This is a genomic window from Marseilla massiliensis, assembly GCF_016899855.1.
Lineage (GTDB): Bacteria > Bacteroidota > Bacteroidia > Bacteroidales > Bacteroidaceae > Prevotella.
Window position 1 is genome coordinate 1 of sequence record NZ_JACJJG010000003.1, and the last position, 57671, is coordinate 57671.

Genomic DNA, 57671 nt, shown 5'->3' on the forward strand with positions numbered 1-57671 from the left:
GGCAACAACACCCCGGAGACGGCGCACGCCGGGAGCGGCGAACAAAAACGGCTGTGGAAAAGAAAAAAAACGGTGGGCCATGGAGGGAATGACAACGGAAGATAGTATCTTTGCTGCGATTTTGTCAGGCGGCCCCGCGGGGCCGCCTGACAAAGACCGGGAATGTAAAGTAAAGCGGCACATTTCCCGATGCGATGTCAACCATTCCAGTACCTCTATCCAGAGTGTGTAAAATAATGTAGTTTATTTAAACAAAAACTGTCAACCTATTTCAGGAAAAGACATAAACGCCGTCATTAGCAAGCTTAAAGACGGTGTTTGGCATACTAAAAGACCGCTTTTTACAGTGTCAGCATACCGGATTTATTGCACAAATTAGTAAAAATATCAACAAAAGCCTGAACGACAGATGATTACGTGTGCACACTCAGGCTTGCGTTATTTGCTTGTAAGAGGTAAAATATTTTGAATATTGTGATTATACAGCTTAACGAAATTACAAGATGTTACGATTATTCCAATAATTCAGACATTACGTTACCAATGATGTAGTAATAGACCTTGATTCAGAATATTACGCCATTGCAAATATGGCCAAATAGTATGTAATCTTTGTTATAGTACGAAAATGTCATTAAATACTGCACAAATAATTTGTCAATGTGCAAAAAATACTCTATCTTTGCACAAATTTTCGATTTTTGTGCAATGGAATTAATACCAAGTTTCAACTCTTACATAGAGAAAAGCATTATTGAGCATTGGGATTTAGACGCCCTGACCGATTACAAAGGCATTACACTGCAATACAAGGATGTAGCAAGAAAGATAGAAAAGCTGCACATCATGTTTGAGAATAGCGGTATTGAGAAGGGCGACAAGATAGCCATCTGTGGACGTAACAGCGCGTGTTGGGCCGTTGCGTTTCTTGCAACCCTTACATACGGGGCCGTAGCAGTGCCGGTACAACATGAGTTTACTCCGGAGCAGGTGTATAACGTTGTTAACCACAGCGAGGCCAAGCTGCTGTTTGTAGGCGACATCGTGGCCAAAACTATTGACGTAACGAAAATGCCGAATCTGGAAGGGGTAATATATATTCCTGACTATTCGCTCGTGGTTTCGCGAACCGATAAACTTACTTACGCTCGTGAACACCTTAACGAATTGTTTGGCAAGAAGTATCCCAAGGCGTTCCGTTCAAACCATGTACACTATTACATGAACCAGGATCCTGAAGAACTCGCGTTGATAAATTACACGAGCGGCACAACAGGCTTTTCCAAAGGGGTAATGCTGCCATACCGTGCGCTTTGGGGCAACCTTGATTTTACAAATAAGGCTATGGGACCTCATATCCCCAAAGGTTCTAATACGGTCAGCATACTTCCAATGGCGCATATGTATGGTATGGCTTGTGAATTCCTGTTCCAATTCTGCCATGGCTGCCATATTTTCTTCTTGACCCGTCTGCCCAGTCCGGCAATAATAGCTCAAGCGTTCACGGACATAAAGCCCGCGATAATAATTGCAGTGCCATTGGTAATAGAGAAAATCATACGTAAAAGTATTTTCCCGAAAACCCAGAACAATAGAATGCGCTTGTTAATGAACATGCCTGTAATTAACAAGAAAGTAAAGCAGAAGGTATGCGAAGAAGTGATGGAGGCCTTCGGAGGCAATATGTACGAGATTGTTGTAGGTGGCGCGCCGTTTAACCAAGAAATAGAATCTTTCTTGAAGAGTATAGATTTCCCCATAACGATGGCATATGGAGCGACTGAGTGCGCACCGATTATTACTTATACGGACTACAAAGATTTTGTGCCGACATCATGCGGCCGGGCTGTTGTACACATGGAGGTAAAAATAGACAGCAAAGATCCGCAAAATATACCTGGAGAAATATTGGCAAGAGGAACAAACGTAATGCTTGGATATTACAAGAACGAAGAGGCCACGCAACAGGTGCTTGACCAGGAAGGATGGTATCATACGGGAGATTTGGGTATCATGGACGCTGATGGGTATATATTTGTAAAAGGAAGGATTAAGAATATGCTGCTCGGGGCAAACGGCCAGAATATATATCCTGAGGAAATAGAGGATAAATTGAATAGTATGATGCTCGTTGTGGAGAGTCTTATCATACAGAAGGGAGATAAATTGGCAGCCTTGATATATCCTGATTATGATGAGGCGAAGAGTCTTGGCTTCTCCAAAGAAGATCTCCAGCATGTAATGGAGCAAAACATGCTGGAGTTGAATCAGATGATTCCGTCATATAGTAAGGTCTCGGCATTTAAGTTACAGGATGAAGAATTTGAGAAAACTCCTAAAAAAAGTATAAAACGTTATCTTTACAAGGATGTTGAAATATAAGTAAAAATAAACGTTATTATGTCTGGTAGTGCGGTGCATTGCGCCGCACTATTTCTTTATATTCAGCATATTACCATGTTTTATTAAATAAATAATTTATTTATAAGTTTGCGCTTGATATATATCACATTGCCCTTATTCCTGAATTTGCGGCACGATATATCCGGGCATTTCCGCCAATCTCAGTTTGCGTGTTTAGTTTAGGTTAAATTCTCGTTAAACAAGTATATTTTTTCGCGCCATATTTCTCTTGTTTGATATTATTTTGTAAATTTGTAGCTGAATTGCAAGAAAAATATGGCACTGGTTATACTTTCCATTCTGCTGATAGGATATGTCCTTATAGCCACGGGATATGCAACAAACGTAAACCGTGCAGCTGTAGCAATGTTTGTCGGTACGGCTGGATGGGTGCTTTATATTTGCTATGGAACGGACTTTGTGATGAATCAGCATCCTGATGGCTATGCTGATTTTCTTGGTGGAGCGGCAGCTTCAAGTTCGAACGTCAAGCAATACATAGCTCAAGAGGTTTTTATTAAGTATGTCGGTAAGGGGGCGGAAATAGTATTGTTCCTGCTTGCTACGATGACGATAGTGGAAATATTGAACAATAACGGTTGTTTCGATTTTCTTTCTGAGCTCCTTAAAACGCGTAATAGTAAGAAACTTTTGTGGATAATGTCTATAATGACATTTATTATTTCAGCGAATCTTGACAATCTTACTACAACTACAATGATGCTTGTGATCATGCACAAACTGCTGCCAAACCGTAGGCAGCGCATGATTTATGGCTGCGCGATAGTTTTAGCGGCAAATTGTGGTGGGGCGCTTACCGTCATAGGTGACCCCAACGGTCTTGTCCTTTGGAGTACAGGGGCAGTTACTGCATCGAATTTCTCGGCTTCTCTTGCCTTGCCATGTCTTATTGCTTGGGGGCTGCCAACATATTGGTTGGGAAGAAGTTTGCCTGACCATACGGACATCCAATGTACAACCATGCCGTACCGTGGAGATGACACTAACCTTAACCGATGGCAGCGCCTTGTTATGCTGATATTGGGTATAGGTGGCTTGTGGTTTATTCCGACATTCCATAATATAACCAAATTGAGTCCGTTTTTGGGCGCTTTGTGTGTCTTATCATTCTTGTGGATAGTCAACGAAATATTCAATCACAAGCTAATGAATGCAGACCAGATGATGCAACGGCCTGTCCCCAGGGCTTTGCAATATGGGATAATACAGCTTATGTTGTTTGTATTGGGTATTATGCTTGCCATAGGTGTCGTGCGCGAGACTGGTATATTGTCGCATGTTACACATTTGCTTGATTTTAACATACACAATGTATGGATAATGGGAGTAATTGCTGGGATTGTAAGCTGTGCTCTTGATTCATTTGCTACTTGTATGAGTTTTATTTCCATATATCCGGTTGTGGATGCAGAAAACTTGTCCCATTTCACAGATTCAAGTTACATGTCCGCTTTTGTGCAAAACGGTATTTACTGGAAGGCTATAGCATACTGCTCGGCCATGGGAGGAAACATATTGCCATTAGGCTCAGTCAGCGGCTTGGCATTAATGAAAATGGAGCGGATACATGTTGGTTGGTATTTTAAGAATGTAGGCTTCATCGCTTTAGCCGGTTGGCTTTTGGGACTTGCGGTAATGTGGTTTTTTAACTGATAATTATTTTAAAGATACAATAAATTATGGCAAAGATTAAGACTATAGGTATTTTGACGTCGGGAGGAGATGCTCCGGGTATGAACGCGGCTATACGTGCGGTTACAAGGGCAGGTATATGCAAAGGCTTTAATATAAAAGGCATTTACCGAGGTTTTGACGGACTTATTAATAATGAAATTGCCGATTTCACCACGGAAAATGTCAGTGGTATAATAATGTCTGGAGGAACCGTACTTAAGACGGCACGCAGCAATGAATTCAAGACACCGGAAGGACGCAAGAAAGCGTACGACAATATGCAGGCTAACGGTATAGACGCACTGGTAGTAATTGGCGGTAATGGTTCGCTTACAGGCGCAATGCTGTTTGCACAAGAATATGACGTCTGCTGTATTGGACTTCCTGGTACAATAGATAACGACCTTTATGGCACCGATTCAACAATCGGATATGACACTACGCTGAATACAATTGTCGAATGCGTTGACCGAATCCGTGATACAGCCCAGAGCCATGAGCGTATTTTCTTTGTGGAAGTTATGGGACGAGATGCCGGATTCTTGGCTCAGAACAGTGCTATTGCTTCCGGCGCAGAAGCGGCAATTATTCCAGAGGATTCAACCGATGTTGACCAATTGGCACGTTTCATGGAACGAGGAATACGAAAGAGTAAGAAGAGCTGCATTGTAATTGTATCTGAAAGTCCCAAATGCGGCGCTTTGTACTATGCGGACCGTGTGAGGAACGAGTTTCCTGATTATGATGTACGAGTTTCAATCCTTGGCCATCTGCAGCGTGGAGGTAGACCGTCTGCGCATGATCGTATATTGGCAAGCCGAACGGGAGTCGGTGCCGTAGATGCCATATTGCAGGGTCAACGTAACGTAATGGTAGGTGTGCGTAACAACGAGATCGTATATGTACCGCTTAGCGAAGCCATACGTTCGGACAAGCCTTTCGATATGAAGCTCATAACTGTTCTTGATGAATTGAGTATATAATAACAAATCATAAGCAAGAATTAAAGTATTTGAAATGTCTTTTTATTAATGTGAAAAATGCTTACGGATTTGAAAGTTTAACGGCATTTATTTTGTGTGTGATAAAACTATTTCGTATTTTTGCGTTTTGAAAAGACATACTTAAAACTTTTAATACATATGGAACAAATTAAAGGACATATTTCCCAGATTATCGGTCCTGTCATAGATGTTTATTTCGACACCAATGGCGGAAATCCTGAGGAAGTGTTGCCCAAAATTTATGACGCGCTTATAGTGAAACGCCCGAACGGCAGCGACCTTGTCATCGAGGTACAGCAGCATATCGGTGAGGATACGGTTAGGTGTGTCGCAATGGACAATACTGACGGTCTTCAGCGTGGATTGCAGGTCGTAGCAACTGGCCATCCTATAATGATGCCAGCCGGAGAGCAAATCAAGGGGCGAATGATGAATGTCATAGGCCAACCTATCGATGGAATGAAACAATTGGACATGAAAGGCTCATATCCAATTCACCGTGAAGCTCCTAAATTTGACGAGCTGTCGACGCACAAAGAGATGTTGGCTACCGGAATAAAAGTCATAGACTTGCTGGAGCCGTACATGAAGGGCGGTAAGATCGGTTTGTTCGGTGGAGCAGGTGTTGGTAAGACCGTGCTAATCATGGAACTTATCAACAACATTGCCAAAGGACATAATGGCTATTCTGTTTTTGCCGGTGTAGGAGAGCGTACACGTGAAGGCAATGACCTGATACGAGACATGCTTGAATCTGGTGTTATCAGATATGGTGATAAATTCAAGAAAGCAATGGAGGAAGGCAAATGGGATTTGTCTTTGGTTGATCCTGAAGAATTGAAAAAATCGCAAGCAACTCTCGTCTATGGCCAGATGAATGAACCGCCAGGAGCGCGCGCTTCGGTTGCATTGTCAGGATTAACAGTAGCTGAAGAGTTCCGCGATCATGGAGGTAAAGACGGTAAAGCTACGGATATTATGTTCTTCATTGATAATATTTTCCGTTTTACTCAGGCAGGTTCTGAAGTTTCCGCTTTGCTTGGACGTATGCCTTCAGCAGTGGGATATCAGCCTACGCTTGCAAGTGAGATGGGAGCAATGCAAGAACGTATTACTTCAACAAAGAATGGAAGTATTACTTCGGTTCAAGCTGTATATGTGCCAGCCGACGACCTTACAGACCCTGCTCCTGCGACGACATTCACCCACCTTGACGCGACAACGGAGTTAAGCCGTAAGATCGCAGAGCTTGGTATTTATCCTGCAGTTGATCCGTTAGGCAGTACTTCACGTATATTGGATCCATTAATAGTTGGAAAGGAGCATTATGAATGTGCTCAAAGAGTAAAAGAGATTCTTCAGCATTATAAGGAGTTGCAGGACATCATTGCAATTCTTGGTATGGATGAATTGTCTGATGAAGATAAGTTGACAGTGAATAGAGCACGACGTGTTCAGCGTTTCTTATCTCAACCATTTACTGTTGCCGAGCAATTTACTGGTATTCCTGGTGTCATGGTACCAATTGAGGAGACAATAAAAGGATTTAATGCTATTCTTGATGGCGAAGTTGATGATCTTCCTGAGCAGGCGTTCTTGAATGTCGGTACAATTGAAGATGCCATAGCTAAAGGCAAGAAACTTCTTGAAACAGCAAAAGCAGCGAACTGATAAAATTCATAATGCATGAGTCTAAAACTGAAAATCATATCGCCTGAGAAAATAGAATATAGCGGGGAAGTAAACAGTGTAACTGTTCCTGGGACGAAAGGTAGTTTTGAAATATTGAACGACCATGCTCCGATCATATCTTCTCTCCAGTCAGGTGTTGTTGAGTATGTGACAGCTGAAGGACGGCAAAGCCTCAATATAACAGGAGGATTTGTTGAAGTTCAGAAAAATATGGTCAACCTATGTGTTGAACTGAATTGATAATCATGGATGCAAAACTGATAGATTTGACAAGCAAGCGTTATTGTAAATACAGTTTATGGTTGGTCGTAGCAATGACATTGTGTGGATTTGTTGCGATGAGCGTGAATTGGATCGAGATAAGCTTGCTTAATGCCTTAGCTGTCAGCGCAATATATTCGATAGTAATAAATTTGTTGTATGGCTTTTTTTGGAAGAAGGTAGCAAAATCCGCTTCGGGTATTATTGCAAGATTTTATTTGGGCGTCTCGGCTTTACGTTTGATGACAGCTGCCTTAGTCGTGTTGGCATTTTGTATGTTAAATGACGGAAAAGAAGTGATACGCAATTTCATCATCGTTTTTTTTGCATTCTATATTGTCATGCTCATATTTGATAGTGTGTTTTTTGCTCGCATAGAAAAATATAATAATCTAAAAACAGACAAATGAAAAATATCAGACTATTGCTGTGTATTGTGCTGTTGATGGCTTGTATTGTACCCATTCATGCAGCGGAAAATGCTGACGAGAAAAAAGGAATAGACCTGAAAGAAATACTATTCGGGCATATTACTGATTCTTATGAATGGCACATTACTACGATAAACAGCCATCCTGTAATATTGCATCTTCCTGTCATAGTGAAGAGCTCTACGGGTTGGCATGTTTTCAGCAGTAGTGAGTTTGCTGAAGAAAAAGACGCGCTAGGTAATCGTCCAGGTCCTTATGGCTTATATATATCAGGCAGTAAAGATAATGAGAACAAAATTTGCGAAAATGTCAATGGCAAAGAAACGCGACCATTTGACATTTCAATAACCAAAACAGTTGTTGTTTTGTTTATTGACGCAATATTATTGCTCTTATGCGTCTTAATTCCTGCAAGATGGTGTAAGAAACATAAACCTGAAGATCCGGCTCCAAAAGGTTTTACAGGATTTATGCACATGTTTATCATGTACATATATGACGATGTGGTTAAAGCGTCTCTTGGAAAAGAGGCAGACAAATATGCTCCGTATTTGCTTACATGTTTCTTCTTCATCTTCTTGGCCAATATTATGGGAGTTATTCCGTTCCCTCCGGGTGGCGGCAATCTCACCGGAAATATAACGATAACTTTCTTTTTAGCCTTGTGTACATTCCTGATAACTAACGTTACGGGCACAAGAGCTTACTGGAAAGATATTTTCTGGCCGGAAGTGCCAATGTGGTTAAAAGTGCCTGTGCCGTTGATGCCGTTTATCGAGTTTTTCAGCATATTCACAAAGCCTTTGGCACTTATGATTCGACTTTTTGCAAACATGATGGCAGGTCATTCCATACAGATTTCGCTTTCGTGCATTATCTTTGTCATGTTTGCTTTAAATGCAGTTGCTGGAACTTCAATGACGGTTGTAAGTGTGTGCATGAGCATATTTATGATGTTGCTTGAAGTTTTGGTATGTTTCATTCAGGCACTGGTATTTACAATGCTCAGCGCCGTATTTATCTCGCTTGCCCATGTTCATGAGCATGCAAAAAATTAATATAATCAAATAATAAAATAACAATTAAAAATTTACGACTATGATTTCTTTATTATTAGCAGCAGAAATTGCAAAGTTAGGTGCAGCATTAGGTGGTGGTTTGGCCGCAATAGGTGCAGGTATCGGTATTGGTAAGATTGGAGGACAGGCTATGGATGCCATGGCTCGCCAACCGGAAAAGATGGGTGACTTGCGTTCTTCAATGATTATTGCAGCAGCACTTGTCGAAGGTGTCGCATTCTTCGCTGTCATTATCGCTTTGCTCGCATTGTTCGTATAAATTAGGGAGATTTTAGTAATAGAAATCTAACAGCTTATGTCATTAATAACCCCTGATTTTGGCTTGTTCTTTTGGATGACGATTGTTTTTCTCGTCGTTTTGGCAATTCTCACGAAATATGGTTTTCCTGTGATTGTTAAAATGGTGAACAATCGTAAAGCCTACATAGACGATAGTCTGCGTAAGGCGCATGAAGCTAACGAAAAGCTAGCCAATATCAAAGTTGAGAGCGAAGCTATTTTGCAAGAAGCTCGTGAAAGGCAGGCTCTTGTTATTAAAGAGGCTGCTGCCACTCGAGACGCAATAGTGGAAAAAGCTCAGGACAAAGCTCGCGAAGAAGGCAACAGACTGCTTTCTGAGGCAAAAATAGAAATAGAAAACCAAAGGAGGGCAGCTACAAGCGATATTCGTAAGCAAGTAGCGACACTTAGCGTCGAAATCGCTGAGAAAATATTGAAGGAAAAACTCAGTGACGAGAAGGCACAAATGGAATTGATTGACCGTATGCTGGATGAAATTACTGCTTCCGAGAAAAAATAAGTATTATGGATTTAGGATTAATATCGGTAAGATATGCACGTGCTTTGTTGAAGGCAGGCATGGAGGCGCAACTTGAAGATAGAGTGTATCATGAGATGCAGACTTTATCTAAGAGTTATATTAAAGTTCCCGAACTTAAGTTTACCATAGATAATCCAATGCTCTCAAAAGATAAGAAAGAATCTTTACTATTGACAGCTGTTGGCGAAAAGCCTTGTGAACTCACAACCACTTTTATTAAGTTGGTTTTGAGAGCTGATCGTGAGAGCATGATGCAATTTATTGCGAATTCATATATTACATTATATCGAAGGCAGAAAAAATTAATCCGTGCTAAACTTTCAACTGCCACGTCCGTATCTTCAGCTACAGAGCAAAAGTTACGAAAGTTGGTAGAGAGCAAGACTAATGGAACTGTTGATTTTGAAACCGAAATAAACCCTGAAATAATTGGAGGCTTTATATTGGAATACGACACTTATAGATTGGATATGAGTGTTAAATCAAAATTAGCTGCCATTCTGTCACAACTTAAGTAAAATAATTAAAGAATAATATGTCAGATAAAATTAAACCAAGCGAAGTATCTCAAGTCCTTCTTGACCAGCTAAAAGGTATTAGTGACAGTGCCAAGTTTGATGAGGTTGGTTCAGTTTTGCAGGTTAGCGACGGTGTTGCGCGTATATACGGATTGCGCAATGCAGAGGCAAACGAACTTCTCGAATTTGAGAATGGCACTATGGCGATTGTCATGAACCTTGAGGAAGACAACGTTGGTTGTGTGCTTTTAGGTTCAACTTCCGGCATTAAAGAGGGTATGCTAGTAAAACGTACAAAGCGTATTGCTAGTATCAAGGTAAATGATAATATGCTTGGACGAGTTATAAATCCTTTGGGCCAAGCTATTGATGGTAAGGGCGATATTGATCTTTCCGAGTCATTTGAAATGCCATTGGATCGAAAAGCTCCTGGAGTTATTTATCGCCAACCGGTGAAGGAACCTCTGCAAACCGGCTTAAAAGCGGTGGATTCGATGATTCCTATCGGAAGAGGACAACGCGAACTTATTATTGGCGACCGCCAAACAGGAAAAACCGCAATAGCCGTTGACACCATCATAAATCAGAAAAGTTTTTATGATGCAGGAAAGCCAGTATATTGCATTTATGTTGCAATAGGACAAAAGGCTTCAACTGTTGCAGCTTTGGTCGCAAATTTGAAGGAACATGGAGCAATGCCTTATACTATAGTCGTTGCAGCTACAGCAGCAGATCCAGCCGCTATGCAATATTATGCTCCTTTTGCAGGTGCTGCTATCGGTGAATATTTTAGGGATAGAGGACTTTCTGCTTTAGTCGTTTATGATGACTTATCAAAGCAGGCTGTTGCATATCGTGAAGTCTCACTAATCCTGCGTCGTCCTTCTGGGCGTGAAGCTTATCCTGGTGATGTGTTCTATTTGCATAGCCGTTTATTGGAACGTGCAGCTAGGATCAATGACCAACAGGAAGTTGCCGAACAGATGAACGACTTACCCGAATGCATGAAAGGTCACGTAAAGGGTGGGGGATCTCTCACAGCCCTGCCAATCATTGAAACCCAGGCGGGTGACGTATCAGCTTATATTCCAACAAATGTTATTTCCATTACTGATGGACAGATTTATCTTGAAACTGATTTGTTTAACCAAGGTTTCCGTCCAGCGATTAATGTGGGTATTTCCGTAAGTCGTGTCGGAGGTTCTGCGCAAATTAAGAGTATGAAAAAAGTTGCCGGAACATTGAAGATTGACCAGGCCCAGTATCGTGAACTTGAGTCTTTCTCGAAGTTCTCAAGTGACATGGATGCCGTGACTGCTATGACTCTTGATAGAGGACGTAAAAACAATCAATTGTTGATACAGCCTCAGTATAGTCCTATGCCTGTGGGTGAGCAAATATCAATTCTCTATTGTGGAACTCATGGATTGTTGCGTGATGTACCAGTTGAGAAAGTTCGCGAGTGTCAAGATACATTCTTGGACAAGATGCGCTCTGCTCATGCTGACGTTATTGCAACATTGTCAGAAGGAAAAATCGGTGATGAACAGACTAAAGTTATCGAATCTGTAATGGCCGACATAGCCGGGCAATATAAAAACTGATTAATCTATGCCGTCACTTAAAGAGATAAAAAACCGAATCTCATCTGTAAATAGCACTCGTAAAATTACGAGTGCTATGAAAATGGTGGCCTCTTCAAAACTCCATCATGCGCAGGTTATGATTGAGAACATGTTGCCATACGAATCTATGCTTGAACATATTCTCAAAAGCTTTCTCGCTTCAGAAGTTGATGCGTCAACTGTTTACAGTGTAGAGCGTCCGGTAAAGCGTGTTGCTTTAGTTGTATATTCGTCCAACAGTAGTTTGTGTGGAGGCTTTAATGCCAATATCATAAAGATGATGCAACAGGTAATCAATGAATATCAGCATTTAAGCAAGGATAATATTATAATTTATCCTGTTGGTCGAAAAGTGGCTGAAAAAGTGACGAAGCTTGGCTTAACTTGTGGTGGTGATTATTCAGAAATTTCAGATAAACCGAATTTCCAGCAATGTATAGATTTAGCTGAAATACTTGCAGGCAAGTTTATTACGGGTGAGATCGATAAGGTTGAAATGATATATCATCATTTCAAAAGTGCCGGTTCGCAAATTCTGACGCGTAAGACATTTTTACCGATTGATGTTAAAAACGAGTTGGATTTTGACGATGAACGTGATTTGTCTTCAAACATAGTAACAAGAGAAGCACAGGAATATCTACGTAAAAAGAAACAGAGTTCTGCTTCTCAAAAGGAAGAGGTTAAGCCGTTGAATGACAATTTCATCGTGGAACCAGACATGAATTCAGTACTCTCCGAGCTAATACCTAAACTATATCATTTGATGATTTATACGGCATTATTGGATAGTAATGCAAGTGAGCATGCAGCGCGAATGGTAGCCATGCAGACTGCTACAGATAATGCAGATGAGCTTTTACGAGAGCTTAATTTGCAATATAACAAGAGTCGTCAGCAAGCTATTACGAATGAATTGCTTGATATTGTTGGTGGAACTGTTAACAATTGACATGAAGTGAGGATGAGTATTTGGCAATTAAATAAAAAAGGGGAGATTTTTCTTCCCTTTTTTATTTAGTAATTATATATTGTACAAATTCATTTATTGAAATGAAATTGTCATTTATACATGATTAAATTATGTGGAAAAATATATGTAAAATAAAATATTTTATATTTCAATATTTTATTGTCGAGCGGTAAACGAGGCTCGAACTCGCGACCCCCAGCTTGGGAAGCTAGTGCTCTACCAACTGAGCTATTACCGCAACATTTTGACCTTTGAGCCGATACCGGGACTCGAACCCGGGACCTATTCATTACGAATGAATTGCTCTACCAACTGAGCCATATCGGCCTTAAATTTTTGACGGTGCAAAGGTAATAAATTTTATTGAGTAATATAAAGCTATGAACATTAAAAGTTAATATTTTAACTTATTTTTTCAATTAATTATTCAATCTATTTATTTTAATCGCTAATTATGATAATTTTTCTTCAAGATATTTTCCTGTAATACTTTTAGAGCATTTCACCATATCCTCAGGTGTGCCTGCAAATACAAGTTTTCCTCCTTTGTCTCCACCTTCTGGACCAAGGTCTATAACATAATCAGCACACTTGATAACGTCAAGGTTATGTTCAATGACAATAACTGTATGTCCATGCTGTATCAGCGCATCGAAGGCAATCAAGAGTTTCTTTATGTCGTGAAAATGTAGACCTGTTGTAGGCTCGTCAAAAATGAATAGGGTAGGGTCACATTTTTCCTGTCCAAGGAAGTAAGCAAGCTTTACGCGTTGGTTTTCACCTCCAGACAGCGTTGATGAACTTTGTCCAAGTTTTATATACCCTAATCCGACATCATCCAGGGGTTTAAGTTTGCGGACAATTGTTTCTTGCCCATTAGTCGAAAAGAATTCTATTGCTTCGTTTACTGTCATTTCCAAAACTTCGTAGATATTTTTTCCGGCAAAACGCACATCCAATATGTCTGATTTGAATCTTTTACCATGACATGCATCACATTCAAGCTCCAAATCTGCCATAAATTGCATTTCTACAGTAATGATACCTGTTCCTTTGCACGTTTCACATCGTCCTCCATCTGTATTGAAAGAAAAGTATTGTGCGGTAAATCCCATTTGTTGTGCCAATGGTTGATCTGCAAATAATTGTCTGATTTCATCAAATGCCTTGACATACGTAACCGGATTAGAACGAGAACTTTTACCTATGGGATTTTGGTTAACCATTTCTACGTGTTTGATTTCTGCCCAATCGCCTTCCAATCCCGCATATTCTCCTGGAGTATCTGCAACTTCATCAAGTTTCCGTTTTAGGGCAGGGTAGAGGATACCTCTAACTAATGATGACTTTCCTGAGCCACTCACTCCTGTAACGACGTTCATGACATTCAACGGGAACGCAACATCTATTCCCTTGAGATTATTCATCCTTGCGCCCTTAATGACAATACTATTATTCCATGCTCTTCTTGTTTGGGGAACTGGTATAATTTCTTTACCGAAGAGATAGCTAATAGTATGACTATGGCTATATTTTTTCAGATCATCTTCCGACAAGAGAGATGGTTCTCCCTCATATACGATTTCACCACCGCAACTTCCTGCATCAGGGCCAAGGTCAATAAGGTAATCCGCTGATCGTATTATATCTTCGTCATGTTCAACCACAATAACAGTGTTACCGATCTCCTTCAGTTCCTTCAGAACATTGATAAGCCTAAAAGTATCCCGGCTATGTAGTCCGATACTCGGTTCGTCCAATATATACAACGAACCGACCAAACTACTTCCCAATGCTGTCGTAAGGTTAATTCGTTGACTCTCACCACCGCTAAGGCTGTTTGACGCACGGTTAAGTGTTAAATAGCCAAGGCCAACTTCAACAAGGAAACGTAATCTGTTATTTATCTCAGTTAAAAGCCTTTTTCCCAGTCTTGCCTCATGCTCATTCAGTTGAAGATTGTCAAACCAATCCTTCAAATTTGTAATTGGCATGTCAACAAGATTGCTGATACTTTTACCATTGATTTTTACATAATTTGCTTCCTTTTTTAATCGTGTACCTTTACATTCAGGACAAACTGTCCTGCCTCGATAACGGCTCATCATTACGCGGTATTGGATTTTGTATTGATTGTCTTTTAACATTTGGAAAAAAGAATCAATACAAACTTTATCTTTTATATTAAACATTTTTTGAGACGGAAGACCGTGCCATAACCATTCCTTATATTTTGCGGAAAGGTTATAGTATGGTTCGAAAATCGGGAATTTATCCTTTGCCGCCTGAAGGCAAAATGCCTCTTTCCATTTCTCCATTTTCTCGCCATGCCAACATTGCACACAACCATCATACACACTTAATGATGGATTTGGTACAACAAGTTTTTCGTCTATTCCTATCACGTTGCCGAAACCCTCACAAACAGGGCAGGCACCGATAGGCGAATTGAAAGAGAACATATTATCATTTGGCTCTTCAAAATGTATTCCGTCCGCCTCAAATTTATCAGAAAAATCATATGTTATGTTTGATGGTATAAATACAATTCGGCATGTACCGTCACCTTCAAAAAAGGCCGTTTCAACAGAATCATTAATTCTCGAAATTACATCGGGCGCGTTGTCTACTGATAAACGGTCAATCAGGATATATACATCCTCGGGATTTAAGTTGTCTGCATTTTCAACGGCATCTTCTATTCTGATGAATTCGCCATTATGATAAATACGTGAAAATCCTTGCTGAAGATAAATTTGTAATTGTCTTTCAAGTGAATATCCATCATTAATGTGAAGGCGCGAAAGAATTACAAACTTAGTTCCTGATGAAAACGTGAATATGCAATTTATAATATCCTCAGATGTGTGCCGTTTGACTTCTACGCCACTTACCGGTGAATAAGTATGACCGATACGTGCAAACAGCATACGCATGTAATCATATATTTCAGTACTTGTTCCAACGGTAGACCGAGGGTTACGTGTATTGACTTTTTGTTCTACAGCAATTGCTGGTGGAAGGCCCTTAATATAATCGAAGTCTGGCTTATTCATGCGTCCCAAGAATTGCCTGGCGTAGGCAGACAAACTTTCTACATAGCGACGTTGGCCCTCAGCATATAATGTGTCAAAAGCCAGTGATGACTTTCCAGAGCCAGAAACACCGGTAATTACTATAAACTTATTATGTGGTATTTCTAATGAAATATTTTTCAGGTTATTAACCCTTACATTTTTAAGTTCTATGCAGTCGTTCATTTTAGTATCTTTTTCTAATAATTTTTCGCCGTGAGTGGGATTTATATTAATTTCGCATCTGATATTTATCATAATATATGTTAGTTGACAAATGCTTATTGATTGCCAAACAACTCTATAATACCCACCTCACGAACAACACAACTTCAACTTCATCATTTTAATGAGGCATCAATTATCTTACGCGCAATAAGTCGCCGACTTGAATTGAATAATCCGGCGAGAGGTCATTCATCTTATAGAGGCTTTCAAGCCGTATGCCATAGTACTGCGCTATTGAATACATACTTTCACCGGCCTTTACGCGGTGTGGCCTGTTTTTATACGCTTTGTCAGCTTTCTTTTGTTTCTTTTTAAGATATATTATTTCACCTGGAATTAATCTGTCATTTTTGTCGCGTTCGTTATATTTTGCAAGTTTTTTGTATGAAATGCCAACTTCCCTTGCAATTGACCTAAAGCTGTCACCTTGGCGAACATTCAAGTAGTAATTCTTATTATAAATATGAATTGGATGTAAATTTATACTCGGCGCTACGTCCTTTACCGACGAGCGCTCAACCATGAATTTATCATATTTCTTTGCTTTGTCATATTTATGCAGCTTATAAAGCTCTATTATGCCTATAAGCTGTTTTGCGTATGTTGGACTTGTGGCATATCCGCATTTCTTCAGTCCCTTAGCCCAGCCCTTATAGTCTGTGCGTTTTAGCCTGAAAAGGCTGCGGTATCGCGGCTGACGAGCAAGGAACCTGCTATGGTCTTCATAGCTTTCGTACACGTCGCGGTATGCCCTGAAACATTCGTTATTGGCATCGTCGTCATGATATGTCCTTGCGCCCGTCCAATCGTGGCACTTTATTCCAAAATGATTATTGCCGTTACGGGCCAGTTCACTCATGCCCGCGCCGCTTTCAAGCAATCCCTGGGCCAACGTTATACTGGCAGGAATGTTATATTTAAGCATTTCCGCAATGGCCAAATCCTTATATTGATCAATGTAAGCCTGATAGCGTGAGTTCCATTTTAGCTGCGCGTTCAATGATACGCATAAAAAAGTGATAATACTTAATACAAAATATCTTTTCATGAGTTAATGCTCAAATTTATGCAAAAGTAAGCCAATTCTGCCTGTTTACAAAATTTTACCTGATAAAATTCCATAATCTCGACCACATTACTTAATTTTGCAAATAATAACCGACAGCGGTTAATTTTGCTAACATTATTTTTCGTATTAAATAAATATTTATGGAAATCGGCGTTAAGAATGTCATCGAAACAACTGTCACTGAAAATAATACAGCTGTTGCCATGGGAAGCGGTACCTTGTCAGTGTTTGCCACACCTGCTATGATTGCGCTTATTGAAGAGACTGCGTGGCGCAGTGTTGTCCCATATCTTGAACCTGGACAGGCTACGGTCGGTACACGGCTTGACATAAGCCATGTATCCCCTACCCCTTTGGGTATGACCGTCAAGTGTGAAACTGAGCTGATAGAAGCCGATGGCAGGAAACTGAAATTCAAGGCTGAAGTGTATGATGAATCTGGACTCATCGGTACAGGTACCCATGAACGTTTTATCATCACAGCCGATAAGTTCCAGGCAAAAGCAGAATCAAAGAAATCATAAGTACCACACACATTCCCGTTTATAGACCGTTCATGTTCAATTCAATAATTTAAAGGTAACTTATTGAGTTTCAACAGTTTTATAATAGACGGCATTTTAGCTTTACAGAGGCGGCCTTTTACAAGACTAAAGACCGTCTATTGTAAAGCGAAAGGCCGCCTTTCGAAGTGCGAACGGCATATTGGCGTAATCATAATAATGATAAAGTAAAAAATCAGAAAAAATATCATGTTTGCATATACATATATAGAAAAAGGCAACTTTGCCATGACCGATAAGCCTAAACCACAACTTATAGACGACAACGATGCAATTGTACGTGTTACACTTGGCAGCATCTGTACGAGTGACCTCCACATTAAGCATGGAAGTGTACCTCGTGCCGTACCAGGCATAACTATAGGACACGAGATGGTTGGTATAGTGGAAAGTATTGGCAAGGCGGTAACAAAAGTTAAACCCGGCGACCGTGTTACGGTAAACGTTGAGACATTCTGTGGTGAATGTTTTTTCTGTAAGCATGGATATGTAAATAATTGTACCGATCCGGACGGCGGATGGGCACTCGGCTGCCGTATTGACGGAGGACAGGCGGAGTTCGTTCGAGTACCGCATGCCGACCAGGGACTAAACCGCATACCGGATACTGTTACAGACGAGCAGGCTCTTTTCGTTGGAGACATTCTCGCCACAGGATTCTGGGCCGCAAGAATATCGGACATAACACCTGAAGACACTGTGCTGATAATTGGCGCCGGACCGACTGGTATTTGTACCCTTCTATGCGTAATGCTGAAACATCCCAAACGAATTGTCGTTTGCGAAAAATCACCAGAACGGATAGACTTTGTTAAGAAACATTATCCTGACGTCTCTGTGGTGCAACCATCTGAGTGCAAGGACTTCATAATGCGCTGCAGTGAACATGGAGGTGCGGACGTTGTAATAGAGGTGGCTGGTGCCGATGACACTTTCCGAATGGCTTGGGAATGCGCCCGCCCGAATGCCACAGTCACAATCGTGGCTATGTATGATAAGCCACAGATACTTCCTCTGCCCGACATGTACGGCAAGAACCTTACGTTTAAGACAGGTGGGGTTGACGGGTGTGACTGTGCAGAGATACTTAGCTTGATTAAAAAAGGCGAAATAGATACAACGCCGCTTATTACCCACCGATATGCTTTAAGAGAGATAGAGAAGGCATATCATATATTTGAAAATAAACTTAACGGAGTAATCAAGGTCGCAATATACGGAGAGCGATTGTAATATGCCGTTCGCAGGTATGCTAAAAGCCGTCCTAACAATGCGTTAGGACGGCTTTTTAAGTCTGTTATGATGGTGCATAAGATATGCGGATATATTAAATGCAGAAATGAATGACTAAGATAGTAAGTTGTCACACTGCTTAATTGAAAAAATTATGGCCCGTTACAGAATTGTCGTTTGACTTATGTAACAGGCCATTTTGTCTTTAACGAATACGTTGTTTAAATCAATACTGAATTTTTGATGTAGTCAACTATCCATTCTCCCACTTCTCTTGTACCATATTGTTTGCCTCCATCAACCTGTATCTCAGGTGTGCGCACGTTTGCATCGAGCGATGCATCAACAGCCTTTCTAACCAATATGCCTTCCTCTTTCAAGTCAAAGTGTTCAAGAAGCATGGCTACCGATAGGATTTGGGCCAATGGATTGGCTATGTTCTTGCCGGCAGCTTGGGGCCATGAGCCATGAACAGGCTCGAATACCGGTGTGCTTTCACCCGTTGAAGCTGAAGGAAGCAGTCCCATACTTCCGGATATACAGCTCCCTTCGTCCGTCAGAATGTCGCCGAAAGTGTTTTCAGTTACCATTACGTCAAAGAATTTAGGCTCAACCAACATACGCATTGAGGCGTTGTCAACAAACATATAGTCTGTTGTAACATCGGGATATTCCGGTTCAAGTTCTTTTGCAATCTGTCGCCATAAACGGCTTGAAGCCAGCACATTAGCTTTATCAACAACAGTAAGATGCCGTCTGCGTTTGCGTGCGTAATAATAAGCTACGCGCAGTATACGCTCAATTTCAGGACGTGTGTAATAGTTTGTGTCATACGCTTTATCGTTATCCTGGTATTTTTCACCAAAATACATGCCGCCAGTAAGTTCACGTATGCAAATAAAGTCAGCGCCTGCAATAAGTTCATCCTTAAGAGGCGATTTGTGAAGCAGGCACTTGAACGTCTGCACGGGACGTATATTGGCAAATAATCCGAGTTTCTTCCGCATGGCCAATAGCCCCTGTTCCGGCCTCACTTTAGCAGTAGGGTCGTTATCAAAGCGAGGGTCGCCAACAGCCGCAAACAATACGGCGTCAGCCCATTTACATACCTCGAAAGTCTCATCAGGAAAAGGATCACCAACTTTATCTATCGCATCAGCTCCGCAAATAGCTGTCTTGTATTCTATCTCGTGGCCGAATTTTGCGGCAATAGTGTTCAAAACGGCTACGCCTTGTTCCATTATCTCTGGTCCAATGCCATCACCTGGCAATACTGCTATGTTAAGTTTCATTTTTTTATTAAATCGTTAATTATAAAATTATGTTTTTATTATTTATGGTATATGTACCGGTCTCCGTCAGACGGTGTTCTTATTCTGCGTTGGTCTCCTCGAAAATATTAAGCATTTTCAGGGTGGCTTTTATCGCGGCTTCGGTCTGGTCGGCATCAAGACCACGCGTTCTGATAGTCATGTCGCCGTTTCTCCATACAATAACGGTCTGTACTAAGGCATCCGTTCTACCGCCGGGTGGTATTGTCACACTATAGTTTTCCAATATAGGGAATGTCCGCCCAAGTGATTTTTTGTATATTTTGCGTAAAGCCTTGACAAAGGCGTCATACTGTCCGTCGCCCATAGCGTCTGCCTCATATTGACTACCGTTAATCTCTACTTTTACACTTGCGATAGGTTTCAGGCCGTATGCTGACGAGACCATGTAGCTGACAAGCTTAACCTTGTCTTCAGGAACGTTATGTTTTAATACATCACTGACGATAAACGGCAAGTCGGCTTGAGTAACAATTTCCTTACGGTCGCCAAGTTCGGTTATTCGTTGAGTTACTTTTTGTGTCTGTTCAGGTGTCAATTCCAAGCCGAGTTCTTGCAGATTGCGGTCTATGTTGGCCTTTCCGCTGGTCTTCCCCAATGCATATTCGCGCTTCCTTCCAAACCGTTCCGGTACAAGCGCATTGGTGTATAAGTTCGCTTTGTTGTCTCCATCAGCATGAACACCTGCAACTTGGGTAAATACATTTTCCCCAACAATGGGTTGGTTGGGGGCTACAGCTATACCGGAATACCCTTCCACCAGACGGCTTATATCATTCAATCTGTCTTCATGAATGCTTGTCTTTGCGTGGAATTGGTCTTTCAGTATTACCTGAACACTCGATAAAGGCGCATTGCCGCATCTTTCGCCAAGCCCGTTCACTGTGACATGCAAACCTTTCGCTCCGCTTAATACGGCCGCTAAAGAATTGCTTACGGCAAGGTCATAATCGTTGTGAGCATGAAAGTCAAAATGTGCAGAAGGGTATCTCTTCACCATTTTACGCATGAATTCTATTACCTGAAGAGGATTAAGCACACCAAGTGTATCAGGCAGCATAAAGCGCATAATATCCGTTTTTGTAAGCACGTCAAGCATTTTGTAGACGTATTCAGGTGAATCTTTCATTCCGTTACTCCAGTCCTCAAGGTATATGTTTACCCCCATGCCTTTCTGTCTGGCATATTCAAGCGAATAAAGAATGTCGTCTATGTGTTCCTCTACAGTCTTATGCAGCTGTCCGGAACAGTGCTTCATCGAACCTTTTGCCAACAAGTTTATCGTAGTGCCACCACATCCGTCAATCCAGTCAATGCTCTTCCTACCGTCGACAAATCCCAGTACCTCAACATTTTTAAGTTTCCCGATACTTTTTGCATATCGACAAATCATCTTTACAGCGTCTTTTTCACCCTCGGAAACACGGGCTGAAGCTATTTCAACACGGTCTACATTTATATCATTGAGCAACATCCGCGCAATCATAAGCTTCTCGTGTGGCAAGAAGGATACTCCATTTGTCTGTTCGCCATCCCTTAAGGTGCTATCCATGATTTCAATGAATGGCGGTATGCGGGTATAGGTATTTATTTGTTCGACTGTTCCCATGCTTCAATTTTGTCTTTATTCTGCAACAGGTAGTCGATGTCATCGAGCCCGTTCATAAGACAATGTTTCTTATATCCGTTTATTTCAAAATGTTCACTATTGCCAGTGGCCTTATTTGTGACAGTTTGTTTTGGTAGGTTTACTTCAACTTCCGTTTTAGGGTCGTTTTCAATACTGCTAAATAACTCTGTTAAGAACGGTTCTGATACAACGACCGGCAGTACAAAATTATTCAGTTCGTTATTTTTGTGAATGTCTGCAAAAAAACTGCTAATGACAACCCTAAAACCATAACCAGCAATAGCCCATGCCGCATGCTCTCGACTCGAACCAGAACCGAAATTTTTTCCTGCTACGAGTATTACTCCTCCGTATCGAGGGTCGTTAAGGACAAAATCCTTTTTCAGCGTACCATCCTTATTATAACGCCAGTCGCGAAACAGGTTGTCGCCAAATCCTTTCTTGTCAGTAGCCTTCAGGAAGCGTGCAGGAATAATCTGGTCCGTGTCCACATTTTCCAATGGAAGTGGTACACACGTACTTGTTATGATATTGAATTGCTGATGCATGTATTAATATTTTTTATTTATTGTTCTTGTTTACTTATGTCATGTTGACTTACCTATTTGTTTATTTATGTAAATATTCATTTTATATTTACATAAAGTCTCTCGGATCTGTTATACATCCTGTTACTGCTGCGGCAGCCGCGACAAGCGGACTTGCCAGTATCGTACGCGCACCTGGGCCTTGCCGTCCTTCAAAATTGCGGTTACTTGTAGACACGCAATATTTTCCTGAAGGAACTTTGTCGTCATTCATTGCGAGACAAGCAGAGCAACCAGGCTGACGTATGGTGAATCCTGCATCTGCAAGAACTTTGTCAAGACCTTCATCCTTGATTTGCCTGTCAACAGCCCATGAACCTGGAACGAGCCACGCAACAACGTTTTCCGCTTTTTTACGTCCTTTGACAATCGAAGCAAAGGCTCTGAAATCCTCGATACGGCCGTTCGTACATGCTCCAAGAAATACATAATCAATAGAATGTCCAAGTAGCTTTTCGCCAGGCTTAAATCCCATGTAGTCAAGTGATTTCATGAAAGAAGATTTCCCGCTTTCTTCTATATCCCCAATAACAGGGATACTTTCCGTTATTCCGATACCCATGCCAGGATTTGTGCCGTAAGTTATTCTTGGTTCGATATCTGCAGCATCAAACGAGAGTTCCTTATCAAACACAGCATTTTCATCACTCTTTAATGTCCTCCAATATGCGACAGCTTTATCCCATTCAGGGCCTTTCGGGGCATAATCCCTACCCTTCAGATATTCAAATGTTGTTTCGTCCGGTGCTATAAAGCCTCCTCTTGCACCCATCTCGATAGACAGATTGCATAACGTAAGGCGACCTTCCATTGACATATCCTTTACTACCTGCCCCGAATATTCGACAAAGTATCCTGTCGCTCCGGATGTAGTAAGCCTTGCCATCAAGTATAGAGCGACGTCTTTAGCCGTCACCCCACGTCCAAGCTTTCCGTTTATGGTTATCCTCATTGATTTCGGCTTTTGCTGCAATATGCATTGCGAGGCCATAACCATTTCCACCTCGCTTGTACCAATACCGAATGCTATTGCTCCTACGGCGCCATGCGTGCTTGTATGAGAGTCGCCGCAGACGATGGTCATACCTGGTAATGACAGTGCTTTTTCGGGACCGACAACATGAATTATACCATTATTTTTATCCATCATGCCGTAGTATGCCAATCCAAAATCTTTAGCGTTTGCCTCGAGCGTCTCGACCTGTTTTCTTGATACGGGATCTTTTATTGGCTTATCCTGGTCGTGAGTTGGTGTATTATGGTCTGGCATGCAAAAAATTTGCTTGGGGCGAAAGCATTTCAGTCCTCTTTCACGAAGTCCTGCAAACGCCTGCGGAGACGTAACCTCATGGCAATAAAGACGGTCTATGTAAAGTTGCGTAGGGCCGTCGTCAACAATCTGAACGACATGTTTATCCCAGATTTTGTCAAAAAGAGTGTTCATATCTGATTTTGTAATTATAATCCTTTAAGGAAATGAGGCCGGTATGCAACACAACCTCGTTGCTGTTTACTTAAATTTGTTTATACAATCAATATATGCTTCAACCGAAGCTGTAACGATATCCGTATTCGCGCCGAATCCGTAATACACGTTTCCGTCATACTCGACCTGCATGTGAACCTTTCCGATATCGTCAGATCCTTTGCTGATAGCCTGGATGGTAAATTCCTTAAGCGTCATTTGTTTCTGAATAATCTTCTTCAGAGCTTTGATGGCGGCGTCTACAGGACCGTTGCCCGTTGATGCTTCCTCAAACTTTTGGCCTGAGATGTCGAGCCCTATGCTTGCAACACTCTTAACCCCCATGCCTGTAGTGACTTGCAGGAAATCAAGTTTTACAGAATGTGCTTCAGCCCTGTCTGCCCCTGCAAGCATGAGAACGTCATCATCTGTTATCTCTTTTTTCTTGTCGGCAAGCTTCAGGAAATTCTGGTATATATCATCTATTTTTTTCTCGTTAGCTATGTTAACACCCAATACGCCAAGGCGGTATTTTAACGCAGCCCTGCCGCTGCGTGCCGTAAGTACGATGGAATTATCGTCAAGACCAACGTCCTTAGGATTCATGATTTCGTATGTATCGACGTTTTTGAGCACACCGTCTTGATGGATTCCGCTTGAATGCGCAAAGGCATTGCGCCCGACAATTGCCTTGTTCGGTTGTACTGGCATATTCATCAAACTGCTTACCATACGGCTTGTGGGGTATATTTTCGTCGTGTTTATGTTAGTTTCGATATCAAGATACTTGTGGCATTTCAGTATCATGGCTATTTCCTCAAGTGACGTGTTGCCCGCGCGCTCGCCGATACCGTTTATTGTTACCTCAACCTGTCGTGCACCGTTAAGCACGCCGCTAAGGGTGTTGGCCGTGGCCATTCCCAAGTCGTTGTGGCAGTGGGTGGAGATTATGGCTTTGTCTATATTGTCGACATGTTCAATAAGATATTTTATTTTATCACCATATTCAGCAGGAAGACAGTAGCCGGTCGTGTCTGGTATGTTTACCACTGTTGCGCCAGCCTTGATAACAGCCTCGATAACCCTTGCCAGGTACTCGTTGTCAGTGCGTCCTGCGTCTTCCGCATAAAATTCGACATCCTCTACATACTTTTTAGCGTATTTTACGGCGGCTACGGCGCGTTCTATTATTTCATCGCGATTGCTGTTGAACTTATATTTAATGTGCGAATCGCTGGTTCCTATTCCTGTATGTATGCGTTTGTGCTTGGCATATTTAAGCGACTCGGCCGCAACGTCGATATCTTTCTCTACGGCGCGCGTCAGCGCACAGATTGTTGGCCATGTAACGGCCTTGGAAATTTCTATTACCGAATTGAAATCGCCAGGGCTGGATATAGGAAAACCGGCCTCGATCACGTCTACTCCCAGCTGCTCAAGTTGTTTGGCCACTTGTATTTTCTCAACTGTGTTAAGCTGACACCCGGGCACCTGCTCGCCGTCCCTAAGTGTTGTGTCAAAAATGAAAAGTCTGTCGCTCATCGTTCTGTTCGATTTATATATTATATGAAAAAACCTTTCGCACCCGGAAGTGAGAAAGGTTTATAACATCAGCACACACATGTCAAAACACAACCTTACCACTTCCGCCTTTGTAACGAAGTCGTAGAATAATAATGCCTGATATGTTAATGCTATATATCATGTTCTTTTTATGTTTGCCATGCAAAGGTAAAGATAAATATTAGAATACGCAAATAAATCGTTACTTTTTTATTTAAAAATCTTTCAATTTATTGCTTTTGTTGTTTATTTATGGATAAATATTACAGTCCTCGGCTATTATTGGCCGACTATTCTGGCTTTATTGTCCTTGCGGTAAACATTTAAAGAAAAGTAAATCATGGCCTTTTACATTACGAAAGACCATGATTTACACAACAAAAGGCCGTATTTCGCGGCACGATAAATGGCTTTTTGCAAAATGGTTGACAGTTAATAACCTGAATAGCCTATGCCAAGAACAAAACACATATTGTCAAATAACTGAATGTGACAATGAAATATCTGGTTTGTTAATATTGGATATGCTGGTAAAAACAAAAACAACGTTGCGCAGGAATCGGTTATAGCGCAACGTTGTTTATTACTAATTGTATATAAATATTAAAAAGGTAGAGGTCCGTCCGCTCCGATTGGGCCATCATAAGGAGGGGGCAGCGTTATGTCATCACCACCATTAATCCTTGAGCCGATAATCTCACCGGAACCAAATGGTGACGCGCCTGCGTCTGACGGATTCTCGAATCGTGTAAATTCGCCCCTGAAGTTCAACAAAACGTCTCCTGTGCCGCCCTTACGGTGCTTGGCGATGATAATTTGTGCTTTGCCATGCAAGTCGTTTCCCTTTTCGTCTGTAAAAATCCTGTAATACTCAGGGCGGTGCACAAAAAGCACCATATCGGCATCCTGTTCTATCGCACCAGACTCTCTAAGGTCACTTAATTGAGGGCGTTTTCCATCCGGCCCTTCTCGTCCTTCAACGGTACGGTTGAGCTGTGACAATGCCAAAACAGGAATGTCAAGCTCTTTTGCAAGGCCTTTCAGTGAACGGCTGATGGTAGAGACTTCCTCTTGGCGACTGCCGAACCTGGCCCCATTGGCGTTCATAAGCTGTAAGTAGTCTATCATTATCAATTCAACTCCCTTTTCTCTAACCAACCTTCGCGCTTTCGTCCTTAACTCGAATATTGACATACCCGGCGTGTCGTCAATATAGATTGGAGCGGCTTGTAGGCGACCTACATTCTTGTCAAGCCTGTTCCATTCATCGTCGTCAAGCTGACCGTTGAGGATTTTCTTGCCTTCTATTTCGCACACATTTGATATCAAGCGGTTTACCAGCTGAACGTTATTCATTTCAAGCGAGAAAAAAGCTATTGGCCGACCATAATCAACGGCGATGTTTTTGGCCAACGAAAGGGCAAACGACGTCTTTCCCATGGCCGGACGACCTGCAATTATAACAAGGTCGCTGCGTTGCCAACCGGCCGTATAGTCGTCAAGTTTAGTGTAACCGGTAGGTATACCGGTTAGTCCACCTTTGTTGGCCGCTGCTTTTTGTAGTATTTCTACTGCTTGCTTTACGACAGGGTCTATCTGGGTATAGTCCTGGCGCATATTCTTTTGTGACAATTCAAAGAGTGAGCCCTCGGCTTCCTGCATCAGTTCGTCTACATCGATAGTCTCATCGAAAGCCTTTGTCTCGATTACGCTGGCGAATGAAATGAGTTGACGTGCAAGATATTTTTGTGCAAGTATTTTTGCGTGATACTCTATATGGGCGGAGGAAGCCACATGCGAACTCAAGTCAAGGATATAGGCCGGGCCACCAACTTCGTCAAGAGTACCTTGGCGTTTAAGCTCCTCGGTAACGGTCATAATGTCGACCGGATTTTCTTCAAGGCTTAAGCTTTGTATTGCACGATATACTTTTTGGTTGCGCGGTTCGTAGAATGTTTCCGGATGCAACGTCTCACTTACAACTGAAAATGCATCCTTATCTATCATCAATGCACCAAGCACGATACGCTCAATATCTATTGCCTGTGGTTGCAGGTGTGCGTAGCTGTTGTCCAAAGAACGGGATTTTTTATTATCTGCCATATTGGAGGTTTGATTTTATGAACTGCAAAAATACAAATAAATCCTGTCATCTACACAATTTAATCGGATTTATGCAGTTATTAATCTATATTAATGTAAAAAGGAAATGCAAGATTTCAATCAGGCATAATATATTATTCAGAATATGATTACCTACCCTTGCGCTAAAATCAATTTGGGACTTAACATCGTCGCACGCCGTAATGATGGTTACCATGATTTGGAAACTGTTTTTTATCCTATCAGGCTTAGTGATAAATTGGATATTAAGGTGTTGAATGATTGTGACTACAATGAAGGGCAATGTGTACTGGCAATTGACGGTATAAGTATAGAAGGAGACATTAAGGACAACCTCGTGGTCAAAGCCTATAATATCATAAGACAACATTTTCCTGAAATACCACCGGTAAATATCAAACTAACTAAAAATATTCCATCACAAGCAGGGATGGGAGGCGGTTCTTCTGATTGCGCATATACAATAACAGCACTGAATAAAATGTTTAATCTCGGAATGTCAATTCCTGACATGCAATATATTGCGTCTAAAATTGGTGCTGACTGCCCGTTTTTCATCAATCCCCTTCCTTCGTTTGCTACAGGGATAGGTGAACATCTAAGACCTATACATCTTGACCTTTCTCAATACTACATTGGCATTGTGAAACCACAGGTTATGATAAGTACACGAGAGGCTTTTGCACATGTCACGCCGCAAAAACCTACAAGATGCTGCCTGGACATCATTGAAGGGCCGATAGAAAGCTGGCGTTATGAATTGGTTAATGATTTTGAGAATAGCATAGCGGAAATATATCCGGAGATTGCTGTTCTTAAACAACGACTTTATGACATCGGGGCCATTTATGCATCAATGAGCGGAAGTGGAAGCGCATTGTATGGTATATTTAAACATTGCCCCCGGAACTTTAATTCATCATTCGATAAATGCTTTACCGCAATAGTATAACTGTAAGATTCTCAATGGATAACAAGAAAGAACTATTGCCTGTTGTAGATGAGTCAGGTAATATTGTAGGAAAAGTTGAAAGAGGGATTGCGCATAACGGTTCAAAAATACTTCATCCAGTTGTTCATCTACATGTATTCTCTCCTGAAGGATATATTTATTTACAGAAGCGTCCGGACTGGAAAGACGTTCAACCCGGCAAATGGGATACAGCTGTTGGAGGACACATCGATTACGGTGAGGATGTTTCTGAAGCATTGAAAAGAGAAATTTATGAAGAATTAGGTATAAATCAATGCAAGATAGAAAAACTTGGATATTATGTTTTTGAAAGTGAAATAGAAAAGGAGCTGGTGTACGTAAACAAGACTGTTTATTCAGGAATAATCAGGCCGGATATTCATGAACTTAACGGTGGGAAATTTTGGAAAAGAGAAGAAATTTTAGATTGTATCGGGAAATGTATATTTACGCCTAATTTTGAACATGAATATTTAAAATTTTTCGCTGCGAATAATTCTTAAGTTTAATCTATAAATATTAAAAATACTGAAAATACAGTGTATATTATAACAATGTATTGATATTTTTCGTAATTTTGCACCGTTTTTAGAGATAATATTTGCTATCAGATTAGTAATCAGCAACTTACATTTTTAAGGCAAACAGATGAGACAATTAAAAATTCAAAAAAGTATTACCAACCGCTCCAGTGAGGCTTTAGACAAATATCTCGTTGAAATCGGACGTGCTCCCTTGATATCAATAGACGAAGAAATTGAATTAGCACAGAAAATAAAGAAAGGCGGTCCTGAAGGTGAAAGGGCAAAAAATAAGTTGGTAACGGCCAACTTGCGTTTCGTTGTGTCTGTTGCAAAACAATACCAGCATCAGGGGTTGACGTTGACGGACTTAATCGACGAGGGTAATATAGGTCTTATCAAGGCGGCCCAGAAATTTGACGAAACACGAGGATTCAAATTCATTTCATATGCTGTGTGGTGGATTCGTCAAAGCATTTTGCAAGCGATAGCAGAGCAGAGCCGTATAGTACGACTGCCTTTAAATCAAGTTGGATCTCTCAACAAAATCAATCACGAAATAAACAAGTTTGAACAAGAAAATCAACGCCATCCTTCAGTGTCTGAGTTGTCGGAGGTGACAAAGCTTGATGAGGAAAAAATAGGTCAGTCATTGGCTGCAGACGGCCATCATGTAAGTATTGATGCTCCATTTCAGGATGGTGAAGATAATTGCATGCTTGATGTAATGCCAAGTGGTGATGACAGTCGTACAGATAGAGCTGTAGACCATGAATCGATGGCTCTCGAACTTAACACAGTACTGAGCAAGGTTCTGAAAGAACGCGAAATAACAATAATTCGTGAGTGTTTTGGTATTGGATGCCATGAAAAAGGCTTAGAGGAAATTGGAGATCAACTAGGTCTCACAAGAGAGCGCGTAAGGCAAATCAGGGAAAAAAGCATTGCTAAGCTGCGCGAAAGCGGTAATGCTAAAATCTTGATGAAGTATCTTGGATAGAATGATAAGTTGAAATATAAAAAGGTGCAACAATTTAATTTGTTGCACCTTTTTATTTATAAACAGCATTTATACATTTTTTATAATTACAATTTAAACCTGACTTGTAATTCCACATCCGTAGCCGAAGAGCCATAAATCTGTTGATAGCCGCTTCCAATTGTATTACGGTCAAAATACTTTGTTGTCCCAATTTTTGCCATAATCGTTATGATTTTCGAAAAATTTGATGTCGCCAATAGCGAACATCTCAAGCCGTTTCCATAATATGCAGGAAAAGAGAAAGAGTACAGCATACCACGTTCGTAAGAATACATGCGGCTGTCATAATCATCAGTGTTGAAATATCCAAGTACAGCAGTTATACTGAACATTTTTTTCACTTTAAGACTTACATTTTGACTAATCATCCATCCTAAACTTTTATCTTTATAGTCAACATACGAGACATCAGCCTGACTCTTGCCACTCCACGTTCCATCATTGTACGCAACGGACAATCTACCGCGGTGTTCATTTTTATATATTAATCCGGTTTTGTTATCGTTGTCACGTTCCCTCATCTTAAACCTATAACGTAAAGCAAATGCCCATTTGCCTGGAGTATAATTCATTTGTACTAGATTGTCGAATGAATGTGAACTGCCAGAGGCTTGGTATTTTGGCCACGCGAAATATGCGAAATCACTATAAGCCATAATATTCATTGTTGGAATTGGCCGCCAATTTACACCTAAATATATGCCACTTTCATTCTGTACTGCTCCACCCTCGCTAAAACTTTCAGAAAATAGAGAATAATACTTGAACGAATAAAAACGTTGTAATGCCAGTATATCAAAATTGTCGGTCACGCTATAGCTAAGTGTGTTGATTGTTGCTAAGGCATGACATCCTCCTGTCGCAGTTTCTCCACTGAATGAAATTTTATGGCCTGTGTATCCATAATTTATTCCGACATTATAAAAATTTTTACCATGAGCATAGTGCTTTCTGTAAACAACGTCACTTTTGGGCTTAAGAATTTTGTCAAGTGATACATATATGCTTGTTATCCCGGCATAAAATCCTCCAATTCTGTAATCAACATTTCCACCAATAACAAAATGTGAGGAATTGTTTTTCTTGGATAGCTCAGTTTCAGTGCGGTGATACCCTGAATTTAAAATCGTTGCAATCGTTCCGTCATCTTTATTCAGTGTTGCATCAAACTTACGGTAAGAAATGAACGCGCTGACATCCAATCCTTTAGTGGCATTAACGGTAATTGCAGCACCCTGTAGGTAGTTTCCATCAGACCTGGATGCATGCGGCCGGATATTACTACCACCACGTCCTAAGGACGATAGTGCCGCAAGTTTACCGAAAGCAAAATTGTTATTTATAACCAGTCCTATTCCAAATCTGGCACGATAACGTCCTAGCACAAAAGTTTTTATGCGCCCGAGTTTTTTCAGCACAAAATAAAACGAATAGAAATCATAGCCCATACTATTCTTTCCAGCGAAAAAAGGTTCGCCCGCATCTTGAGCGCCAATTATTCCCAAACGGACATAATCACCATATGTAAAATCGTACCTTATGCTGTGCTTGTATTGATAACCGACATATCCTTCTTTATCGCCTTTTCTTGTATATAAAGGTATTTTGGCTGTTCCAATAATGTCATGTTTACCATATTTAATTATGTTGTCAAGCTTAGGAAATCCTTTCTTTTTTATATTTCCGGCATACGTGAAATAAAATAATAGTCTCCGTTTAAAATAATCCAAATCACGAATCATCGCCAATTCTCCAAGCGATTTCATAGGTCCATATCGATAAAGGTATTCACAGATATTCTCCACGTCCTTGGCCGTCAGGAATGGTAATTGCTCAAGATCTTCACGAGTTGCCGTATTTATGTTTATCGGATTTTCTTCCAAATCACATAACATGTCAAACGATGTTTCCCAAGAAGCAGACTCTATGTCTTCAAGTTCGCCCAGCTGATATAAATACTGTTCCCATTCATGTTGCTGTCCATAGGCTGACATAAATATGAATGCGCCGAATATTATTAAAGAAAAATGTTTCATGGTAGATTAGTTTTATCCATTGGCATTTCTGTCTGACAGTTCATTCATCCTGTGACGGCAGTTTTTTACTGCTGTTATGAAATACAAAAGTAACTAAATTTTTCGATAACACAAAAATTAGTAAATACTAACTTTTAAATTTTATATATCAACACGGATAATTTAAAATTACTAAAGTAAATTTCATAAAAAGGCATATAACTTCATCATAAACCGTGTTTTGCCCAACCAAAAGCCGCATTTCATGACGCAAAACATCATTTATTGCAATTCTTTCTTCATAATTAAATGAACCAACAAACGTAATTAATTGTTATACAAGAAATTATATATTGAGAGAGTAATTAGCCCAAGCAGGATGTAAGGCTTTCACAAAGATGATACGATTTATTATGTCACTGGTATTTGAAATAACAAAACCGGCGTACTGCCTGGATGACAATACGCCGGTCGGGTTCTGATAATATTAAGTTTTATTATTCAGGCTTTGCGTCTTCGCTTTTTTCTTGTGCCTTTGCTGCGGTGGACTTTGATGATGTTTTACGAGTTGAAGGAGACTTGGTTTTCTCGATTTTTGCCTTCAATTTTATTTCGGCATTCTGCATCTTTTCAACTTTTGCCTTGAGGCGGACTATTTCCTTATCCTTCATCTCAATTTCATCACCTTGATTCTTAATGGTTGTTAACAACGAGTTAAGTTCATCATTATCAATTTCTTCAGGATATAATGAATTGACACGATTTATGAAATCACCAAGAATGTTCATATAATTTGTAAAAGCATCAAATGGTGAACTGTAAATGCCGCGGTCAAGCCCCACATTTGACGGCTTGGTTGTCATGAAACGGAAGTTATTGCTTGCCTGCAGATAATCCCAATCCAGATTAATACGCGGGTCGTTGGCTATGCGTACACGGTCAGCCACGCTGTATAACTTGTTAAATGCTTCACGTTGCATCGGATTGCCTAGCCAAGAACTTACGTCACGCTCTTCGTCAACCCATGACAATGTATCAGGAACATCAAGATTGCCAACGCTGTTCATCTTCAAACATATTTCAGTCGGGGTAGAGAACGTAATACCCTTTTCTTTTGCAAAATGCGGTAATGCTTTGATAAAGTCAAGGATATTTGAAGAAAGAGGTTGGGCAATACCTAATGCAGACAATTCCATAAAAATGTTTATAACCTGCTCATTATCAGGCAATGCCGCAATTCTATTAACGTAATTATCCGCAAATAATGGATACCCGTCCCAATCGCTGTTGTTGAAACGTAGACTTATATCGTCACTCAAGTCTACATCCCTTAACAATAGTTTAAGGTTTGGAGCTATCGCACAATTATATACATAATGAGGAGATTTCCATCCTAAAACGTGCTTGGCACCTTCAGTGAGCATGCCTTTAAAGCCCATAGCAGCGGCTTGGCCACCAATGTCATCACTATAGATTAATGATGAATTTCTGAGGACTGTCGGTTTTTTACCGAAATATTCCTGCATCTTTGCGGCTTGCTTTTTAACGTCCTCAGCAAAAGTCGTTTCGTTGACAAGAGAAGAGAGGCCATGTGAATACGGTTCTGCCAGGAATTCCACACAGCCCGTCTCATTCAATTCTTGCAGCTTTGAGATTACTTGTGGAGCATGCATTTCAAGTTGTTCCAATCCAACTCCTGAAATAGAGAATGCCACTTTAAAATATTGACCATTATTCTTTATCATTTCGAGAAATGCATCCAAAGCGGGCATATATGAACGTTCAGCAATATCGCTAATGCTGCGTTCATTCTCGTAGTCATCATAATAATAGTGGTCTGTACCTATGTCAAAAAAACGATAGCGTTTAAGATGTATAATCTGGTGTATTTCAAAATACAAACATATTGTTTTCATTGTAGTATTACTTAAAGTTATTGATATTTACTATAAATTATCTGCGCCGCTTTTTATTTTCTTAATCCGAGTGTGCGCTCATAAAGTTCACGGATCCACAATCCGACTTTCTCCCATGTTATTTGGTCTACCTCTCGCTTACCTTCGGTCTGGAGATAATTGAACAAGCTGTCGTTGTGGCAGATAGAATAGATTGAATCAGCCAAGGCGTGTATGTCCCAATAATCAACTTTTATGCAGTTGGTTAATATTTCTGCACAACCACTTTGTTTTGATATAATGGTCGGCGTTCCGCATTGCATTGCTTCCAAAGGTGATATTCCGAAAGGTTCACTAACAGACGGCATTACATATACATCTGAGTCTTTCAAGCATTCATATACTTGTTTTCCTCTCATAAAACCTGGGAAATGGAAACGGTCCGCAATGCCACGTTCGGCAGCCAAATAAATCATGGCATCCATCATATCTCCGCTTCCAGCCATGCAAAAACGGACATTTCTTGTACGGTGAAGCACCATATTGGCGGCTTCAACAAAATATTCAGGTCCCTTTTGCATCGTTATACGGCCTAAGAACGTAACGATTTTTTCTTTGTTTGTATGATCTGGTCGTGGAATGTCTTGCAACTCTTGCCGCAAAGGATATACGGCATTATGGACAGTAAAGCATTTACGCGGATCTTGATGATACTGGTTAATTACAGTTTGTCTTGTTAGTTCACTCACGCACATTATGCAATCTGCGTTATCCATTCCGTCTTTTTCAATAGAATAAACGGTTGGATTAACATGTCCGCGGCTACGGTCAAAATCAGTTGCGTGTACATGAATGCATAACGGCTTGCCACTCACTTTCTTGGCATGGATACCGGCTGGATATGTAAGCCAGTCATGTGCATGTATAATATCAAACTCCTGTTGACGGGCAACTACACCTGCTACAATTGAATAATTGTTTATCTCGCTGTGGAGATTGTCCATATATTTTCCGGAAAATTCAATGCAACCCAAATCATTGACCAACATGTAATTGAAGTCAGCATAAATGTGGTCACGCATTTTGTAATACAATTCCGGACTTATTACATTTCCAATACGGCTTTTCACATAGTCGTAGTCAACGTCACGATAGACGATTGGCACGGCATTCATGGCAATGATATTAAGGAAGCTTTTATCTTCATCGCCCCAAGGTTTGGGTAAACAGAAAGTTATTTCCATGTCGCCCTGTTCGGCTAATCCCTTGGTTATACCATAACTTGCGGTTCCTAATCCTCCAAGAATATGAGGAGGATACTCCCAACCAAACATTAATACTTTCATATTGTTCCTCCTCCTATTTTATGTATGAATATTTTTCAAGAAGATTCAAGGTTCTCAGGATTTCAGCGACATTCATCGCAAAAGATATTGCTCCACGTGCACGGAATGGCGGATTACCGTCAGACAACTCAGGTATAGTTCCAAGACAATTTATCAGCATCTCATCCTCATAACCTACCATATGTCGCTCAATAAAGCTTAATCGTGTACGCTTATATAGTTTAAGGCATGCCTCCATATAGAAACCTCCTAACCATGGCCATGCTGTACCTTGATGGTATGCATAATCACGTTGAGCACCTACATACATCGGATTATATCCTCCGCTTTTGGGAGATAATGAACGCAGACCTTTTGGTGTGAGAAGCTCTCGAGTGCAGACGTCAAGAACGCTTTTCTTTTGGTCTTGTGATAAGGGAGAATAATCGAAAGCCACAGGAAATATCATGTTTGGCCTGACACTCCAATCCATCATATTGCCGTCAACATAATCGAATAAATAACCATAGTCATTCATGAACGTTGAAACGAATGACTGTTTGCATAGTTCAGCTATCTTTTCCCATTCTGCTACTTTGGCTTCATTCCCTTTCAATGTCGCAAGTTTTGCTCCGAATTTCAACGCATTGTACCAAAGAGCATTGAATTCTACTATATATCCCGTTCTTGGTACAACCGGTTTCCCGTTTATAGTCGAATTCATCCATGTTACTGGCTTATTGCGTCCATCTGTATAGAGTAAACCGTTTTCGTTGAGTTTAAGGTTGGGATGTTTTCCATCTATTATATATATAAGGATATCTTTCACAAGTTTACCATACATGCTAAGACATTTATCATCTCCTGTTGCCTTAGCATATTGCTGGATTGCCCAAATAGCCCACAACAAGACGTCAGGCTGTTCAATTTCCGTTATTTTTCCTGTTTGGGGCTTATTTTCCATAAACTCGCGCAAACTTCTTTCAGCTGTTTTCATTACGAGTTCGAAATAATCTTGCTCATCAATAGACAAGGTTAAACCCGGAAGAGAAATAAATGTATCACGTGCCCTACATTTAAACCAAGGATATCCGGCAAGAATATAACGCTCGTCTTTGCTTGTTCTATTATGGAACTGATGGGCAGCATTTACCAAACAATGGAAGAAATTATCACGAGGCGCACGGTCTTCAACCTCTTTTTCAAATAAATGCTTCAGTGTACTTGTCTTGATCTCCGACGTAGAGGCGGCGAAAACGATACTTTCGCCTTTTTTAATGTTCATTTCAAAATACCCTGGTACATACAAATCTTCATTGTATGCATAACCACACTCTTGTTCTTTCGGATATTCAATGCCTCGGTACCAGTCAGGAGTAAACTTAAATTCATTCGTTTTGCTGAATTGCATGTATAAATCTGGATATCCGGCGTACATACAGGTCTTTATGCCATTGTCTACGCTGTGATATTCCCTACTGGCCGTACTGTTTTCGTGTGTTACCTGCCTTACGCTCCTGAAGGCCAGGAATGGTTTGAATCTCAATATTGTCTCACTGTGTGCATCCATCAGAGTGTAACGAATCAAGATTCTGTTTTCATAGTGTTGGAATACAACCTCCTTTTTTAACAAAACACCGCCAACACGGTATACTGTTGTCGGTACTTTATCACAATTAAACTCACGGATATACTTATGTCCTTTGGGACTGTAATTGTTCCCTTGGTATTTATGCAATCCCAAGTTGAACTCCGCGCCATGTTGGATAACGGTGACATCCAAGGAAGAAAGCAATACATGATTGTCGTCATCCATCTCCGGAACCGGCACTACTAAGAGTCCGTGATACTTGCTTGTATTACAATCTACGATTGTAGAACAAGAATAAGCTCCGGAACGGTTTGTACGTAACAATTCCCTTGAAAGAGACTCTTCCAGGTTCGTCATCAGAGTTTTTTCAAATTTTAGATAACTCATGGTATAATTACAAGATTTAACGTTTCTCTCTAAAAATATAATCAATTAAGAGTATAAGCAACGCTTTTACCTTAACGACCTTTCAAAGGTAATAATTTTATTTTTTACAGCCAAACAAAACATTCACTTTTTCGCCCAAATATAGACTTCGCATAATAAATTTGTAGAAAAAGACAATATAGTATTAGTAATAACATAAAAATAAAGGTGTCAAACGTTTGCGCCGACACCTTTATTCAATTGGAATATATAAGTTACATTGGTATCAAAAAATTCAGGACTTCTTGTTCCACTGCTATTTTATATGCGCCAACCGGAGTTCTCATCAGCCTTCCGTCTACACTGACCAATGCCTTTACTGCCTCGTTGACGACTACTTCGTTTGTACGATACGGATGTACGCTGTGGTGGTTTAGAAATTTTCCTGTTATTAGTAAATAAAAACCTTCAAACAATTGCGTCATTTCAGGGTGATAAACCACGGATACGTCCAATAAGCCATTATACGGTACAGCATTGGGAGTTTGTCCGTATCCGGCGGCATTACCAATGCATACCGTCATCACCTTGCGGTCTATCACGTCCGAATTTATCTTGATATTCATCTTGTAATCCAATCTTTGGAACATCATCATGGCCATAGACCCGATAAACGATAAAGTTCTTGAACCAAATAAGCGTCTTGTTTGTTGCCTCATGTTCATCATTGATGATATCAAGCCTATATTTACACAATTAAGGAAATATCTATGGCACTTCTCGTTTTTCTTATTTGTATATCGAATGCAACCAAGATCGATTTTCCTTACCCTACGTTCCTTAAGCCATCTTACAGTTTGTTCAATGTCATTTTCCTTAAAACCCCAATAATGCGCAAAGTCATTCATTACCCCGTTCGGTATAAGTCCTAAGGCAATTGAGTCACGAATATCCTTATCAACGGACATAAGACAATTCGCCGCGTCGTTTAGAGCAGAATCTCCGCCTACAATAATAATTGTCTTGTATCCATTGTTTATCAACATATTAACAAGCCTGGTTACGCTTGCCTGTCTTTCGCTTTGTACAAAGTCAAACTCTATGTTCTGTTCCAGCAGGCAGCTCTCAATCTTGCTCCATCTTTTCATCGAGCTTGACTGCCCGTGCTTGGGACAGTATAAAATACCCCAACGTGAATTTGCTATTGCCATATTATTCTCTCTATTGTAATTTGCCTGAAACTTCACATTCTTTTTTATAGATAGCTTTCACACATTCAACCTTGTCTTTTAAAGACATATCCGCGCTAATCCAATGTATCTTAAAACCACGTCTTTCCATCCCCCTGAACCAGGTCATCTGACGTTTTGAAAATTGATGTATGGCTATTTCAAGAGAACGGAACATTGTCTCGTAAGTCAATTTGCCGATAAGGTATTCCGTGACATATTTATATTCAAGGCCATAATAAATAAGGTCAACGGGATTTATTCCTTCATCAAGCAAGCTTTTTACTTCGTAAATCATGCCGTTCTCAAGCCGTTGCTTGAGTCGCTCGGTTATTTTACGTCTTCTTTCGTCACGGTTTATGTCTATGCCTATTATGGTAGACTCAATCTTTTCAGCCTTTCTTGCGGATAATTCAGGATGTTCCTTGTAATAATTTTCTATTTCGATTGCCCTTATTGCCCGTTTTACGGTATCTACATCCGTTGTATTATGCATGTTTGAACCGTTCTCGTTTTTTAGTGATATAAGTATATCCTTCAACTCATCTATAGACTTGCAGCTCAGACTATGGCGTAATTCTTTATCTTCAGGCACGGGCACGAGGTTGTAACCGTTCAGGACTGCTTCGATATATAATCCTGTTCCTCCGCATAAAATTGGTATCTTCTTTCTTTCCGCTATGTCATTATATGCAGCTATAAAGTCTTTCTGATATTCAAATAAATTGTATTTTGTACCAGGTTCTACAATATCAATAAGGTGATACGGGATGATTTTTCCACCGACGATGTAATCTGCCAGGTCCTTACCCGTTCCGATATCCATTCTTCGATACACTTGACGACTGTCGGCGCTTATTATTTCCGCGCCAAGCTCAGCCGCTAGCATGGCAGCCAAAGTGGTTTTGCCTGATGCGGTAGGTCCGAGTATGGTTATCATTTTACACATTATTTAATATAAGGATAAAGATTTAAAACTGGAACAGCATAATTTCTATCACCTGCAAATTTACAAAAAATAAACCGTCCGACAAGTATCGGACGGTTTATTTTTAATATATCAATCAAATTAATGATTAGCCGTTGTGCTTCTTCATGATCTTAATGAGGTCGATTACCTTGTGAGAATAACCAATCTCGTTGTCATACCAAGAAACAACCTTTACGAACTTGTCTGTCAGGTAAACACCTGCGTCTGCGTCGAAGATAGATGTCAGCGGGCAGCCGAGGAAGTCAGAAGAAACAACCTTGTCCTCAGTGTATCCGAGGATACCTTTCAGTTCGCCTTCAGAAGCCTCTTTCATAGCCTTGCAGATATCCTCCTTAGTTGCAGGATTCTTCAGGTTTACGGTCAGGTCTACTACAGAAACGTCCAGAGTCGGAACGCGCATAGAGATACCTGTCAGCTTGCCGTTCAGTTCAGGAATAACCTTGCCTACAGCCTTAGCAGCACCTGTAGAAGACGGGATGATGTTGCCAGAAGCAGCACGGCCACCACGCCAGTCCTTCAATGACGGACCGTCAACGGTACGCTGTGTAGCGGTTGTAGAGTGAACAGTTGTCATAAGACCGTTCTCGATACCGAACTTATCGTTCAGAACCTTAGCGATAGGAGCCAAGCAGTTAGTTGTGCAAGATGCATTAGAAACGATTGTCTGGCCTGCGTATGTGTCAGTATTTACACCGCATACGAACATGTCAGCCTGACGGCCGTCCTCGCCCTTCTTTGAAGGAGCAGAGAGAACTACATATTTAGCGCCTGCCTGGAGGTGCTTCTCAGCGCGGTCCATAGTCAGATAAAGACCAGTAGACTCAACAACATATTCAGCGCCGATTTCGTCCCACTTCAGGTTAGCAGCGTCCTTCTCAGCTGTAACGCGGATGTGGTTGCCGTTTACGATAAGCTCGTTCTTCTCAACGTCAGCCTCAATTGTGCCGTCGAACTGGCCGTGCATTGTATCATACTTCAGCATGTAAGCCATGTAGTCAACAGGCAGAAGGTCGTTGATACCTACAACAACGACGTCATTCTTGTTAGCCTCTTCGAGAGAAGCACGGAAAACGAAACGACCGATACGGCCAAAACCGTTAATACCAATTTTAATCATCTTTTTGTTTATTTTAAAGGGTTAAAATAATATCCTTAAACAATATACCTCTTTTCGCAGTACCTGCACTTTTATGCATGAATATCTCAAATGGCCTGAACCATAAGCTTTTTTCTTTTTCCGAGCGCAAAATTACAAAAAATATTTTATAATATGGTAGACTTATAATCTTAAATTAAGTAAAAAAATAAAGAGTTCTTAATCTGTATAATTGCCGTTGATATTAAACAATATGTCATAAAGAAGGACCTTTTCGTGTAATATGATTTACATATGCAGCGATAAAGTTTGTTTTTCCTTTCATTTGTTTATCTCATGTAAGTTTAGAATACAACAAACATGTTTTTGGGAATAATTCATACAAATCTGAAAATGCAATATAGAGTTTGCACTTATTATCCCTTTAAATATCCGTACGGCCGGATTTTTATGGAATAACTGCTGTTTGGCTGAATTTATTTTTATAGAAAAGCAGCATTATGTGTGTCTGTTTTTTATATGAAAAACAAACGTATAGTATAATATCTGCATCTTGATTACGTTGTCAATCGTGGCAATATGTTATCCTGCCCATACTTCTATATAATTAATAAGGTATATTCATGGGTTTCGGTCGGAATCGGATTGTTGCTTGCTAATACCTTTATATATAAATGCATCTTTCGTTATTCTGTTCAAGTGTTGTGAGGCTTAATTCCGAAAAGCCGCCTTTCGGCTTATGAAAGATGGCTTTTCGCGTTCTAAAAGGCCATCTTTTACAAGCCAAAAGACGGCCTTTTGAAAAACGGGCATATAGTTCCACCCCATTTAAGGCGGTTTATGCGGCATTGAAATCCGTGCACACATGCATTAAAATTAGTTAAATCACGGACTTGGTAAGTAAACATCAATAAATTCACAATATTATTTACGTAACTTTGCATGTTGTTAATAAAAAAGCGAAAAGCAATAATTTAAACAATAAAAAACAACTTACATGAGAAAGCAAGATAACCGGTACATTTGGATTTTACTTGTAATCTGTATCCTGTCGTTAATCATTTTTCTCGGTAACGCTCTCTTCAATACGAAAGGTGAGCCACGCGAGGCAATAGTCGCAGTGTCAATGCTGAAATACGGTAATTGGATTCTGCCTATAAATAATGGTGTGGATATTGCCTATAAACCGCCGTTTTTCCATTGGTGCATAGCATTTTTCTCTCTGTTTCAGGGATATGTGTCCGAATTTACGTCACGGTTGCCCTCAACATTGGCACTCATCGCAATGACTCTTGTCGGCTTCAAGTTCTACGAAAAAAGGAGTACGCCACAAATTGCCCTCATCGCATGCCTTGTAGCCATTACAAGTTTTGAGGTTCACCGTGCAGGTACCAACTGCCGTGTGGACATGCTGCTGAGCGCATTAATGGTGATTTCTCTTTACCAACTATATAAATGGGGTGAAAAAGGGTTGCGTGGAGTGCCTGTTGTGGCTATACTTTGCATGAGTGCAGCTTTCTTGACCAAAGGGCCGGTGGGCATAGTTCTGCCATGCCTTGTTACTGCCGTATTCCTTTTAATAAGTGGTTACAGGTTTGTAAAGTTGCTCTATGCTTTTGCGCTTGTGGCACTTGCTTCATGCGTTATCCCAGCGTGTTGGTACGTAGCAGCATATATGCAAGGCGGAGATACCTTCATGCAGTTGGTATACGAAGAGAACGTGCTGCGCTTCTTAGGCAAGATGTCATACTCATCTCACGAAAATCCGGCCTACTATAATGTCATTACCGTCTTGTCAGGGTATTTGCCTTACACGTTGCTGGTGGTGATGTCGTTGTTCGTCTTGAAATACAAGAAGCCTGAAGGGACGTTGAAATCATGGTGGAACAGGCTTGTTGACTATATAAAATCAATGGATGACACAAGATTGTTCTCATTGTTGAGCATAGTAATAATATTTATTTTCTATTGCATTCCCAAGAGCAAGCGTAGCGTCTACCTGTTGCCCATATATCCGTTTATTGCCTATTTCCTTGCCGAATACATAATATATCTTGCCAAAAAACACTCAAGGATAATACGCTCATTCGGATATACGCTGTCCGGTATATATATAGCGTTGCTTGCGTTGTTTGTGGCTGTAAGGGCGGGAATTGTGCCAGAGACAATATTTTCAGGCAAACACGCAGCCGAGAACATTGCGCAAATGAGGGCGTTGGAGACTGCCGGTATTGGAATAACCGACATAATAATTATATTATTGCCGGTTATAGCCGCCTTACTGTTCTGGAAATCAAGGAAGAGCGACAGCATACGCCAAGTGTATTCAATGCTTGGTATTGTCATCGCGGTATTCATGTCGCTTGACGGCTTCTTCCAGCCGATAGTGCTTAACACTAAGTCGGACAAGCCCGTAGCCATGAAATTGAACAGCATAGTGGGCGATGGTACGGTGTATTCGTACCGTCCGCAGAGTGCAGCAGGTGACCCGATGCGATCGTTTACCATCAATTTCTACATGAACGACAGAGTTGTGCCTTTCGAAGCTGCCATGCCCAAGAGCGGCTACATGCTGTCTGGCAATGACGATATTGAGGCATTCAAGGAGACGTATCCTGATTATTCCGTTACGGAAGTGGTAGACTTCAAGCATAAAAGTTGCGACGACAAGAAAATGCTACACCTTTACCGGATTTACGACACGTCACGCAATAAGAGGTAAAGGATAAGCGTTTTTACATCAAAAATGTAAAAGAAAAAGAGTATGAAGCTTGCGATAATTGTACCATGTTATAACGAAGAGGCCGTATTGCCAGAGACCACGAAGCGCCTTTGTGGCATATTGGATGACATGACGGCGTCCGGGAGCATCGACGATGGCATTATATTGTATGTTGACGACGGCAGCCGTGACTCTACATGGAGCCTTATTGAACAGTTCTCGGGCGCTGACAATAAAGTGGCAGGTCTCAAGCTGTCACACAATCGGGGGCATCAACACGCGTTATGGGCAGGCCTCGAGTGGGCTGCCGAGCATGCCGACGCGGCCGTGTCGATAGATGCCGACCTACAGGACGACGAGACCGTGATACCGAAGATGGTCGGGCTGTACAACGCCGGAGTAGACATTGTGTACGGCGTGCGCAAGGAACGAGATACGGACACCTACTTTAAGCGGACCACGGCGCTCATGTTTTACAAGCTGATGAACGTGCTCGGCGGCCATGTCGTGTACAACCACGCCGACTACCGTCTGATGAGCCGGCGCACGCTGCAGGCCCTCGTGTCGTTTCCAGAGCGTAACCTGTTCCTCAGGGGGATGGTGGCCTCGCTCGGATTTCCGTCGGCATTCGTGTATTACGACCGCAAGGCCCGTTTCGCCGGCACGTCAAAATATCCGCTGACCAAGATGTTCAGCTTTGCCGTAGACGGCATAACGTCGTTCTCCACCCGTCCGCTGCGCTTTATAACATACCTTGGGCTCGTGTTCATCCTCATCGCCTTAGGCGTGATAATATACGCCCTTGTTGAATATTTCAACGGCACCACGATACAGGGATGGACGTCACTGCTTGTCTCGGTGTGGTTTATCGGCGGCGTGGTGCTGCTTGCGTGCGGCATAATAGGCGAATACGTGGGCAAGATATACATCGAGAGCAAGGGACGCCCGCGGTATTTCATCGAGAAGGAGACGGGCACCAACCGTGCCACGGACGCCCGCTCCTGAGCCACAGTTACCTGCGCGGGCGTATCACGTAACGCCTGCGCTCGGGATTACACATTGTACACGAATCGGGCCAAACTGCTTACACATTGAAAAACGTTGACGCTGTAGAAGTGGCGCGGCCAAAATTTTCTTTCCGTCAGACTTAAATACGCCAATTCTGGGTGTGCAACCGTAATTCGTTGAACTACTTACGGTTACACACCCAAAATAGTTTTTGTGCAACGAAAAACGGCCTTTTTTACGCAGAAAAGCCATGTTTTTCGTTGAGTTCGCTATGCTTTCTCGTTGAGGGAAGATAGCTTTTTCATTGAGGAAAGATAGTTTTCTCGATGAGAAAGCATAGCTTACTCTATTTAATAAATAATTCTTTACAAACAGAAGAGTCGTTTTGCTAAGTCTACATGGCATTTCCTAGAAATTCTTTTCCAGATTGCGCTGAAAGCATTAACTTTCCTATATGACGTTTTGAAACTTTCCAGTCGAACAGTGTTTACAAACGTACACAGCTATGGCAACGGTAAAATAAAAGAGGAAAGGCACCTGCCTTCCCTCTTAAGAACTTTATATCCTACGCCGCGTCACTTCGTCACGCGGAACCAGTCAGCGTCTATCCAGCCACGGTTTGCCTTCCCGGCAGGCTCGGCGGCCACGAAACCAATCTTAGCGCCAATCCATTTGCCCTCACGCATGGTAAACTCGTCGCCGGCCGGCTTGAACTTCTTGCCGTCAAGGCTGTACGAGAAGCTGCACTTGCCGTTGTCTACCGACATGCGCATGTATATATCCTCATGTATGCCCGGTTGGTAATCAATCTTGTCAGCCGCCGTAGGTTCAAGCGTGGCTATTACCTTCACGGTCTCAGCCTTGCCCTTGTCGGCATTGCGGCACGTCAACTGCTGTAGCTGGAAGGCGTCCCCCACCCTTTTCACCACCAATGCCGAGTAGTCGAGTCCCATCATGATAATCCCGCCAAACTGGTTCTGGTCCTTTGACGTGAAGCGCAGTTTAGCCGTAGCGGTAAACTTGTCGGCCGGCGTCTTCTGCAGCAGCAGGTTGGGCACCTCCCAAAGGTTTACATAGTTATCGCTTAACTTGTGCGTATATATTCTGAACTTACCAAACGCAGTAGGCATGCCGAACATCTGGTTGTAGTTTGCGTGCCACTGCCATTGCAACCCCATCCTTGGCTCGTTGAATTCGTCGCTCTCAACCGGATTCTGTATCGGCCACGCCTGCGAAGTCTTGGGCTTACGGTACGTAATGACAGGTTCTCCGCAATAATCCCCGTCCTTGTCGACGCCCATTACAGGCCAGTTGTCCTTCCACGTAACAGGCTGCAAATGCACTACACGCCCGTAACATCCCTTGTCCTGGAAATGCAGGAACCAGTCCTCGCCATATTGCGTATGTATCCATGCGCCTTGGTGCGGGCCGTTAACGCTACTCTTACCCTGAGCCAGCACGGTCTTGCTCTCGTACGGGCCGAACGGTTGCTTTGCCCTCATTGCCACCTGGAAGCCCGTAGGCACGCCGCCCGCCGGGAACATAATCCAGTACCAGCCGTTGCGCTTGTAGAACTTAGGCCCCTCGCACGTTCTGTTTTCCGTTCCGTTACCGTCAAATACGATTACAGGGTCGCCTATCGCCCTCGTTCCGTCGGCAGACAGCTCACGCACGACGATGATCGAAGCAAAGCGCGAACGGCTGTTCGCATAAGCATATGTAAGATAGCAACGGCCGTCATCGTCCCAAAGCGGAGTTGTGTCTATCATGCCCTTGCCCGATATAACGCATATAGGCTCCTCCCAATTACCGGCGGGGTCTTTCGTCTTGACCATCATTACGCCACGGTCGGGGTCCCCCCAATAGATATAGAACTCACCGTTATGGTGACGAATGCTCGGCGCCCACACCCCGTTTCCGTGCGACGGCATGTCGAACACCTCGGTGGGATATTGCGTCTTTAGCGCATGCCCGATTATCTCCCAGTTCACCAAATCCTTCGAATGAAGGATGGGCAGACCGGGAATACAGTTAAACGAACTTGCCGTAAGATAGTAATCCTCGCCTACAACACATGCGTCTGGATCACTATAGTCGGCATTAATCACGGGATTTGTGTAAGTGCCGTCGCCATTATCCGGGCACCATACCTCTGACTTGTACTGTGCATTGGCAAAAATAGGTAAGAAGGCCAATACCAACAAAATTTGTTTTTTCATACTTGGAAATATTATTTTGGTTTGTTTTAATTTATAGTGAGTTTGAAAATCAGCCCGTTTCTTGGACACACGAACAGACTTTTCTATAACACCTTGACAAAGTTATTCTCTATATAATCAAATTTCAACTTGTAATTGACATCATGGATTATGTGCATCAACTGGGTCGGGTCAGTAATGTCAGTACCGAATGAATTTGCGACATGCCCCATTGTGCGTCTTACATTTATTTCTACGCATGGATGAAGTAAGTAACCGCATCCGCCATCTTTTACCACTATCATCATATCGACACCAAGCGATCCCTTGTAACATTTAAAGAAACTTGTGGAAAAATAAGTCTTAAGCCGTTCAACTATATTATCAATAAGGGATAAAGACAAAAATTCGCCCATCATGTGAGATTTTTCCAACTCTGACGCAATAATGCTTCCCGTATAGTTACTTCCACCAGTCCTGAACAAAGACAGGCCGCGATAATCAACTCTGCCATTGCCATAAGAATAGAATTCCATTGCAAAATCTTTTACCTTCTTGTAGTACGGCTCAACGGAAATGCCACCTTGGCGTTCTATTACCTTTCTAATCCATCCGTCAACCGACGGTGTAATGCAACGCTCAATGTATCGTACCCCACGACCACTGCTACTCCACGGTGCCTTGGCTACTATTTTTCCATATTTACGTAATGAATCATATACTGCGTCAATATTCTTGTAATAGAAACTTTCACCACACGTGACGTCCTCTATATCCTTACGCAAAACCGTAAGCAAGGCACACGTTTGCCGTCTATCGGATAAATCACGTATATATTCCAATGTGTCGTCGGCGGGCAAGACATCTGGATTTACGCCGGCATCAGACAGCTGTTGTCTGACGGCTTTGTCCCATCCCCATGGCTCAATGGCAGAAAACACCAAATGCCTCAAGTCATTTGCAGTAACGAAAAGTACGTCAGCATGCCGTTTGCCTATTTGCGACAGAGCCTTAATAGCATAATACACATCGTCGACAAGTATCAAATCGCCTTCACCAGCCCATAATGCAGGAAGGAATCCAAGATTTACCTTAAATTCCTGTATGGCATGCGGCAATGTAAAATATGCCTTGTCCGCCGCAAGCGCCATATCATGTTCCGGATTAAAGATATGTAATTTCACTTCAACAAAATTATTGATTGGTGCAAAGATAGTGTAAACATAGAGAAGTGCAAAATAAATTTTTAACGAAGTTAGCTTTTATTTGTGCAGATTATGTAATAATAAATACAGGAAATTCCTCACATAGCAGCTGGCATAACCTGCCAGCTTATGCAAAAATAATAAAAAAATACGAGTTTTTGCAAAGCATGGTTTGCAAATAAAGAATAAAATGCTATCTTTGCAAAAGAAAACAAATTGAAAAAGAATGGAAGCTTTCTTTCGCACCCATACTTATTTAGTAGAACACACTAATGCCCCTGTACGACGTCAATTGATGGACGAAATCGATTGGTCAGACAGGCTTATCGGCATTAAAGGCACTCGTGGTGTTGGAAAGACGACATTTCTTCTTCAATACGCAAAAGAGCATTTTTCCCCGACAGACAGACGTTGTTTATATGTAAATATGAACAATTTTTATTTTCAAGGCCGAGGAATAGCAGATTTTGCGAATGAGTTTTGCAAGACAGGCGGTAGAGTTTTACTAATAGACCAAGTATTCAAGGAACCCAATTGGAGCCATGAATTAAGATTGTGTCATGACCAGAATCCGGAGCTGAAGATTGTTTTTACCGGTAGTAGTGTTATGCGCCTGAAGGAAGAAAACCCAGAACTAAGCGGAATTGTAAAAAGCTATAATCTGAGAGGATTTTCCTTTCGCGAATTTCTCAATCTTACAGCAGGAACCCATTTCCATTCATACACACTTGAGGAAATTGTGCATAACCACGAGCATATAACGAGACAAATATTACCGGAAGTGTCTCCGAACAAATATTTTCCATTATATTTGCATCATGGGTTTTATCCTTTCTTTCTTGAGAACCGTAATTTCTCGGAAAATCTGCTTAAAACGATGAACATGATGACGGAAGTTGACATCCTGTTAATCAAGCAGATAGAACTTAAATATCTTACAAAAATAAAGAAGCTGTTTTACCTTCTGGCGCTTGACGGCCCAAAAGCTCCCAACGTAAGCCAACTGGCAAATGACATTGAGACAAGCCGTGCGACAGTGATGAATTACATTAAATACCTTGCAGAAGCAAGATTGATAAATGTAATATATCCTGTTGGGCAAACATTTCCGAAAAAGCCAAGCAAGGTGATGTTGCATAATCCGAACCTTATGTATGCCATTTATCCGATAAGGGCTGAACAGCAAAATGTGATGGAAACGTTTTTCGTCAACTCGCTATGGAAAGACCACATCGTAAACCAAAGCAACAAAGACAACTACTATATTATAGATGAAAAACGAAAATTCAGGATTTGCGATGCAACCAAATGTGGTAAAATACGCATGAATCCAGATACAATATATGCAAGATACAACACGGAAATAGGCAAGGACAACCAAATTCCGCTATGGCTATTCGGATTTTTATATTAAACTAACAAGATACACTAACATTAATGTTTTATTAAAATGGCTAAAGAAAAAAAGTTTATCACATGTGATGGTAATGAAGCAGCCGCACACATAAGCTATATGTTCAGCGAGGTTGCAGCCATTTACCCTATCACTCCGTCATCTCCAATGGCGGAACATGTTGACGAGTGGGCCGCAAAAGGACGCAAAAACCTTTTCGGTCAGACCGTTTTCGTTCAAGAAATGCAATCTGAGGCTGGTGCGGCAGGTGCTGTTCATGGTTCTCTTCAGGCTGGAGCACTTACCACTACATTCACAGCTTCACAGGGATTGCTCCTTATGATACCTAACATGTATAAGATTGCCGGCGAACTTTTGCCTTGCGTTTTTGATGTTTCGGCACGTACACTGGCATCTCATTCTCTTTGTATTTTCGGTGATCACCAGGACGTAATGGCTTGCCGCCAAACAGGTTTCGCACTCTTCTGTGAAGGTTCTGTACAAGAAGTAATGGACCTTACAGCTGTAGCGCACCTCGCATCTCTTAAGACTTGCGTTCCTTTCCTCAACTTCTTTGATGGTTTCCGCACATCTCATGAATATCATAAGATTGAATTGCTTGAGCAGGAAGATATCGCTCCGTTAGTTGACATGGATGATGTAAAGCGTTTCCGTGACCGTGCGTTGTCACCTGAGCGTCCTGTTACACGCGGTACAGCAGAGAATCCTGAAACATTCTTCACACATCGTGAGGCAAGCAATGAATATTATGATAAAGTACCTGAAGTTGTTGAGCACTATCTTGGTGAAATCAGCAAGATTACAGGACGTGAATATCACTTGTTCTCATATTATGGTGCAGAAGACGCAGACCGTATGATTATACTTATGGGTTCTGCAACAGAAGCTGCACGTGAGGCTATTGACTACCTGAATAAGAACGGAGAGAAAGTAGGTATGATTTCAGTTCATCTCTATCGTCCGTTCTCTGTTAAACATTTGCTGGCATCTGTTCCCGCAACTGTTAAGCGCATAGCTGTTCTTGACAGAACAAAAGAGCCAGGCGCAGAGGGAGAACCTCTATATCTTGACGTTAAGAGTGCTTACTATGATGTTGAAAATAAACCTCTCATTGTTGGAGGACGTTATGGTCTTGGTTCTAACGATACAACTCCGGCACAAATAATCTCTGTATTCAACAATTTGAAATTGAACGAGCCGAAGAACCACTTTACCTTGGGTATAGTTGATGACGTGACGTTCACCTCACTTCCGAAGGTTGAGGAAATGGCTCTCGGCGGAGAAGGAATGTTTGAAGCTAAATTCTATGGCCTTGGAGCGGACGGTACCGTAGGAGCAAACAAGAATTCTGTCAAGATCATCGGTGACAACACTGACAAGCACTGCCAAGCATATTTCTCATATGACTCAAAGAAATCAGGCGGTTTCACATGTTCACACCTTCGTTTCGGTGACACGCCTATTCGCAGTACATATTTAGTAAACACTCCGAATTTCGTTGCATGCCACGTACAGGCTTATCTGCATATGTACGATGTAACTCGTGGTTTACAGAAGAACGGAACATTCCTTCTGAATACTATTTTTGAAGGTGAAGAGCTTGTAAACTTCATCCCGAATAAGGTTAAGCGTTATTTCGCACAGAATAATATTACCGTATATTATATTAACGCAACAAAGATTGCACAAGAGATAGGCCTTGGCAACCGTACCAATACAATTCTCCAAAGTGCATTCTTCCGCATAACAGGTGTCATCCCAACAGACCTCGCCGTTGAACAGATGAAGAAATTTATCGTTAAGTCATACGGTAAGAAGGGTCAGGACGTTGTTGACAAGAACTATGCAGCTGTTGACCGCGGTGGAGAATATAAACAGCTTACGGTTGATCCGGCATGGGCAAACCTGCCTGACGATGCTGTAGTTGAAGACGATGCTCCAGCATTTGTAAAAGAGTTGGTTCGTCCTATCAACGCACAAGCAGGTGATCTCTTGAAGGTTTCTGACTTTATAAAGCATGATACAGTTGACGGAACATGGGAGAATGGAACTTCAGCTTATGAAAAGCGTGGTGTTGAGGCATTTGTTCCTGAATGGAATGCAGAAAACTGTATACAATGTAACAAGTGTGCATATGTTTGTCCTCACGCTGCTATCCGTCCGTTCGTTCTCACTGACGAGGAGCTTAAAGGCTTTGACGGAACAACTCTTGAGATGAAGGCTCCTGCAGCAATGAAGGGCATGCACTTCGTTATCGAACCGAGTGTTATGGACTGTCTCGGATGTGGCAACTGTGCCGATGTTTGTCCTGGCAACCCGAAGAAGGGCAAAGCCCTTACGATGGTTCCGTTTGCCGGCAATGACGCAGAAGCTGCCCGTTGGGACTACCTCGTAAAGAACGTTACAAGCAAGCAAAATTTGGTAGACATTAAGTCTAACGTTAAGAATTCTCAGTTTGCTCAACCCCTGTTCGAATTCTCTGGTGCATGTTCCGGCTGTGGTGAGACTCCTTATGTGAAGTTGATCTCACAACTCTTCGGTGATCGTGAAATGATTGCAAACGCAACGGGCTGTTCTTCAATTTATTCAGCTTCTATACCATCAACGCCTTACTGTAAGAACGCTGACGGTCACGGACCTGCATTTGACAACTCACTCTTTGAGGACTTCTGCGAGTTTGGTATGGGAATGGTACTCGGAAACAAGAAGATGAAAGAGCGTGTTACTATACTGCTCAATGAAGCTATCGCAAAAGATGATACTCCTGCTGAGTTCAAGGCTGCTGCTCAAGAGTGGATTGAAGGCAAGGAGGACGCTGATGCTTCTAAGGCTGCAGCTGCTAAGCTTAAACCGCTTATCGCTTCAGGTGCAGAGGCAGGTTGTCCGATATGCAAAGAGCTGAAGACACTTGATCACTATCTTGTTAAACGCAGCCAGTGGATCATCGGCGGTGACGGTGCTTCTTACGACATTGGTTACGGAGGTCTCGACCATGTGATAGCAAGTGGTGAGGATGTAAATATCCTTGTACTTGATACTGAGGTTTATTCAAATACAGGTGGACAGTCGTCAAAAGCAACTCCTCTCGGCGCAATCGCACAATTTGCAGCTCAGGGTAAGCGTATACGCAAGAAGGATCTTGGTCTTATGGCAACAACTTATGGTTATGTATATGTCGCACAGATTGCAATGGGCGCAGACAACGCACAGTGCTTGAAGGCTATCCGTGAGGCTGAAGCATACCATGGACCTTCTGTCATCATCGCATATGCTCCTTGTATCAATCACGGATTGAAGGCTAAAGGCGGTATGGGCAAGAGTCAGGCTGAGGAAGCTAAGGCTGTTGAATGCGGATACTGGCACTTGTGGAGATATAATCCAGAACTTGCTGAGCAGGGTAAGAATCCGTTTACACTCGATTCTAAGGAGCCGGATTGGAGTAAGTTCCATGACTTCCTGTTGGGCGAGGTTCGTTATCTCTCTGTAAAGAAGGCTTATCCTAACGAAGCAGAAGAACTGTTCGCAGAAGCAGAGCGCATGGCTAAATTGCGTTATAAGAGCTACATCCGCAAGTCTAAGGAAGATTGGAGCGAAGAAGCGTAAATTAAATGAGAAAGAAGTTGTGCGTTGAAAAACCTCAACTGACACATATTTTAAAAGAGATTGCATATTTACGATATATGCAATCTCTTTTACTTATAAAGACATTAAGACAAAACCAATAATAAAATAAATCACTGTCGCGCAAATATAAAATCCGCAGATAACTCTGTTTATATTAACATTGGCACTATCTCCCGTTATATTTCCAAGCATTAAATGCTGTAAAATATTTTGATACAGACTTCAGCAACTGTCAGTCATGGTACAATCCAAACCATCTTGCGCAGATATTTTATTATGAAATAAACAGAAAAAATGATGACATATATAAGCAGTGTTTGCACAGCACTGATATTTATGCCTTCAATACTTGCGCCTGGCAAAGATGCAACAAAGGATACACATGCGTTCATGAAGTCAACAACTTCTGTCAAAACTCTGCACAGCCAAGCCTGAAACCATGGAAGATAGCCTGAAAGGAATATGGCAACTGTGCCATACAGAATAGCCGTTGATACTGGTATAACTACAAAATTAGTCAGCAGGAAATAACATGAGAAGCGGCCAAAGTATAACGCTACCAATGGTGCAACACCAAGCTGAGCCGCAAAAGAAACTGATGTCATCTGCCATATCCATTTTAATATAAGTATCTTCTTAAATGATTCAGGCATAATATGATACACAGGTTCGTAAAATACAAGAATGAACATTACGGACAGGAATGACATCTGAAAACCTATGTCATAAAGATTCAATGGATTTGCAACTAACACAACAACTGCGGCTACGGCAAGAACATTCAGGGACATACGGTCACGACGAAGGAGACTGACAAAAGAATAAATGGTCAGCATTACCGCTGAACGCAAGGCTGATACCGGCAAACCGGCAATAAATACGTAAATCCATATAGCGCATATTATCATCACCTGGGCCACTACAGACCTGCTACGCCCAAAGAACAGTATCGTCAGCATGGCATAAATTATGCTTAAATGGAGCCCCGACAATGATAATACATGCAAAGCACCTGATACGGAATATTCTTCCGTCATTCTGTCTGACATGGAAATACGGTCGCCCAGAGTCATCGCAGCCAATATGGCATAGCCTTGTCCGTCAAATCCTAACCGCCTTAAATGCCCAAGTAATGTGTTGCGAAACTTAAGGGCCTTTATCTTTGTTCGTTCAATATATGATAAGTTATTTAAGCTGACAGCCTTACTATACCAATCGTCAACGTATAAAAATACAGTTGCCGAGAAACCGTGATTCAAAAGATATTGGGCATAATCAAATTTTCCGGAGCCAAAATTTTTCGGCTTCCTTAATTTGGCGCGTGCTACAATGCCGGAGCCTGGAGCAATACCCTCGGCCATGGCATTTCTGTAAAAACTCGCCTTTACCTTCATCGGCCGTTCCATGCTGGAAACCAACATATCACAGCGCACAACTTTACCAGAAACAACAGGACTACTTATAACAACGGCTTCAAACGTTATTTCATCTTTTGGTAATTCAACATTTATTTTCGACAATTCCATGGATGTAAGACAACCTCCAAGGAAGACGAAGGTAACAAATATGGCCACTGTCTGCACTACGGCATTCTTCTTCAAACATATTGACGACACAAACGAAACGATCAATGCAATGTACCAACTCCATTCTGAAATAATGCCATAAAGCTCCTTGCCGGCAATTATGCCGGCAACAAGAAACACCACCAAGCGCAGAACCGGATACAGTTGGATTCGTCCGTTTACCTTCATCACGTTACATCAAGTAGTTTGGATATGTCGCATTGAAGCATAGACATGTTTTCACGTTATAATGCAAATATAAAACATTTTATTGATGAAAGGAAACAACGACGAATAAAAAACTCTTTATGTGTTCAAGAAAACACATTACCCAAATGCCCAGTACAATATTCGGAAATATAATAAAGCCCGGCAATATTATCAAACGCAGTCAATGACATTGCAAAATGCCGTGTTTTAAACGATAAACGACGGTGTTTTACAATGTCATTGACCGCATTTCATTTTATAAGTAATGCACGCCCATCCACTGAAAGAAAGGATTTATATCACCTATGGAAATTGTAAATCAAAAGATAAGTCATACTTAAAAGTGATAATTTATAATCGCACTTGAGTTGTGAGCATTATCGTCACCTACCCATAGTTTCCTTTACTTTTGCCAACAGGTTTGGAATGTCCAATTTCTGGGGACACTTAGCTATGCATTTGCCGCATGAAACATTAGCTTTACGTATAAGAGTTATACTTTCGTCCGGTGACGAATGGCCTGTAGCCAAAATAATGTTTGCTTCTGCGCAAATCTCCATTACTTTTACAACTTCAGGCAATACATTGCCATTGTCATCCAATACCGGAATGCCTCGCTCTTTACGTCCTTCATATTTGTATTGGTATGAAGCGTCCAATGTCGGCAGCCATATACAGCGGCAAAGACCTCCGCTTGTTTCTACGGCTTTACGCGCAGCGAAAGGGTTAACCCTATCACCGTGAACTCGATTCATGCAAAAACTTCCATAACATTCAGCTCCAGATAGTGCCTGACGTATAATATACGCCCTGTCATGACAGCTGAAATCATTAGACTTAAACATAACGGCACGATAACCGGCATGCACGGCATCTTGCATAAAATGATATTCATCAATGCACCGCTCACGTGAATCAGGACTACAGTGCAAATGAATGTCACACACTCCTTTTAATATTGCATCACCTGTTAATTTGTCATTTTCAGCATTATCAATTTTAGGCAACATTTCCATTGCCTGGCCAGGAAGAATACTCTTCATAAAAAACGCCCCTCCGACAATTGAGGAAGTCTTGATAAAACTTCTCCGGTTTATTTTTCCGTTATCTGTCATAGCTCTATTTTTTATGCAAAGATAATCGCATAAGATAAAATATATAGTAACACTTTTATCGAGATTTGTATTTCTTTTACTGATTATGAGTTGTTCTTATTTGTTTTTAGCTATATTGACTGGCTTATCATAATAGCAAAATCATATAAATACATATTTTCAATCATTTTTTTTCTAATTATTAAGTATCTCACTTTTTTGTATTATCTTTGCAACGGATAATTAATCGGTACTAATATATGAAAAATACATTTCATCCGTATCGTGCGTTATCTTATGGCAAATCTTATTTAAATGATAATAGTATGAAAATTTCACGTATTGAACATTTGGGTATTGCCGTTCCGAGCATAGAGGAAGCCCTACCCTATTTCGAGAATGTTTTAGGTCTAAAGTGTTATGCTGTAGAAGAAGTGGCAGACCAGAAAGTAAAGACTGCCTTTCTAAAATGCGGCGAGGTAAAGCTCGAATTACTTGAGCCGACATCTCCGGACAGTACAATACAAAAATGGCTCGATAAAGGCAACCACGGTGTTCACCATGTGGCATTCTGCATTGAAGATGGTGTAAGCAATGCATTGGCCGAATGTGAGAGTAAAGGTCTGCGCCTTATCGACAAAGCTCCAAGAAAAGGTGCGGAGAACCTTAACATAGCTTTTCTTCATCCGAAATCAACATGCGGAATACTCACCGAACTTTGTGAACAATAATAATATTATTATAAGGTATTAAGGCATGACGGCTTTATGAAATGTTGCGTTGCTTTTCAATGCAACATTTCATAAAGCCCAACGGCCCTCACAACTAATAAATAAGAATCAATGAGCAAACAAGTAGAAAAAATCAAGGAGCTTATCGCAAAACGCGAACAGGCTCGTCTCGGAGGTGGCGAAAAAGCCATTGAGAAACAGCATGCACGTGGCAAATATACGGCCCGTGAACGTATTGACATGCTTCTTGATGAAGGAAGTTTCGAAGAGTTCGACATGTTCAAGCTGCACCGTTGTACCAACTTCGGCATGGAGAAAAAACAATATTTAGGCGACGGTGTCGTTGCCGGATGTGGTACTATAGATGGAAGGCTGGTTTATATCTTCGCACAGGATTTTACTGTCAATGGCGGCTCTCTGTCTGAGACTATGGCTCAGAAGATATGCAAGGTTATGGATATGGCAATGAAAATGGGTGCCCCGGTTATCGGTATAAATGACTCGGGCGGTGCACGTATCCAGGAAGGTATATGTGCATTGGCCGGATTTGCGGAAATCTTCGAACGCAACATTCTTGCTTCAGGTGTAATTCCACAGATCAGCGGAATTTTCGGGCCTTGCGCTGGTGGTGCCGTATATTCTCCTGCATTGACTGACTTTACCCTGATGATGGAAAACACATCATACATGTTCCTTACCGGACCGAAAGTGGTAAAGACTGTGACTGGAGAGGATATCGACCAGGAACATCTCGGTGGCGCAAGTGTACACTCTACGAAGAGTGGTGTAACACACTTTACTGCTTCAACTGAAGAAGAGGCAATGGAAATGATCAAGACATTGCTTAGCTACATTCCTTCTAACAACATGGAAGAGGCTCCACGAAAAGAATGCACCGACCCGATTAACCGTATGGAAGATTCGTTGAACGAAATAATCCCGGAAGATCCAAATCAGGCTTATGATATGTACAAGGTTATCGGTGCGATAACTGACAACGGTGAATTCTTTGAAGTACAACCTAAATTTGCAAAAAATATAATTGTGGGATTTGCACGTTTCAACGGGCAAAGTGTAGGTATCGTTGCAAACCAGCCTTCATGCTATGCCGGCGTATTGGATGTAAATTCAAGTAGAAAGGGAGCACGCTTTGTTCGATTCTGCGATGCGTTCAACATACCTATCGTCAGCCTTGTTGACGTTCCTGGATTCCTCCCTGGAACCGGTCAGGAATATAATGCGGTCATCCTGCACGGAGCCCAGTTGCTTTATGCATATGGTGAAGCAACCGTACCAAAGGTTACAGTTACATTGCGTAAGAGCTATGGAGGAAGTCATATCGTGATGGGTTGTAAGCAACTCCGTACAGACATTAACTATGCATGGCCTTCTGCTGAAATTGCAGTTATGGGTGCAAGTGGTGCCGTTGCTGTACTGTGTGCAAAGGAAGCAAAAGCGCAAGACGACCCCAAAGCCTTCCTTGCTGAG

The 57671-nt window shown here is 41.5% G+C and carries 42 protein-coding genes and 2 tRNA genes (1 of these 44 running past the window's edge); 23 read left to right on the forward strand and 21 right to left on the reverse strand.

Going from position 1 to position 57671, the window contains the following annotated elements; genetic code table 11:
• Positions 1-708: 708 nt before the first annotated feature.
• From H6A34_RS01255 to H6A34_RS01310, 12 genes are all read left to right on the forward strand, one after another.
• Complete coding sequence (locus tag H6A34_RS01255) at positions 709-2382, forward strand: AMP-binding protein (RefSeq protein WP_205102973.1); 1674 nt, start codon at positions 709-711, stop codon at positions 2380-2382.
• Positions 2383-2679: 297 nt separating this feature from the next.
• Complete coding sequence (locus tag H6A34_RS01260; protein WP_205102974.1) at positions 2680-4077, forward strand: SLC13 family permease; 1398 nt, start codon at positions 2680-2682, stop codon at positions 4075-4077.
• A gap of 26 nt (positions 4078-4103) precedes the next feature.
• On the forward strand, positions 4104-5081 hold the full coding sequence (gene pfkA, locus H6A34_RS01265) for a 6-phosphofructokinase (protein ID WP_021947298.1): 978 nt from the start codon (positions 4104-4106) through the stop codon (positions 5079-5081).
• A 159-nt stretch (positions 5082-5240) separates the two neighbouring features.
• Positions 5241-6773, forward strand: a complete 1533-nt coding sequence (gene atpD / locus H6A34_RS01270; protein ID WP_205102975.1) for a F0F1 ATP synthase subunit beta — start codon at positions 5241-5243, stop codon at positions 6771-6773.
• A gap of 15 nt (positions 6774-6788) precedes the next feature.
• The gene (gene atpC, locus H6A34_RS01275) at positions 6789-7034 is read left to right on the forward strand and encodes an ATP synthase F1 subunit epsilon (RefSeq protein ID WP_021947296.1); all 246 of its coding nucleotides are present in this window, start codon (positions 6789-6791) and stop codon (positions 7032-7034) included.
• A 5-nt stretch (positions 7035-7039) separates the two neighbouring features.
• Positions 7040-7465, forward strand: a complete 426-nt coding sequence (locus tag H6A34_RS01280) for a hypothetical protein (protein WP_205102976.1) — start codon at positions 7040-7042, stop codon at positions 7463-7465.
• The gene (gene atpB / locus H6A34_RS01285; protein ID WP_205102977.1) at positions 7462-8544 is read left to right on the forward strand and encodes a F0F1 ATP synthase subunit A; all 1083 of its coding nucleotides are present in this window, start codon (positions 7462-7464) and stop codon (positions 8542-8544) included. The genes H6A34_RS01280 and atpB overlap by 4 nt, the downstream gene beginning before the upstream one ends.
• A 40-nt stretch (positions 8545-8584) precedes the next feature.
• Positions 8585-8824, forward strand: a complete 240-nt coding sequence (gene atpE, locus H6A34_RS01290) for an ATP synthase F0 subunit C (protein ID WP_021947293.1) — start codon at positions 8585-8587, stop codon at positions 8822-8824.
• 36 nt (positions 8825-8860) lie between these two features.
• Positions 8861-9364: a F0F1 ATP synthase subunit B gene (gene atpF, locus H6A34_RS01295; RefSeq protein ID WP_021947292.1), complete on the forward strand. Its 504-nt coding sequence runs from the start codon at positions 8861-8863 to the stop codon at positions 9362-9364.
• Between the two features lie 5 nt (positions 9365-9369).
• Positions 9370-9903 carry a F0F1 ATP synthase subunit delta gene (locus H6A34_RS01300; protein WP_021947291.1) on the forward strand — a complete coding sequence of 178 codons (534 nt, stop codon included), beginning with the start codon at positions 9370-9372 and terminating at the stop codon, positions 9901-9903.
• A 17-nt stretch (positions 9904-9920) separates the two neighbouring features.
• Complete coding sequence (atpA, locus tag H6A34_RS01305; protein ID WP_021947290.1) at positions 9921-11507, forward strand: F0F1 ATP synthase subunit alpha; 1587 nt, start codon at positions 9921-9923, stop codon at positions 11505-11507.
• 7 nt (positions 11508-11514) lie between these two features.
• Positions 11515-12480: a F0F1 ATP synthase subunit gamma gene (locus H6A34_RS01310; protein WP_205102978.1), complete on the forward strand. Its 966-nt coding sequence runs from the start codon at positions 11515-11517 to the stop codon at positions 12478-12480.
• A 186-nt stretch (positions 12481-12666) separates the two neighbouring features.
• Here H6A34_RS01310 and H6A34_RS01315 read toward each other — a convergent pair.
• From H6A34_RS01315 to H6A34_RS01330, 4 genes are all read right to left on the reverse strand, one after another.
• Positions 12667-12739: transfer RNA gene (locus H6A34_RS01315), tRNA-Gly, on the reverse strand.
• Positions 12740-12755: 16 nt separating this feature from the next.
• Positions 12756-12828: transfer RNA gene (locus tag H6A34_RS01320), tRNA-Thr, on the reverse strand.
• A 125-nt stretch (positions 12829-12953) separates the two neighbouring features.
• On the reverse strand, positions 12954-15761 hold the full coding sequence (uvrA, locus tag H6A34_RS01325) for an excinuclease ABC subunit UvrA (RefSeq protein ID WP_205103089.1): 2808 nt from the start codon (positions 15759-15761) through the stop codon (positions 12954-12956).
• 175 nt (positions 15762-15936) lie between these two features.
• Entirely contained in the window at positions 15937-16851 is a 915-nt protein-coding gene (locus tag H6A34_RS01330; protein ID WP_205102980.1) for a glucosaminidase domain-containing protein, read from the reverse strand.
• Between the two features lie 161 nt (positions 16852-17012).
• On the opposite strand from H6A34_RS01330, the gene H6A34_RS01335 reads away from it, so the two are divergent.
• The gene (locus H6A34_RS01335) at positions 17013-17396 is read left to right on the forward strand and encodes a thioesterase family protein (protein ID WP_205102982.1); all 384 of its coding nucleotides are present in this window, start codon (positions 17013-17015) and stop codon (positions 17394-17396) included.
• 228 nt (positions 17397-17624) lie between these two features.
• On the forward strand, positions 17625-18668 hold the full coding sequence (locus tag H6A34_RS01340) for an alcohol dehydrogenase (RefSeq protein ID WP_205102984.1): 1044 nt from the start codon (positions 17625-17627) through the stop codon (positions 18666-18668).
• 221 nt (positions 18669-18889) lie between these two features.
• Here the strand turns inward: H6A34_RS01340 and leuB are convergent, their stop codons facing one another.
• The 6 genes from leuB to dnaB all read right to left on the reverse strand — a co-directional run bounded on the left by leuB (position 18890) and on the right by dnaB (position 27347).
• Positions 18890-19960, reverse strand: a complete 1071-nt coding sequence (gene leuB, locus H6A34_RS01345; protein ID WP_205102986.1) for a 3-isopropylmalate dehydrogenase — start codon at positions 19958-19960, stop codon at positions 18890-18892.
• Between the two features lie 79 nt (positions 19961-20039).
• Positions 20040-21608 carry an alpha-isopropylmalate synthase regulatory domain-containing protein gene (locus H6A34_RS01350; protein WP_205102987.1) on the reverse strand — a complete coding sequence of 523 codons (1569 nt, stop codon included), beginning with the start codon at positions 21606-21608 and terminating at the stop codon, positions 20040-20042.
• On the reverse strand, positions 21587-22177 hold the full coding sequence (leuD, locus tag H6A34_RS01355) for a 3-isopropylmalate dehydratase small subunit (RefSeq protein WP_021948729.1): 591 nt from the start codon (positions 22175-22177) through the stop codon (positions 21587-21589). Before leuD ends, H6A34_RS01350 begins: the two co-directional genes overlap by 22 nt.
• 88 nt (positions 22178-22265) lie before the next feature.
• Positions 22266-23660, reverse strand: coding sequence for a 3-isopropylmalate dehydratase large subunit (gene leuC / locus H6A34_RS01360; protein WP_205102989.1), 1395 nt, complete (start codon positions 23658-23660; stop codon positions 22266-22268).
• 66 nt (positions 23661-23726) lie between these two features.
• Complete coding sequence (locus H6A34_RS01365) at positions 23727-25223, reverse strand: 2-isopropylmalate synthase (protein WP_205102991.1); 1497 nt, start codon at positions 25221-25223, stop codon at positions 23727-23729.
• A 624-nt stretch (positions 25224-25847) separates the two neighbouring features.
• Positions 25848-27347: a replicative DNA helicase gene (dnaB, locus tag H6A34_RS01370; protein ID WP_021947463.1), complete on the reverse strand. Its 1500-nt coding sequence runs from the start codon at positions 27345-27347 to the stop codon at positions 25848-25850.
• 145 nt (positions 27348-27492) lie between these two features.
• Between dnaB and ispE the strand changes: the two genes are divergently transcribed.
• The 3 genes from ispE to H6A34_RS01385 all read left to right on the forward strand — a co-directional run bounded on the left by ispE (position 27493) and on the right by H6A34_RS01385 (position 29862).
• A complete protein-coding gene (gene ispE, locus H6A34_RS01375) occupies positions 27493-28320 on the forward strand; it encodes a 4-(cytidine 5'-diphospho)-2-C-methyl-D-erythritol kinase (protein ID WP_205102992.1) in 828 nt (275 codons plus the stop codon).
• A gap of 14 nt (positions 28321-28334) precedes the next feature.
• On the forward strand, positions 28335-28844 hold the full coding sequence (locus H6A34_RS01380; protein ID WP_239480717.1) for an NUDIX hydrolase: 510 nt from the start codon (positions 28335-28337) through the stop codon (positions 28842-28844).
• Between the two features lie 145 nt (positions 28845-28989).
• A complete protein-coding gene (locus tag H6A34_RS01385) occupies positions 28990-29862 on the forward strand; it encodes a sigma-70 family RNA polymerase sigma factor (RefSeq protein WP_021947460.1) in 873 nt (290 codons plus the stop codon).
• Between the two features lie 86 nt (positions 29863-29948).
• Here the strand turns inward: H6A34_RS01385 and H6A34_RS01390 are convergent, their stop codons facing one another.
• The 7 genes from H6A34_RS01390 to gap all read right to left on the reverse strand — a co-directional run bounded on the left by H6A34_RS01390 (position 29949) and on the right by gap (position 40433).
• Positions 29949-31940 (reverse strand): ComEA family DNA-binding protein, encoded by a 1992-nt coding sequence (locus H6A34_RS01390; protein WP_205102994.1) that lies wholly within the window; start codon positions 31938-31940, stop codon positions 29949-29951.
• A 476-nt stretch (positions 31941-32416) separates the two neighbouring features.
• A complete protein-coding gene (locus H6A34_RS01395) occupies positions 32417-33835 on the reverse strand; it encodes a glycoside hydrolase family 57 protein (protein WP_205102995.1) in 1419 nt (472 codons plus the stop codon).
• A gap of 53 nt (positions 33836-33888) precedes the next feature.
• Positions 33889-35160, reverse strand: a complete 1272-nt coding sequence (locus H6A34_RS01400; RefSeq protein WP_205102997.1) for a glycosyltransferase family 4 protein — start codon at positions 35158-35160, stop codon at positions 33889-33891.
• Positions 35161-35173: 13 nt separating this feature from the next.
• Positions 35174-37117 carry a glycogen debranching enzyme N-terminal domain-containing protein gene (locus H6A34_RS01405; protein ID WP_205102998.1) on the reverse strand — a complete coding sequence of 648 codons (1944 nt, stop codon included), beginning with the start codon at positions 37115-37117 and terminating at the stop codon, positions 35174-35176.
• Between the two features lie 254 nt (positions 37118-37371).
• Complete coding sequence (locus H6A34_RS01410) at positions 37372-38307, reverse strand: diacylglycerol/lipid kinase family protein (RefSeq protein ID WP_205103000.1); 936 nt, start codon at positions 38305-38307, stop codon at positions 37372-37374.
• Between the two features lie 10 nt (positions 38308-38317).
• Positions 38318-39274, reverse strand: a complete 957-nt coding sequence (miaA, locus tag H6A34_RS01415) for a tRNA (adenosine(37)-N6)-dimethylallyltransferase MiaA (RefSeq protein ID WP_205103002.1) — start codon at positions 39272-39274, stop codon at positions 38318-38320.
• Between the two features lie 127 nt (positions 39275-39401).
• Entirely contained in the window at positions 39402-40433 is a 1032-nt protein-coding gene (gene gap, locus H6A34_RS01420) for a type I glyceraldehyde-3-phosphate dehydrogenase (RefSeq protein ID WP_205103003.1), read from the reverse strand.
• A gap of 976 nt (positions 40434-41409) precedes the next feature.
• Here gap and H6A34_RS01425 point away from each other — a divergent pair.
• Positions 41410-43134: an ArnT family glycosyltransferase gene (locus H6A34_RS01425; RefSeq protein ID WP_205103005.1), complete on the forward strand. Its 1725-nt coding sequence runs from the start codon at positions 41410-41412 to the stop codon at positions 43132-43134.
• A gap of 42 nt (positions 43135-43176) precedes the next feature.
• On the forward strand, positions 43177-44139 hold the full coding sequence (locus H6A34_RS01430; protein WP_205103006.1) for a glycosyltransferase family 2 protein: 963 nt from the start codon (positions 43177-43179) through the stop codon (positions 44137-44139).
• A 578-nt stretch (positions 44140-44717) separates the two neighbouring features.
• On the opposite strand, the gene H6A34_RS01435 is transcribed toward H6A34_RS01430, so the two are convergent.
• Both H6A34_RS01435 and H6A34_RS01440 read right to left on the reverse strand, forming a co-directional pair.
• Entirely contained in the window at positions 44718-46361 is a 1644-nt protein-coding gene (locus H6A34_RS01435) for a glycoside hydrolase family 43 protein (protein ID WP_205103008.1), read from the reverse strand.
• An 83-nt stretch (positions 46362-46444) separates the two neighbouring features.
• On the reverse strand, positions 46445-47524 hold the full coding sequence (locus tag H6A34_RS01440) for a hypothetical protein (protein WP_205103009.1): 1080 nt from the start codon (positions 47522-47524) through the stop codon (positions 46445-46447).
• Between the two features lie 247 nt (positions 47525-47771).
• Between H6A34_RS01440 and H6A34_RS01445 the strand changes: the two genes are divergently transcribed.
• Positions 47772-48959: an ATP-binding protein gene (locus H6A34_RS01445; protein ID WP_205103011.1), complete on the forward strand. Its 1188-nt coding sequence runs from the start codon at positions 47772-47774 to the stop codon at positions 48957-48959.
• Between the two features lie 36 nt (positions 48960-48995).
• Positions 48996-52562: a pyruvate:ferredoxin (flavodoxin) oxidoreductase gene (nifJ, locus tag H6A34_RS01450; RefSeq protein WP_205103013.1), complete on the forward strand. Its 3567-nt coding sequence runs from the start codon at positions 48996-48998 to the stop codon at positions 52560-52562.
• Between the two features lie 257 nt (positions 52563-52819).
• Here nifJ and H6A34_RS01455 read toward each other — a convergent pair whose 3' ends face one another.
• Together H6A34_RS01455 and H6A34_RS01460 are read right to left on the reverse strand one after the other, a co-directional pair.
• Positions 52820-54337 carry a ComEC/Rec2 family competence protein gene (locus H6A34_RS01455; protein WP_239480719.1) on the reverse strand — a complete coding sequence of 506 codons (1518 nt, stop codon included), beginning with the start codon at positions 54335-54337 and terminating at the stop codon, positions 52820-52822.
• A 404-nt stretch (positions 54338-54741) separates the two neighbouring features.
• Complete coding sequence (locus H6A34_RS01460; protein ID WP_205103016.1) at positions 54742-55473, reverse strand: DUF6282 family protein; 732 nt, start codon at positions 55471-55473, stop codon at positions 54742-54744.
• Positions 55474-55778: 305 nt separating this feature from the next.
• Here H6A34_RS01460 and mce point away from each other — a divergent pair, with 305 nt between their 5' ends.
• A complete protein-coding gene (gene mce, locus H6A34_RS01465; RefSeq protein ID WP_021948091.1) occupies positions 55779-56183 on the forward strand; it encodes a methylmalonyl-CoA epimerase in 405 nt (134 codons plus the stop codon).
• A 111-nt stretch (positions 56184-56294) separates the two neighbouring features.
• Positions 56295-57671: the 5' portion of an acyl-CoA carboxylase subunit beta gene (locus tag H6A34_RS01470; protein ID WP_021948092.1), read on the forward strand. The gene runs 177 nt beyond the window's last position; only the first 1377 of its 1554 coding nucleotides appear in the window; its start codon is at positions 56295-56297; its stop codon lies beyond the right edge, outside the window.

Coding starts and splice junctions, on each gene's coding strand:
- H6A34_RS01255 (WP_205102973.1), top strand. CDS start 709: ATGGAATTAATACCAAGTTTCAACTCTTACATAGAGAAAAGCATTATT.
- H6A34_RS01260 (WP_205102974.1), top strand. CDS start 2,680: ATGGCACTGGTTATACTTTCCATTCTGCTGATAGGATATGTCCTTATA.
- pfkA (WP_021947298.1), top strand. CDS start 4,104: ATGGCAAAGATTAAGACTATAGGTATTTTGACGTCGGGAGGAGATGCT.
- atpD (WP_205102975.1), top strand. CDS start 5,241: ATGGAACAAATTAAAGGACATATTTCCCAGATTATCGGTCCTGTCATA.
- atpC (WP_021947296.1), top strand. CDS start 6,789: ATGAGTCTAAAACTGAAAATCATATCGCCTGAGAAAATAGAATATAGC.
- H6A34_RS01280 (WP_205102976.1), top strand. CDS start 7,040: ATGGATGCAAAACTGATAGATTTGACAAGCAAGCGTTATTGTAAATAC.
- atpB (WP_205102977.1), top strand. CDS start 7,462: ATGAAAAATATCAGACTATTGCTGTGTATTGTGCTGTTGATGGCTTGT.
- atpE (WP_021947293.1), top strand. CDS start 8,585: ATGATTTCTTTATTATTAGCAGCAGAAATTGCAAAGTTAGGTGCAGCA.
- atpF (WP_021947292.1), top strand. CDS start 8,861: ATGTCATTAATAACCCCTGATTTTGGCTTGTTCTTTTGGATGACGATT.
- H6A34_RS01300 (WP_021947291.1), top strand. CDS start 9,370: ATGGATTTAGGATTAATATCGGTAAGATATGCACGTGCTTTGTTGAAG.
- atpA (WP_021947290.1), top strand. CDS start 9,921: ATGTCAGATAAAATTAAACCAAGCGAAGTATCTCAAGTCCTTCTTGAC.
- H6A34_RS01310 (WP_205102978.1), top strand. CDS start 11,515: ATGCCGTCACTTAAAGAGATAAAAAACCGAATCTCATCTGTAAATAGC.
- uvrA (WP_205103089.1), bottom strand. CDS start 15,761: ATGAACGACTGCATAGAACTTAAAAATGTAAGGGTTAATAACCTGAAA.
- H6A34_RS01330 (WP_205102980.1), bottom strand. CDS start 16,851: ATGAAAAGATATTTTGTATTAAGTATTATCACTTTTTTATGCGTATCA.
- H6A34_RS01335 (WP_205102982.1), top strand. CDS start 17,013: ATGGAAATCGGCGTTAAGAATGTCATCGAAACAACTGTCACTGAAAAT.
- H6A34_RS01340 (WP_205102984.1), top strand. CDS start 17,625: ATGTTTGCATATACATATATAGAAAAAGGCAACTTTGCCATGACCGAT.
- leuB (WP_205102986.1), bottom strand. CDS start 19,960: ATGAAACTTAACATAGCAGTATTGCCAGGTGATGGCATTGGACCAGAG.
- H6A34_RS01350 (WP_205102987.1), bottom strand. CDS start 21,608: ATGGGAACAGTCGAACAAATAAATACCTATACCCGCATACCGCCATTC.
- leuD (WP_021948729.1), bottom strand. CDS start 22,177: ATGCATCAGCAATTCAATATCATAACAAGTACGTGTGTACCACTTCCA.
- leuC (WP_205102989.1), bottom strand. CDS start 23,660: ATGAACACTCTTTTTGACAAAATCTGGGATAAACATGTCGTTCAGATT.
- H6A34_RS01365 (WP_205102991.1), bottom strand. CDS start 25,223: ATGAGCGACAGACTTTTCATTTTTGACACAACACTTAGGGACGGCGAG.
- dnaB (WP_021947463.1), bottom strand. CDS start 27,347: ATGGCAGATAATAAAAAATCCCGTTCTTTGGACAACAGCTACGCACAC.
- ispE (WP_205102992.1), top strand. CDS start 27,493: ATGATTACCTACCCTTGCGCTAAAATCAATTTGGGACTTAACATCGTC.
- H6A34_RS01380 (WP_239480717.1), top strand. CDS start 28,335: ATGGATAACAAGAAAGAACTATTGCCTGTTGTAGATGAGTCAGGTAAT.
- H6A34_RS01385 (WP_021947460.1), top strand. CDS start 28,990: ATGAGACAATTAAAAATTCAAAAAAGTATTACCAACCGCTCCAGTGAG.
- H6A34_RS01390 (WP_205102994.1), bottom strand. CDS start 31,940: ATGAAACATTTTTCTTTAATAATATTCGGCGCATTCATATTTATGTCA.
- H6A34_RS01395 (WP_205102995.1), bottom strand. CDS start 33,835: ATGAAAACAATATGTTTGTATTTTGAAATACACCAGATTATACATCTT.
- H6A34_RS01400 (WP_205102997.1), bottom strand. CDS start 35,160: ATGAAAGTATTAATGTTTGGTTGGGAGTATCCTCCTCATATTCTTGGA.
- H6A34_RS01405 (WP_205102998.1), bottom strand. CDS start 37,117: ATGAGTTATCTAAAATTTGAAAAAACTCTGATGACGAACCTGGAAGAG.
- H6A34_RS01410 (WP_205103000.1), bottom strand. CDS start 38,307: ATGGCAATAGCAAATTCACGTTGGGGTATTTTATACTGTCCCAAGCAC.
- miaA (WP_205103002.1), bottom strand. CDS start 39,274: ATGTGTAAAATGATAACCATACTCGGACCTACCGCATCAGGCAAAACC.
- gap (WP_205103003.1), bottom strand. CDS start 40,433: ATGATTAAAATTGGTATTAACGGTTTTGGCCGTATCGGTCGTTTCGTT.
- H6A34_RS01425 (WP_205103005.1), top strand. CDS start 41,410: ATGAGAAAGCAAGATAACCGGTACATTTGGATTTTACTTGTAATCTGT.
- H6A34_RS01430 (WP_205103006.1), top strand. CDS start 43,177: ATGAAGCTTGCGATAATTGTACCATGTTATAACGAAGAGGCCGTATTG.
- H6A34_RS01435 (WP_205103008.1), bottom strand. CDS start 46,361: ATGAAAAAACAAATTTTGTTGGTATTGGCCTTCTTACCTATTTTTGCC.
- H6A34_RS01445 (WP_205103011.1), top strand. CDS start 47,772: ATGGAAGCTTTCTTTCGCACCCATACTTATTTAGTAGAACACACTAAT.
- nifJ (WP_205103013.1), top strand. CDS start 48,996: ATGGCTAAAGAAAAAAAGTTTATCACATGTGATGGTAATGAAGCAGCC.
- H6A34_RS01455 (WP_239480719.1), bottom strand. CDS start 54,337: ATGAAGGTAAACGGACGAATCCAACTGTATCCGGTTCTGCGCTTGGTG.
- H6A34_RS01460 (WP_205103016.1), bottom strand. CDS start 55,473: ATGACAGATAACGGAAAAATAAACCGGAGAAGTTTTATCAAGACTTCC.
- mce (WP_021948091.1), top strand. CDS start 55,779: ATGAAAATTTCACGTATTGAACATTTGGGTATTGCCGTTCCGAGCATA.